Source organism: Janthinobacterium sp. BJB304, assembly GCF_002735765.1.
In the GTDB taxonomy this organism is placed as follows: domain Bacteria; phylum Pseudomonadota; class Gammaproteobacteria; order Burkholderiales; family Burkholderiaceae_D; genus Janthinobacterium.
This window is the reverse complement of the sequence record NZ_PDZN01000002.1, coordinates 342,877-398,852: the sequence shown is the minus strand read 5'-3', so window position 1 is coordinate 398,852 and position 55,976 is coordinate 342,877. Positions and strand designations below refer to the sequence as shown.

Genomic DNA, 55,976 nt, shown 5'->3' with positions numbered 1-55,976 from the left:
GCTGGCCCGTCTTGGCCGGCGGCACGCTATCGCGGTCATCCTGGAAGGTGGGCAGCGGCACGGGCTTGGCGGCAGGCGCCGCCTTCGGCGCGGCGGCCGCGGTTTTTGCGGGCGCTTGCGGCGCGGCGTGGGGCGCTGCCGCCGCCTCGACCGCCCGTTCCGGCATGACGGCCGGCAGCATCAGGGTAAACGTGCTGCCCTGGCCCGGCGTGCTGGCCAGTTCGATGCTGCCGCCCAGCAAGGCGGCCAGGTCGCGCGAGATCGACAGGCCCAGGCCCGTGCCGCCATAGCGGCGGCTGGTGGTGCCGTCGGCCTGGTGGAAGGCGTCGAAAATCTTGTGCTGCTGATCGTCGGCGATGCCGATGCCCGAATCCTGCACCTGGAAGCGCACCTGGCCGGCCGCATCGGCGCTCACGTGCAGGGACACCGCGCCCGCATCGGTAAACTTGATGGCGTTCGACAGCAGGTTTTTCAGGATCTGCTCCAGGCGCTGGCGGTCGCTGACGAACGATGGCGGCGTGTCCGGCGCCACCTTGACGTCAAACACCAGTTTCTTTTGCTGCGCCTGGGCGCCGAACAGCATCTTCATGCTGCTGAGCAGCTCGTCGAAAGGCACGGCGTCCGGCGTCAATTCCAGCTTGCCCGCCTCGACCTTGGAAATGTCGAGGATGTCGTTGATGAGGGTCAGCAGGTCGTTGCCGGCCGAATAAATGGTTTGCGCAAACGTCACTTGTTCCGGCGTCAGGTTGCCGCTGCTGTTGTCGGACAACAGCTTCGACAGGATGAGCGAGCTGTTCAGCGGCGTGCGCAGCTCATGCGACATGTTCGCCAGGAACTCGGATTTGTAGCGGCTGGCCCGCTGCAGCTCTTCGGCGCGCGCTTCCAGCTGGGCGTGCGCCTGGACGATGGCCATGTTTTTCTGGTCCAGCGACAGCGCCTGCACGGCCAGCTGCTCGTTCGACTGCTCCAGCGCCGCTTTTTGCTCTTCCAGGTGGGCTTGCGACTGTTCCAGCACGCGCGATTGCTCGCCCAGCTCTTCATTGGCCGTGCGCAGTTCTTCCTGCTGCACTTCCAGTTCTTCATTCAATTGCTGCGTTTCTTCCAGTACATTTTGCAGGCGCTGACGGTACAGGGCCGCTTCCAGCGACGTGCCGATATTGGCGCCAATCAGGTTCAGCCACTCCTTGGCGCGGGCGCTGACGGGATGCGTAAAGCCCAGTTCGATGACGCCGTTGACGAGGCCTTCATTGTTGACGGGCACCAAAACCAGTTCCAGCGGCGCGCCGCTGCCCAGGCTCGACGTCACGGTCAGATAATTCTCGGGCACTTGCTGCACATGCTTGAGGCGTTTTTCGCGCGCCGTCTCGCCCACCAGGCCTTCGCCCAGCTTGAACACCTGTTTTTCCTTCACGCCCTGTTCGTTGAAGCCGTACACGGCAGTACGGCGCAGGCTGCCATCCTCGTCGACGACGTACAGGGTGGCCACGGCCACTTCCAGCCGGTGGGCCAGGAAATCGAGCACGTGCCGTCCCAGCTGCGGCAAGCCCAGCTGGCCGCTTGTGTGGGCCGCCAGCTCTGTCTGTCCCGTGCGCAGCCATGCTTGCTCCTGCAGCACGTCGTTGTCCTTGCCGCGCTGCTCCAGCGCATCGTTATAGATATCGGACAGGCGCAGCAGTTCGCGACGTCCCAGGTAGGCGAGCAAGCCGGACAATCCCAGGCTGAGGATCAGGAACACCACCACGGCCAGCATGGTGCGGCCCTCGGCCGAGTCGGCCCGCTCCTGGCGCAAGCGCTGCTCCATGGACAGGAAGGTGAGAAATTCGCGGCGGATTTCGTCGAACTCCAGCTTGCCTTCGCCCTGGCGCACGCGCGCGAGGAATTCCTGATTGTTGCGGCGCTGGGCGATCACGGCTTCCGCGTACTCCATCCACTGGCCTTGCAGCGCGCGGATGCGGCGCAAGCGGTCCACCTGGATGGGGCTGTCGGAAACGAGGTCGAGCAGCGTGTTCATTTCCACGGCGATCTTTGCCTTGCCCGATTTATACGGCGCCAAAAACGTTTCATCGCCCGTCAGCAGGTAGCCGCGCATGCCTGTTTCCAGGTCGACGGACAGCTTCATGACCTCGTTGGCGTTGCCGATCACCCGTTCGGAATGCTCGACCGAGCGCAGGGCCGACAGCAGGTAGGCGATCAGGCCGACAAACACGAGGGCCGTGACGACCCCGATAACCAGCGGCAAGGTGACGTTGCGGGCGAGGATGCGGCGAAAGCTGAAGGAGTCGATCGGGGTCTTGGTATTCATCATGTCCGTGTAAGGCTGTCGCGAAAAAGTCAATTTTAATTGAAATGCAAGGTTTCTGGTGGTCAAGCATAGCGTGCGCTAGCATAACAGTCTTGCGGTCAATTGCCGACTCGCAAGCCCGTGCAAAGCGCGCCAGCGCACAGATGAAAGTAGAAGAAAAATCAAGCTGGCCGCGATTGAGGCAGATCAAAGAGACAAGCGGTTCGCATCCTAAGATGCAGGAGGTGGCGGCGTCCCTGCGACGACTGCCGTGTGCAAACCATCCCATGCAGGAGGACATCATGGCTAATCAATTGATGCGTCGCGATCCGCAAAACCCGCTGGCACGTTTTGACCCGTTCAGCGACATGGAAGATTTCATGCATGACTTTTTCGCGCCCGCCTTGCGCTTGCGCGATGCGGGTTCGTCACGCATGCGCGTCGATATTTCCGAAACTGAGCAAGCCTATCAGGTGCAGGCAGACATTCCAGGCGTCAACAAGGACGATATCAAGGTCTCCATCGACGGGAGCCGCGTCTCCATCAGTGCCGAACTCAAGGATGAAAGAGTGACGCGCGACGGCGGCGGCAAGACCGTGCGCAGCGAACGCGAGTATGGCCAGCAATACCGCAGCTTCGTGCTGCCGCACGAGGTGGACGAGGCCGGCGCGCAGGCGCGCTATGAAAATGGCGTGCTGCTGCTGGACTTGCCGAAGAAAGAGGGGACGGGCGGGCGGCAGCTGGCGATACAGTAAGCCTGGCCAAGGAGCGGGCATGAAAAAACGCCGGACGGTGCCGGCGTTTCTTGGGTATTGTCGGGTGGCAGCGCGCTGCCGCCCGATTTGCCTCTATATATATGTCAGTCGCGGATTTCCAGTGCCCGGTTCAGGCTCAGCGCGGCCAGCGAGGCGACGGCGCCCGACAGCAGGTAGAAGCTGACATAGGCGAGGCCGAAGTTGGCCGACAGGCCCAGCGCCACCAGCGGGGCGAAGCCGGCACCGACCAGCCAGGCCAGGTCGGATGTCAGGGCCGCGCCCGTATAGCGGAAGCGGGCAGGGAAGTTGGCCGTCACGGCGCCGGCAGCCTGGCCGTAGGACAGACCCAGCAGGCTGAAGCCCACGAGGATGAACACGTCCTGGCCCGTATTGCCGCCGCCCATCAGGGTCGGCACGAAGGCGCTGAAGATGGCGATCAGCACGGCCAGCACGCCCAGGGTGGTGCGGCGGCCTACTTTATCGGCCAGCAAGCCGGAAATCACTACGCCGATGGCGGCCAGCACGGCGCCGACCATCTGGATTTGCAGGAAGTCCGGGGCCGAACGCGTCTGGTAGACGGAAATCCACGACAGCGGGAACACGGTGACCAGGTGGAACAGGGCGTAGCTGGCCAGCGCGGCGAGGGCGCCGATCAGCACGTTGCGGCCTTGGCCGCGACTCATTTCAAACACGCTCACGGGCTGCAGTTCGCGTTCGTCGAGCAGGCGCGCATATTCATTCGTCGACACCAGGCGCAAACGGGCAAACAGGGCCACGACGTTGATGGCGAAGGCCACATAGAACGGATAGCGCCAGCCCCAGTCGAGGAAGTCTTCATCCGTCAGGCTGGTCAGCATGAACCAGAACAGGCCGGCGGCGATCAGGAAGCCGGCGGGCGCGCCCAGCTGGCCCAGCATGGCGTACCAGCCGCGCTTGTTTTCCGGCGCGTTCAGGGCCAGCAGCGATGGCAAGCCATCCCAGGAACCGCCCAGGGCGACGCCCTGGCCGATGCGCAGCACGGACAGCCAGATGATGGCGGCAAAGCCCAGGTGGGAATAGGTCGGCAGGAAGGCGATGCCGGCTGTTGACACGCCCAGGAGGAAGAGGGCGAACGTCAGCTTGGCGCTGCGTCCCATGCGGCGCTGGATTTCCATGAAGATCACGGTGCCGAACGGACGGGCGATGAAGGCGAACGAGAAAATCAGGAACGCATATAAAGTCCCTTCCAGGCGTTCTTCGAACGGGAAGAAGACGCGCGGAAACACCAGCACCGAGGCGATGGCGTAAACAAAGAAGTCAAAGTATTCGGAAGCGCGGCCGATGATCACGCCGACGGCGATCTCACCGGGGTCGATATGCGATTCGACCGTGCCGGCCCCGCGTGCGTCGCGCAGGGAGTGGGGGGAAAAGTCGGCGGGTACATCGCCGCTGTGTGTGCGCGTGCTGGACATGATGATCGTCTCCAATATCGTTTCGAGTTCGGCCAACGCGTAACTTACCCCGGGTGTCTCACGCCCGGAGCAGGACTATTCATTGGATAGTTGTAGGAGAAGTCCTCGTCTACCAAGTGAAAGTCCGAGCAAGGGGTAGGACAAAACGTCCAATTGCCAGTGCGCTCCAGTGAGAATACAGTACCATATCTTCATCCCCTGTACTGGACTTTCCTGTATGTTTTCATTAAAAGTTCGTCGCGGACTGCTTCTTTTACCTCTCGCATTGTTGGCTGGTTGCAATACGGTGGTACTGAATCCGTCTGGCGACATCGCAGTTCAGCAAGGCAATCTGATTGTCATCTCGACATTGCTGATGCTGTTGATTATCGTTCCGGTAATCGCCCTGACCCTGCTGTTCGCATGGCGCTATAGAAAAAACAACACCGCGGCCAAATACGAGCCGGACTGGGACCACTCGACTCGCCTCGAGCTGATTATCTGGGGCGCGCCCCTGTTGATCATCATCGTGCTGGGCCTGCTGACCTGGATCAGCACCCACACCCTCGATCCATACCGCCCATTGAGCCGTATCGACGCCAACCGTCCCATTCCCGCCAGCCACAAGCCGATGATCGTCGAAGTCGTGGCCATGGACTGGAAATGGCTGTTCATCTACCCGGAGCAAGGCATCGCTTCCGTGAATGAACTGTACGCGCCCGTCGATCGTCCGATCCGCTTCAAGATCACCGCGTCGTCCGTCATGAACTCGTTCTTCATCCCCGCGCTGGCAGGTCAGATCTACGCCATGCCGGGCATGGAAACGCAGTTGAATGCCGTCATCAACAAGCCGGGTGTCTATAAAGGCTTCTCCGCGAACTACAGCGGTGCCGGTTTCTCGGGCATGCGCTTCAAGTTCCACGGTGTCAATGATGCGGACTTCGACAAATGGGTGGAATCGGCACGTGCCGGTGGCGGCGCGCTGAACCGCGACGACTACCTGTCGCTGGCCCAACCTAGCGAACGCGACCCGGTACGCCGCTACAGCGCCGTGCCTAACGATCTGTACAAGGCAATTCTGAACCGCACCATCGTTTCCGACGCCCTGTGCGTGACGCCGGTCGAGCCATACAAATTGACGATGGCAAAAAGCCCGGTAGCGGCCGTAACGGCAGTAGTCGCTAGCGATGCAGTCGTGGAAAAGGGCGTTCAAGCCAAGTAACCACTGCATGAATCCCGCAGCGCATCGTAGTGGCGCTGCAGATACTGGCGCCGCTTGCCTGGCGCCTCCCTTTTTTCTCTGAGAGTAACAATGCTAGACCATATTGATCTGACGAAGCTTATATTCGGCCGTCTGACTTGGGATGCAATTCCATTTCACGAACCTATCCTGCTGGCGACCTTTGCAATGGTCGCCCTGGGCGGTATCGCACTCGTTGCGGCACTGACGTATTTCCGCGTCTGGGGTACCCTGTGGCGCGACTGGATCACCAGTATCGACCATAAAAAAATCGGTATCATGTACATGATCCTGGGCTTGGTCATGCTGCTGCGCGGCTTTGCCGACGCGCTGATGATGCGTACCCAGCAGGCGATCGCCTTTGGCGACAATGCCGGCTTCCTGCCACCGCATCACTACGACCAGATCTTCACCGCCCACGGCGTGATCATGATCTTCTTCGTCGCGATGCCTTTCGTGACGGGTCTGATGAACTACGTGGTGCCGCTGCAGATCGGCGCGCGCGACGTGGCTTTCCCTTTCCTCAACAACTTCAGCTTCTGGATGACCACCATGGGCGCCGCCCTGGTCATGGCTTCGCTGTTCGTCGGCGAATTCGCCCGCACGGGCTGGCTGGCGTATCCGCCGCTGTCGGGCATCGTCGGCAGTCCGGACGTGGGGGTAGACTATTACATCTGGTCCTTGCAGATTGCCGGGGTCGGGACGCTATTGTCCGGTGTCAACCTGATCGCCACCATCGTCAAGATGCGCGCGCCTGGCATGACCTGGATGAAAATGCCCGTCTTTACCTGGACCGCACTGTGCACCAACATCCTGATCGTCGCCGCTTTCCCGGTACTGACGGCCGTATTGGCCATGCTGTCGCTGGACCGCGTTGCCGGCTTTAACTTCTTCACGACGGAACTGGGCGGCAACGCCATGATGTACGTCAACCTGATCTGGATCTGGGGTCACCCGGAAGTCTACATCCTGATCCTGCCGCTGTTCGGCGTGTTCTCGGAAGTGGTCGCCACGTTCAGCAGCAAGCGCCTGTTCGGCTACGCCTCGATGGTGTACGCCACCTGCGTCATCATGATCCTGTCGTACCTGGTATGGCTGCATCACTTCTTCACCATGGGTTCGGGCGCCAGCGTCAACTCCTTCTTCGGCATCACGACGATGATCATCTCGATCCCGACGGGCGCGAAGATCTTCAACTGGCTGTTTACCATGTACCGCGGCCGTATCCGCTTTGAACTGCCGATGCTGTGGACGATCGGCTTCATGGTCACCTTCACCATCGGCGGCATGACCGGCGTGCTGCTGGCCGTACCACCGGCGGACTTCGTCCTGCATAACAGCTTGTTCCTGATCGCCCACTTCCATAACGTGATTATCGGCGGCGTGGTGTTTGGTGTATTTGCTGCAATTAACTACTGGTACCCGAAAGCCTTCGGCTACAAGCTCGACGCGTTCTGGGGCAAGTGCTCGTTCTGGTTCTGGTTCGTCGGCTTCTACCTGGCCTTCATGCCGCTGTACGTGCTGGGCCTGATGGGCGTGACCCGTCGTGTCAACCACTTTGAAGATCCATCCTTGCAAATCTGGACCATCATCGCCTGGTTTGGCGCCGTCTCGATCGCGCTGGGCATCGGTTCCCTGCTGATGCAGTTCTATGTGAGTTTCCGCAACCGTCACGCCCTGCGCGACGTTACCGGCGACCCATGGGGCGGCCGTACGCTGGAATGGTCGACGTCGTCGCCACCGCCAGACTATAATTTCGCCTTCACGCCACAAGTGCACGAACTCGATGCATGGACTGACATGAAGAAACACGGTTACCAGCGTCCGACGTCCGGTTTCACGAAGATCCACATGCCGAAGAACACCTGGGCTGGTTTCGTGATCGCCGCACTGTCCGCACTGGTCGGTTTTGGCCTGATCTGGCAAATGTGGCTCGTCGCCAGCGTTGGCTTCGTGGTCATGATGATTACGATCATCGTCCATACCTTTAACTACAAGCGCGATTACTACATTCCTGCGGAAGAAGTGGTCCGTACCGAAGACGCTTATACTAAATTGCTGAGCAGCCATGTCTGATACCATCGCCCATAACACCGGCGCCGCTGGCGCCGCACCAAGCACGCGCAGCTACTTTGTGCGCGAGCACCACCCGGAAAACGGCAGCTTGCTCGGTTTCTGGCTCTACCTGATGAGCGATTGCCTGATCTTCGCCTGTCTGTTCGCCACGTACGCCGTGGTCGGCCGCAGCTACGCGGACGGCCCGACGGGCGCCGCGCTGTTCGACCTGCCGCTGGTGGCCGTCAACACGGCCATGCTGCTGCTGTCGTCGATCACCTACGGCTTCGCCATGCTGGCCATGCAGCGCAAGCAATTGCGCAGCACCCTGGTCTGGCTGGGCATCACGGGCCTGTTCGGCCTGGCCTTCCTGTCGCTGGAAATGTATGAATTCATTCATCTGATCCACGAAGGCGCCGGTCCGCAGCGCAGCGCGTTCCTGTCGTCGTTCTTTGCCCTGGTCGGTACCCACGGCTTGCACGTGACGTTCGGCGTGATCTGGCTCGTGACCTTGATGTTCCAGTTGAACAAGCATGGCCTGACCCCGGAAAACGGCCGCCGCATGATGTGCCTGTCGCTGTTCTGGCACTTCCTGGACGTCATCTGGATCGGCGTCTTCACCTTTGTCTACCTGATGGGAGTGCTGCCATGAGCGACCACCACACACACGGCGATAGCCACCACCATGACAACCACGATCATGGCAGCCTGAAAAGCTACGCCATCGGTTTCATCCTGTCGGTGATCCTGACGGCCATTCCGTTCTGGCTGGTGATGACGAAAGCCATCACCAACTCGGGCACCATGGGCCTGGTCCTGCTGGCATTCGCGGCCGTTCAAGTGGTGGTACACATGGTGTACTTCCTGCACATGAACACCAAGTCCGAAGGCGGCTGGAACATGATGGCGCTGATCTTCACGATCATGATCGTGGGCATTGCCATGGCCGGTTCCCTGTGGGTCATGTACCACATGAACCACAACATGATGCCGGATCTGATGCCTGAGTACATGCATACGAAAACGGCTCCATGATGAGTCAACCGCGCCCAAGCAACACCGGGCGCGCCCCTGGCGCCGCATCGCAAGATGCCGCGCCAGGCCCACGCGGCATGGCTGTGCGGTATGCACTGGCCTTGCTGGCGGGGATCTTGTTTGCCGGTTTCTGCGTCCTGGGAACCTGGCAAGTCAAGCGCCTGTTCTGGAAGCTTGACCTGATCGAGCGCGTCGAACAACGCGTACATGCGCCCGCAACGGACGCGCCTGGACCCGCAGCCTGGGCCAGCATCACGCAGCAAACGGATGAATACCGCCATGTGCGACTCTCCGGTACTTATCTCCCCATTTTCAATACCCTGGTGCAGGCAACGACGGCACTGGGCAGCGGTTACTGGCTGGTGACGCCCTTGCGCCTGGCCGACGGCAGCACCGTGCTCATCAACCGCGGCTTTGTGCCGAAACGCGCCAGCATCGCCGCCAGCACGCCGGCCGGCATCGTCGAGGTCGACGGCTTGCTGCGCATCAGCGAGACGGGCGGCGGTTTCCTGCGTGAAAACAGTCCTGCCACGCAGCACTGGTATTCGCGCGACGTGGCCGCCATCGCCGGCTCGCACATGCTGAGCAACGTGGCGCCATATTTCGTCGATGCGAAAGAGAAATCGGAAACGGCCAGTGACGCCCCCGTCGGTGGCCTGACCGTGATCTCGTTCCACAACAACCACCTCGTGTACGCGTTGACGTGGTTTGCGCTGGCCCTGATGGTGGCCGGCATCACGTGGTGGATCGTGCGCGAGGACAAGCGCCGCCGCGCGCGCAAGGCGGGCAATGCCCATCGCCAGGAAAGCGACCATGCCGGGCAGGATTGAAATCCTGCCCAACCGCGAGGTACTAGAACGCGGCGCCGTGGCGGCCGAGATGGAACACCCGGCCGGCCACCAGAACATGAAGCTGCTGATCCAGCTGCGCTGGCTGGCCGTGATCGGCCAGATCAGCACGATCTTCGGCGTGGGCGTGGGATTGGGCATCGCCTTGCCCGTGCCCTACATGCTGGAAGTGCTGTCCTGCCTCATCGCCTTCAACCTGGCCAGCCTGCTGCGCTGGCACGAGCGCCAGCCCGTTTCCAACACGGCCCTGTTTCTGGCGCTGCTGGTCGACGTCACCGTGCTGACGGCCCAGCTCTACCTGAGCGGCGGCATCAGCAACCCGTTTGCCTTCCTGTATTTATTGCAAGTCATCCTCAGCGCCGTGCTGCTGGAAGTGTGGTCGACCTGGATCATGGTGGCCATTACCAGCCTGTGCCTGGCGGGCCTGGCCTTGCTGCCCGGCCCCTTGATCCTGCCGATCGACCCCGAGCGCGGCTTTTCCAGCCTGTACGTGCAGGGCTTGCTGATCTGTTTTATTTTGAACGCCGCCTTGCTGGTGGTGTTCATCACGCGCATCAACCGCAACCAGCGGGCCGGCGACGCCAAGGTGGCCGACTTGCGCCAGCGCGCGGCGGAAGAGGAGCACATCATCCGCATGGGCTTGCTGGCCTCGGGCGCCGCGCACGAGCTGGGCACGCCGCTGGCAACCTTGTCCGTCATCCTCGGCGACTGGCGCCGCATGCCGGAATTGAGCAAGAACAGCGAATTGCTGGAAGAAATCACGGAAATGCAGGCGCAATTGCAGCGCTGCAAGAGCATCGTCAGCGGCATTTTATTGTCGGCGGGCGAGGCGCGCGGGGAATCTTCCGTCAAGACGACGATCAATACCTTCCTCAACGACCTGGTCGACGAGTGGCGCACGAGCCGCCCGATCCAGGATTTCGAGTACGATAACCGCATCGAGCACGACGTGCCCGTCGTCTTCGATTCGACCTTGAAACAAACCATCTGCAATGTGCTCGACAATGCGCTGGAAGCGTCGCCCGAATGGCTGCGTTTTGAAGCGACGCGCGAAGCGGACGCCTTGCACTTGGTCGTTACCGATGCGGGCCCCGGCTTCGAGCCGTCGATGCTGACGCACCTGGGTAAACCATATCAAAGCAGCAAGGGCAAGCCCGGCGGCGGCCTGGGTCTGTTCCTGGTGGTCAATGTCGCGCGTACCTTGGGCGGCACGGTGACGGCGCGCAACCGGGTACAGGGCGGGGCGGTGGTGCACCTGGCCTTGCCGCTGGCGGCCATCAAACTGGAAAGAGAAAGCGACCACCATGCAGGATGACCGTCTGTTACTGATCGTGGAAGACGATGCCGCGTTTGCCCGCACGCTGGGCCGCTCGTTCGAGCGGCGCGGCTATCAGGTCATACTGGCCACCAATTTCGACGAGGCCAGCGCCTTGCTGGAACAGCATTGCCCCGACTACGCCGTCGTCGATTTGAAACTCAATGGCAACACTTCGGGCCTGGCCTGCGTGCAGATGCTGCACCAGCACGACCCGGAAATGCTGATCGTCGTGCTGACGGGCTACGCCAGCATCGGCACGGCCGTCGAAGCGATCAAGCTGGGCGCCTGCCAGTATTTGGCGAAACCGTCGAACACGGACGACATCGAAGCGGCCTTCGGCCACGTGGCCGGCAACGCCGACATCGAACTGACGAATCGCGCCACCAACATCAAGACCCTGGAATGGGAACGCATCCACGAAATGCTGGCCGAAACGGATTTTAATATTTCGGAAACGGCGAGACGGCTGGGCATGCACCGGCGCACGCTGGCGCGCAAGCTGGAAAAGCAGCGGGTGAAGTAGTGTATTGCGCTGGTCACTGCGCAGCCTGATCGTTGTCGAATGCCAGTTCGATCGTACTGTCGTCGCTCCAGTCCTGCTCCCGCAACGGCGGCGTGAACGACGAGCCGCTGAATGGCACGGGCGCGCTTTTCCCATTGAAACTGATCGTCGCGGCCGTGATGCGCCGCGTTTCCGTAAAGCTGTAGGTGCCTTTCTGCGACACGAAATTGCAGGGCCCGCCCATTGCGCTCATCATGGTGCGCATGGCGAAAGGCAAGGTCTCCTTGTCGATGGCCCAGTGGACTTCGCACGCCAGCCGCAGGTCGCCCAAGCGGCGCAGCGTGTCGCTGGTCGCCGCGCTCCTGACGTAGGGTATCCACCGGACCGAACCCGCCTTGCGGTTCACTGTCAGCTCGGCCTTGTCGTACAGCGGACCCTGTCCGACGGGCAAGCTGAAGATATTGCGCTCCTCCAACGGTATCGCCAGGCCCGCCTCGTCGCTTTCCAGCCGCAGCGCGATGCCCTGCATGTCGACGTCGGCGCGGCGCGGTTCCAGGATGAATTTCAACTCCGTGCCGGGAGCCAGCGCATGCTTTTCCTCGAAGCGCTTGACGCCCTTGAGCATGGCACTGTAGGGCTTCCAGTCCGGGTCCCGCATGCCCTTTACGCTGACGGACGCCGCCGCATCCTGCGCGGCCTGTTCCACGGCTGGTTCCGTATCAGCGCAAGCTTGCGCCGCGGCACCGCACAAACACAGCAAAAGCCCCGCTCTTTTAATGGCACGCATACCTGATCTTTCTATTCATGAATGAAAACGCGAGTGTAGAAAAAAACACCGGCATGAGCAGGTTTTTAAGACAGAGCGTCAATTGGGATGAATGAAGTGCTTGAAACCGCTGTTTTCCGGGATTCGATGACAAGATATCTCACAGCAGCCGGACTGGCCGGATACATAACAAAATCCGGCCGAAAATAAGGCCATTATGCCCGCATCCGCCATTCCATCTTCTGCACCTGGATATGCGGATGGCTTTCCAGCGCTTCCCATTCCGGCAAAAAGACAAAACCCTGTTTCTGATAGAAGGCGGCCGCGCGCACATTCTCGGGCGCCACGTCGAGTACCAGCCGGGAATGGCCGTTGTCCACCGCGCATTGTTTCACGGCGTCGACCAGCCCCTGGGCCACGGCCCGGCCGCGGTATTGCTGTTGCACCCACATGGCGATCAGGTGGCACTCGCCATTACCGGCGAGCACCTGCGCGGCGAGGCCGATTGGTTGATCGTCGTCAAAGGCGAGGAAAAACGTGCGCTGCGGCGTGCTGATGGCGCGCTGCTGCCAGTCGGCATCGGAAAAAGCGGCCGCGCTGGCGTGACTGGCGCCAAAGGCAGTGGGGGCGTCGAGCAGGGCGGCCAGGCGCGTGGACTTCAGCGCTGGCCAGTCGCTGGCGGTGGTGGCGCGGATGAGAAGGGGATTCAACGCTGCGGCATTCCTTAACTGGCCGGGGCGGCCGTGGAGGTGAAAAGTATTGAATAATATTAACAGGATCGCAGCCTGGTTTGCTGCCGTTCCCGTACATTTGCTCACGCCAAGTTGTATGCGCGTCCTGACAGTTCCAGCAGTGCCCTGGCCTGGGCTATCACCAGCAAGGCCGCGCGGTAAAAGGCATCGGGCGAAGAGCTGACGTCGTCGACCAGCACTTCCGTGATCCACACGCCGCTGCTTGCCAGATAGTGGGGAAAAGCGTCGTTCATGCCCTCATGCAAGCCTTGCAGGATGGCCGCCTGGTATTCTTCGGGACATGCCACCTGCCAATGGATGCCAGCTTGCTGATTATCATGAAATTGAATGCGCAATCCTGCCGTGCGGAAGCGCCCGCCCAGGTGCTGGCTGAACCAGGCCAAGTGCTCGGTCTGCAGGGGAACCCTGCCATGTTGAGCTGTCATGATTGATCCCATATTTCCACCGTCAGCAGCTGGCCTGGCGAGCACGCGGCGATGCGCTCCGGATACACGGTAATGCAGCCGGGCCAGCCCGTGAGCTTATCTTGCGGAAATTCCCCGTCCTGCGCTTCGGCGATGCCCGCCAGCAGCAGGGGCGCGATGACGTCCGCCGAGGCCGTGTAGCGGTTGGGGAAGCCGTTGAAGGCCAGCTGGGTCGCCTTGCCTTGCTCACACAATTGCGCGATCCAGTCGGCGCCGAGCAGGCCCGCTTCCCACGTGGCGAGAAACGCTTCCTTGTTGACCTTCGTCATATCGGCCATTTGTTCCGGCGTTTCTGTCGAGATAATCGTCCACCAGCCTGACATGGGTATTCCTTGTGAAAAGTGAAAATTAACGGGTCATGGCGCGGCGCAGCAGGTAGCTGAGGCCATCGACGGCGGCCACCATCAGCAGCATGGCGACGATGACGGTAGCGGCGTTCTGCATCTGGAACAGTGACAGATGGTATTTCAGCATCTGCCCCAGGCCGCCCGCACCGACGACGCCGAGGATGGCGGCGGCGCGGATATTGTTTTCCCAGCGGTACAAAGTGTAGGACATCATCTGCGGCCCGCACTGCGGCAAGGTCGCGTACAAAAAGGCCACGGCGGGCCGCGCGCCATTGATGCGCAGGGTGGCTGCCGGCAAGGGCGGGCAATTTTCGAAGGCGTCGGCAAACAAGCGGCCCAGCACGCCTACGGTGTGCAGGGCCAGGGCCAGGGTGCCGGCGAACGGGCCCAGGCCGGCGGCGATCAGCAAAATTGAGGCCCACACCAGTTCCGGGATCGAGCGCAGCACATTCAAGACACCACGCGTCGCGTTGCGCGCCAGGCTGCCGAAACGGCCGCTGGCGGGCAGGGCCAGCAGCGCACCCAGGAAAGCGGCAATCACCGTGCCGATGGCCGACATGGCCAGTGTCTCGAACGTGGCCATGCCGACTTTCATCAGGAAGGGGGCGGCCAGCTCGGGCGGGGCGAAGCCGTGCAGGAAATCGGCGCTCGTGCGCACGGCGTCGGCACTGAAGAACTCTCCCCATTTCAGGGGCAGGGTGGCGAAGCTGGTGATGACCAGCATCAATAAACCGGCGAGCAAGGCCCAGGTCGACCAGCGCACGGGAGCAGGGGCGGGCAACATCGGTCCAGTCTTCATGCCAGCCTCCGGCGCAGCATGGCGGACACGGCGTCGGCGCCCGCCACCAGCAGCACGAACACCATCAGCATGGTGGCCAGTTCATTGCCTGCCATCATCTTCATCGATTCATCCATGCGCTGGCCCAGGCCACCCGCGCCGACAAATCCCATGACGACGGAGCCGCGGATCGCGCATTCCCAGCGGTAAATCGTGTACGACACCAGTTCAGCGGCCGATTCGGGCAGGGCGCCGTACAGCAAGGCTTTTAATCTGCCGCTGCCGTTGTTCAATAAGGCGTTGCAAGCGGCGGCATCCGACGATTCGAGGATTTCCGCATACACCTTGCCCAGCATGCCGCAATAGGTGAGCGCGATGGCGATCACTCCCGCCGTCGGCCCCAGGCCGACGATGCGTACTAATAGTAAGGCCCAGACCAGTTCCGGCACGCTGCGCAGCAACACCAGCAGCGCACGGACCGCGTGGCGCAGCGCGGCGGCCAGGGGCGCCACCCGGCCGGAACCGATGCGGGAAATCGACAGGCGCTCCGTCACCAGCAAGGTCAAGGGAATGGCGCCCAGCATGGCCAAGGCCATGCCGGCCGTGGCCATGGCGATGGTTTCCCAGCTGGAAATGGCCACCAGCTGCAAAAATTCCAGCGAGTGGGCGGGCGGCACGAAACTGGCGATGAATTGCCAGGTGGCTGCCAGGCTTTGCGCATCCCAGAGTATCCACGGCTTGAATTCGGCCTGCACCAGCATCGGCCACAGCACGAGCAGCACGACGGCAGCCGTCGTCAGGCGGCCGCGCCAGGCGGGGTCGCGCGGCATGGCGGCGTCAGCGCTCTTCAGCAAAGGGGCCTCGCGGCGTCCAGGTTCGCCTCCACCGATTCGAACTGGGGCGCCGGATCGGCCTTGTTGCGGTACAGCTCGGCGATCATGGCGTCGCTGACCTCGCTGGCAGGCAAGTCGAAGACGATCTTGCCGTCGCGCAAGGCGATGATGCGCGTAAAACAGGCGCGCGCGATCTCCACCTGGTGCAGGCTGCAGATCAGGGTGGCGTTGCGCGCCGTCGCTTCCGCCTGCAGCACATGGATCGTCTGCAAGGCCAAGGTGGGGTCGAGCGCGGACAGCGGTTCGTCGACGAGGAACACTTGTGCATCCGACACGAGCGCGCGCGCCATGCCGCAGCGCTGGCGTTCGCCGCCGGACAGGCGGTCGACCCTGGCGTACAGTTTATCCTGCAGATTGAATTTGCCCAGAGCTTCCCACGCGGCGCGCGGGTCGACGGGCGCAAGCAGCGAACGGATGGCCGTCCACACGCTCCATTGCGGCAGGCGGCCCGCCAGCACGGCGTTGACGACGCGCTGGCGCGGCGGCAGGGGCGGCGTCTGCGGCGCCAGGAACAGGCGCGCGCGCAAGGAGTGGCGCGCGGCGCTGCCGATCTGCCAGGGAGAGCTGCCAAGGATGCGCAAGCTGCCGGCCTCGGGGCGCAGCGCGCAGGCCAAGGTGTGCAGCAAGCTGGTCTTGCCGGCGCCGGACGGGCCGATCAGGGCGATCTGTTCACCCTGGGCCACGTCCAGGTCCACGTCGCGCAGGGCCAGCGCATTGCCGGCGGCGCCCGCGTGGTGGACGCTGACCTTGTGAAGTTGGAATGTCATGCGATGTTCGGTATGGGGGCGTTGGTGTGTCGGATTACGCCATGCGACGGCAGCGTAGGTCGGATTAGGCCGGAGGCCGTAATCCGACAACATTGTTGGCATTATTGCTTGTGTCGGATTACGCGGCTTTGCCGCTAATCCGACCTACGATAAAACGCGTCGACGTAGTTTACTTCAACAGCTTCGCATCGCGCGCGGCCGCTTCGATATCCTTGTAGTTCTCGGCCTTGGTCGGGATGAATTTGGTCGCGCGCTGCAGCTCGAGGATTTCCTTGCCCTCAGCCGTCGATGGGTCCAGCGCCAGGAAGGCGTCCGTCAGCTTCTTGCGCACGACGGGGTTCATGTCGGCGCGCACGCTCCAGTTGTAATCGTAGTAGCCTGGCGTCGTGTAGAACACGCGCACCTTGGCTGGATCGACCTTTTTCGCTTCCACCAGCTTTTCCCACACGGAAATGTTCAAGGTGCCCGCATCGACCTTGCCGCCGGCGACAGCGGCCACGGTGGCGTCATGCGCGCCGGAGAACGCGATGCGCTTCATGTCCGTGTCCGGATTGATCTTGGCGGCCAGCAAGTAGTAACGCGGCATCAGGTGGCCCGAGGTCGACGATTCCGAGCCGAACGTGAAGTTCTTGCCTTTCAGGTCAGACAATTGGTTGATGTCCTTGCTGGTGGTCACGAACACGGAGCGGAATTTCGTGTCTTCCTCGCGTTGCACCAGTGGCACGATCTTGCCGCCGCTGCGCACGTTGGCTTGCACGAAGGTAAAACCGCCAAACCAGACCATGTCGAGCTTGTGATTGATCAAGCCTTCCACGGACGCCGCGTAATCGGTGACGGGCGTAAATTCCACCTTCATGCCCAGCTTTTTCTCCAGGTAGCTGCCCAGCGGCTTGAACTTGCGCTGCAATTCCGTCGGCGCTTCGTCGGGGATGGCGGACACGCGCAGCACTTGCTGCGCCTGTGCCAGGCCGCTGTGGATGGCCAGGGTGGCGGCGACGGTGGCCAGGATGGCGGGGAACTTGTTGGAGAACGTGGTCATGGGGCTGCCTTTGAAAGATTGTTCATTAATATACGGAAACACCGGTCGTGCCATCCTGCATCTCGCCGATGACGACGGCGTCGCCAAAGCCTTCGGCGCGGAAAATCGCCAGCACGTGCTCGACGGCTTCCGGCGCGCAGGCCACCAGCAGGGGGCCGGCCGTCTGCGGGTCCGTCAGGATCGCCTTGTCGATGGCGCTGAGGCTGTCATCCAGCGCCACTTGCGCGCCGTAGCCCTGCCAGTTGCGGCCCGAGGCGCCCGTGATGTTGCCATTCTGCGCCAGTTGCTGCACTTGCGGCAGCAGCGGCACGTCAGCCATGGCGATGCGCGCCTGCAACTTGGCGCCGCGTGCCAGCTCCAGGGTGTGGCCCAGCAAGCCGAAGCCCGTCACGTCCGTCAGCGCATGCACGCCATCGAGCAGGGCCAGTTTCTTGCCCGGGGTATTCAATTTGGTGGTGTTGTTGATCAAGGACGCGTAGCCGTCCGCGTCCAGCGCATTCTTCTTCAGGGCGGCCGACAGGATGCCCACGCCGATGGGCTTGCCCAACACCAGTTTATCGCCGGCGCGCGCGCCCGCATTGCGCTTCACCTGCGACGGGTGCACGAGGCCCAGCACGACGAGGCCATAGATCGGTTCGACGGAATCGATGGTGTGGCCGCCCGCGATGGGGATGCCGGCCTGGGCGCAGATGGTTTCGCCGCCTTTCAAGATGAGGCCGATGGTTTCCACGGGCAGCTTGTTGATCGGCATGCCGACCAGGGCCAGCGCCATGATGGGCGTGCCGCCCATGGCGTACACGTCGGAAATGGCGTTGGTGGCGGCGATGCGGCCGAAGTCGAACGGGTCGTCGACGATGGGCATGAAGAAATCCGTCGTGGCGATCAGCGCCTGCTCGTCGTTGAGCTGGTAGACGGCCGCGTCATCGGAGGTTTCTATGCCGACCAGCAATTCCTTCGGCAGCGGAAAGCCGCCGCTGCCTTTCAGGATGTCGGCCAGTACGCCGGGCGCAATCTTGCAGCCGCAGCCGCCGCCATGGGCAAATTCGGTCAATCGGATGGGGGTATTGGATGTTGCTGCGCTATCTGACATGGCAATTCCTGCTGATGTTGTGTACAACGATGATCATTTTTACCCCAAACGCAAGGTCTGGGGTCGGACTCTCAGGGTCCGACCCCGGCACTGCGTCTTTAGGGGGAATTAGTGCCGACAATACCACACAACGCGCGCGCGGCTTGCTCAAAGGCATGTTCTGAAATATCGGGCAAGACCAGCGGCGTCGCCTGGGCGTAGCGGCTGAAGTTGCGGGCGATCGATTGCCGGTAGACGGGGTCGTAATGCTGGACCAGCAGTTCCTCCACCAGCTCGGCCATCTGGCCCGCCGTGGCCAGCTGCTGCCAGTGTGCAATTTTCTCCTTGCCATGCAGTTGCGTCAACAGGGCCAGCTGCACGTTCAGGCGGGCCGGGTCGCCGACGAAATGTTCATAGTCCTGCATCAGCAATTGCACGCGCTGCTCCGTGGCCAGCCGCACGTCCGTGCAGGCGGCCGCGCGCATCTTGTCCATCAGCGCGTCGGGCACGCGCACGCGGCCCACTTTCTTGCTTTCCGATTCGATGAAGACGGGCAATGCCGGGTCGAACTGGCGCAACTGCTGCCACAGCGTGCTTTCGAATGCCTTTTGCGAGGGCTGCTCTTCCTCGGGCAAGCCGCCCAGCACGGAACCGCGGTGCGCTGCCAATTGTTCCAGGTCGATCACTTGCGCGCCTTGCTTGTCCAGCACCTGCAACAGGCGGCTCTTGCCGCTGCCCGTGGGGCCGCACAGCACATTGATGAAATCGAAGCGCTCGGGCAGGATGGCCAGTTCGGCGTTCACGTGGCGCCGGTAATCCTTGTAGCCGCCATCGAGTTGCGTGACGGGCCAGCCGATGCGCGCCAGGATGTGCGCCATGGCGCCGCTGCGGTTGCCGCCGCGCCAGCAGTAGACGAGCGGCTTCCATTCGTGCGGATGGCCAAGCAAACCGTCTTCGATATGCCGCGCGATATTCTTCGCCACCAGCGCCGCGCCCAGCTTTTTCGCCTCGAAGGCGCTCGTCTGTTTATATAAAGTACCGACGCGCACGCGCTGCTCGTCGTCGAGCACGGGCAGGTTGATGGCGCCCGGCAAGTGGTCTTCCGCGAACTCGGACGGGCTGCGCACGTCGATGATGGCGTCGAATTCATGCAGGCGTGGCAGGATGTCGCTGAAGGGAAGGACTGCGGGGTATTTCATCGTGGCGCGGCTGCTTGGAATGGGGAAAGACGTATTATCCCCGATAAAGGCCGCTGGCGTGGGGCTTTGGCGCCGCCGTTCACACTGCGCGCGCCGGGCCGCCATCCCGCATGCCCGTGAAGAACCGCACCAGGCTGTGCGGCGCGTCGTCGTCAAAGCACAGGCGCAGGATGCGTTCGGACTCGGCCGCAGCCGCGCTGCTGCGCGCAAACAGCGCCGTTTCATACGCCAGCAAGGCCGCTTCCACGTCGCTTGGGTGCGCGGCGAGCGCCTGCGCCAGCTCGGCGCCGTCCAGCATGGCCAGGTTGGCGCCTTCGCCGGCCGGCGCCATCAGATGGGCCGCGTCGCCCAGCAAGGTCACGCCCGCCACGCGCTGCCAGCGGTGGCCGGCGGGCAGCAGATGCACGGGACGGGGCACGGGCGGCGTGTCCGCCTCCGTGATCAGGGCCGTGAGCGCCGGCGCCCAGCCGGCAAACTGGGCGGCGATGGCTGCCCGGGCGGCGGCCGGGTCGGCAAAATCGATGCCAGCCAGCCACTCCTCAGGTTTACTCAGGGCCACATAAACATGCAGCACGCCACCGGCTTCGCGATGGGCCTGGATGCCCTTGCCCGGCGCCAGCGCGAACAGGGCGCCGGCGCCCACGGCTTGCGCAGTGGCCCCGTGGCGGCGGTCGCTGTCGAACAGATACGTTTCAATGAAGGCAATGCCGCTGTAGGCGGGCTGCGCGCCGGAGAGCAGCGGCCGCACCCGGGACCAGGCGCCATCCGCGCCCACCAGCAGGTCGCTGGCCGCCGAGGCGCCATGCGCAAAGTTCAGCATGTGCCTGCCGCCGTCCAGCGTCGCGACGCTTGTCAGCTTGTGGCCCCAGCGCACGCAGCCGTCAGGCAAGGCATCGAGCAAGATGCGGCGCAGCTCGCCGCGCGGCACTTCGGGACGCCCGCCCGTGCCGTCGTCCCCCTCGTCGTGCAGGACCGTGCCGTGCCGGTCGAGCACGCGGCTCGCTTCGGCGCCCGCATGGATGAGGGCGCGGAAGACATCGTGCAGGCCGGCGGCCCGCAGCGCTTGCTGGCCCGTTTCTTCGTGGATATCGAGCATGCCGCCCTGGCGGCGCGCCTGCGGCGACGCATCCGCTTCATACACGGTGGCGGCGATGCCGTGGACGTGCAGCACGCGGGCGAGCATCAGCCCGCCCAGGCCCGCGCCGATGATGGCGATATGCATGGTGATCCTTCAAGTGGTGTTCAAAATAGTAGTGGAACGGAGTTCCAGAAGAATTTTGCGGCAAGCCACCATCTGTGTCAAGATAAGCGATGCCCCATACCGTAGCGACCCCATCACGACGCGCCGACTCGCTGACGCGCGACACCATCATCGACGCCGCCATTGCCCTGCTCGACACGGCGGGCGAGGGCGGCCTGACCTTCCGCGCCCTGGCCGCACGCCTGGCGACGGGAGCGGGCGCCATCTACTGGCACGTGGCCGACAAGGACGACCTGTTCACGGCCGCCAGCGACGCCATCGTCGCCCGCGCCATGCAGGCCGCCCCGCCTGGCGATACGCCGCAGGCGGGCATCCGCGCCGTGGCGCTGGCCATGTTCGAGGCGATGGATGCGCATCCGTGGCTGGGCTCGGCCCTGTCGCGCGCGCCGGGCCAGCTGCCCACCGTGCGCATCCTGGAACGCCTGGGCCGGCAGGTCGATGCGCTGGGCGTGCCGCAGGACCGGCAGTGGATGGCGGCTTGCGCCTTGCTCAATTATCTGTTGGGCGTGAGCGGGCAGAATGCGGCCAATGCCGTCATCGCCCGGGAACAGGGCCTGGAACGCGCGCATTTCCTCGACACCCTGGCGGGCGCCTGGTCACGCCTCGACGCGCAGGCGTTCCCGTTTGCCCGCAAGGTGGCGGGCCAGCTGCGCGCGCACGACGACCGCGCGGATTTTTTGGCGGGCATCGACCTGATCGTGCATGGCATGCAGGCGCTGCAAGCGGGCCGCTAGCCCAGCATATGCCCCAGCAGCGGCGCCAGCAGCACCGTCACGACGCCGGAAAAGATCATCGTCAGGCTGGCCACGGCGCCTTCTTCCGTGCCCACGCGGCGCGCCACGGACAAGCCAAAGCCGTGCGCGGCCGCGCCGTAGGGGGCGCCACGGGCGATGCGCATGCGCAAGGGCAGCAGTTTTAATAACGGTTTGCCCAGCATCAAGCCGAACAAACCCGTCATCACCACGAAGATGCCCGTCAGCTGGGCCGAGCCGCCCATGTGGCGCGACGCTTCCAGCGCGAACGGCGTGGACACGGAACGCGCCAGCAGACTGCGCGCCATGTCGCCGTGCACGCCAAATACCCGGTCCAGCAGCAGGGTGGCGGCCACGGACGCGACGATGCCGGCGCAGCTGCCCAGCGACAGGGCCAGCCAGTGCTTGCGGATCAGCTTGCGCTCCTGGAAGATGGGTAGCGCAAACGCGATGGTGGCCGGGCCCAGCAGCCACGGCAGCCAGCGCGTCTCGCCGAAGTACGTGGCGAACGGCGTCGACGTGGCCTGCACGATGACGATCAATATCGCCGAAGTGCAGATGGCGGGCGTCAGCAAGAAGTGCGGGTGGCGGCGGTGCACGGCCTGGTTGGCGTAGAACAGCACCAGGGTCAGCAGCAGGAACAGCAGCGACAGCAGCAGGGTACTCATGCTGGCGCCCTCGCGGCGCGCTGGCGCAGCAGCTTATTCAGACGCAACTTGCGTTCATGGCGGCACACCCATTCCACCGTCAGCGCCGTCGCCAGCATCACGCAGGCAAAGCCCAGGCCAATATTTACGAACAGCATCAGACCTTGCGACTTCAACAGTTGCGTAAATTGCACCACTGACACCACCAGCGGTATGAAGAACAGCAGCATATTGGCCAGCAGCCAGTTCGCGCCCAGTTCGATGGCGGCGGGGCGCACCCAGCCCGCCAGCAGCAGGGCCACCAGCACGAACAGGCCCACGACGCCGCCGGAAAACGGCAAGTGCAGGGCGGCCGCGGCTGCGTCGGCCAGCCACCAGGCGGCAATCAGGATGCCCACTTGCCACACGGTCTGCGCGGGCTGGCGCCAGGCAGGGATGGAGAGTGGGGCGGTGGTGGAACAAGGGACGGCTTTCACGGTGGGCTTTCAAACGGCAGGAGGAAGGTTTCATTGTAGTGAGCCCACATCAAAAGATAAAATGACTTAAACTCATGATTATCATTCGATATTGGAATGCATCATGGATATCCGCTCCCTGCGCTACTTCGTCGAAGTGGTCGAGCAAGCCAGTTTTACGCGCGCGGCCGCCAGGCTGCATGTGACGCAGCCCACCGTCAGCAAGATGGTCCAGCAATTGGAACAGTCGCTGGACCTGGCCTTGCTGGACCGGGCCGGCAAGCGTTTTACCCTGACGGACGCGGGCAAGGTGGTGCTGTCGCGCGCGCATGAGCTGCTGGCCCTGCACGCGGAACTGAAGGTGGAATTGCGTGACCTGCAACACCTTGAGCGGGGAGAACTGCGGGTCGGCGTGTCGCCGCAGACGCACTCCACCCTGGCGCCATGGCTGGCCGAATACCACCAGCGCTATCCTGGCATCGAACTGAAGATGTACGAAAGCGGCACGCAGGCGATCGAGCGCGACTTGCGCACCGGCACGGTGGAACTGGGCACCATGCTCGACTATCCGGGCAACGCGGCCACCTGGCAGGATTTCGAAGCCTTGCCCCTCGTGCGCTCGCCGCTGTGCCTGCTGGCCGCGCCCGGCTCGCCGTGGCAGGGCCGCGCCTCGGTCGCGCTGGCCGAGCTGGCCGACAGCCCCTTCATCTTCTATGGCGCCGCGTTTGCCCTGAACGACATCGTGCAGGATGCCTGCCAGCGGGCCGGTTTCGCGCCGCGCATCACGGGCCGCAGCGGCCAGTGGGATTTCATTGCCTCGCTGGTGCGGCTGGGCGTGGGCATCTGCCTGCTGCCGAAGATGTATTGCGACACGCTTGATGCCGCGCAATTTGACGTCATCCCCCTGGCCGGCCCGCCCGTGGAGTGGAATTTGATGCTGGCCTGGCGCCGGGGCGGGCGGCTGTCGTTCGCGGCGCGCGCCTGGCTGGAGCTCGTCAGGGCGCGCATGGCGGACGCGGCACGTTTACAATAGGCGCTCGCCAACTTCCGCCCGACCCGATGAACATCAACGTCAATACCAGACTTAAACGCACGGCCGGCTCATTGCTGCTGGGATTGTTATGCACCGTGGGCCTGATGAGTGAAATGGGCTACGCCCAGGCCGCCTTGCCCGTGTATGGTTATTTCGTCAAGAACACCTATCCGCACGACCCCCAGGCGTTCACGCAAGGCTTGCTGTTCAAGGATGGCCATTTGTATGAAAGCACGGGCCAGAACGGCCAGTCCTCCTTGCGCAAGGTGGAATTGACGACGGGCAAGGTGCTGCAAAAAAGCATGCTCGACAAGAATGTGTTTGGCGAAGGCATCACGGACGTGGGCGATGAGCTCCTGGGCCTGACCTGGATTTCGCAGACCGGCTATGTCTTCGACTTGAAAACCTTCAAATTGAAACGCAAATTCAGCTATCAAGGCGAAGGCTGGGGGCTGGCCAGCGACAACCAGTTCGTCTACATGAGCGACGGCACGGCCGCCATCCGCGTGCTCAATCCGAAAACCCTGAAGGAAGTGCGCCGCTTCGAAGTGAAAGCCGAAGGGCGGCCCATCGACCGGCTGAACGAGCTGGAAATGGTCGACGGGCAATTGTTCGCCAATGTGTGGGGCGCGGACGTGATCGCCCGCATCGACCCGGCCAGCGGTAAAGTTATGGGCTGGATCGACCTGACGGGCTTGCTGCCGCCCGAGCAGCGGGGCACGGCCAATCCCGATGCCGTGCTCAACGGCATCGCCTGGGATGGGCGCGGCAAGCGCCTGTTTGTCACGGGCAAACTGTGGCCCAAGCTGTTCGAAATCGAGCTGATCGAAATCCGGCGCCGTTGATGTTGGCTATTGGACAGTATTGCTGGCGATGAATCGTTTATGATGGCGTTCCTTCGCCCAGTGCGACCTTTACAGGATGCCATGCTGTTCTTTTCTTTACACCGCCTGGCGGCCGCCGCCGCGTTGGCCGCCGCCATCGTGCCCGCCGCGCAGGCGCAAACATCATACGTGCCGGTGATGCAGCAATACGGCGACTTTGTCGTCACGCGTGACCGCCACGCCCCGCTCGTTACCTTGACTTTCCGCAAGCACGGCTACTGGCCCGGCGGCGCGCGCGAAGTGGTGGAGGTGCGTCCGATAAAAGCGACGCGCGAGGGCCAGCCCATGCTGCTGGCCTTTACCAAGGGCTACACGGGCCAGGGCACCATCCTCATCGGCGTGCAGAATGGTGAACCGCTGATGCGCCCCATCAGTCCCCTGCAGCGCGACAGCATGGTGCGCACGGAGCGCGACCCCGAATGGGGCGTGCCGCAGCCGGGCCGTCCCGAAGTGCTGCTGTTTGCCCGCGACGGCCGCGCGCTCGATACGGGCTCGGGCGAGCTGCTGTGGTTTGACGTGGCTGGCGGCGTCACCGGCGATTACGCGTCCGCCATGCTGGTCTCCGTCTCGCCCGACGGGCGGCGCGGCGCGTATCTGACGAATGCGCTGACGAAGGTGGGAATCATCGTCGCCACGCGCGACGACGGCGTGGCCGGCGTGCTGGCCTTGCCGCCGGACACGTATCAACGGTGGCTGAAACCCTTGTCGGAGGCCGCCTCCGCGCAGGCGGGCGTCGCCATCAAGGCGCGCCAGGGCCGCACGGATTCAAACCGCATCCGGCGCGAGCTGGAACTGGCCTGGTTCGGCCAGCAATTTCAATGGAAACAAGGCAAGGGCGGCTGGCAAGTGACGGGCTTGGGCCTCAGTTCCGCGCCGCCGGAAGGAAAACAGCCATGAGCTACCCTCAATTCATCGCCGGCTGCCTCGCCGCAGCCCTGCTGGCCGGCTGCGTGCACAGCGAGATCGCCCCCAGGGATTATCTGGCGCAAGACATCGACAAGAGCCAGGCCCTGGTGGAAGTGGACGTCGTCTTCGGGCAAGCGCCCGACGACAAGCTGACGTCGCGCATGACAGCGCGCAACAGCGTGGAATACGCGGGTGCGCCGCATATTGTCGTGCCGTTCTACCAGAAGGGCCTGGGCTTCGACCAGGGTTTCGCGGGCACGTACATGTTTGCCGTGCCTTATCCGATCGCCAAGGTGGAAACGGCCACGGCCAGCAGCCGCGTGTTCGGCCAAAAACTCGGGGGCCAGCAGCCGGGCAGTCCGCGCTATCGTTTCCGCGTGCCGGGCAAGGCGCAGTGGAACAGCAATGAAACCTTCATGCTGAGCTTTGCGCGCAAGGGCCGCCGCGAAGAAATCACTTTCCGCTTCAGCAATGAGCAAAGCTGCCCGTCCGCCTTCCTGGCCACCACGCCACTGTATGGCTTTCCCATCAAGGTCGTCGCCACGTTCAAGGGCAATCAAGGCTGCCTGAAAGTGTGCGACAGCCGCGACCAGTGGCCCGGCTTTTGCGCCTTCCAGCCGCCGCCAAGTGCCTGACTATCATCATGCAAGCGACGCGTCGGCCTTGGACGGTGCGGCGCTTATACACGCGCGCGTTTCGCCGATTCTATTCAATTGTCATCGAATGGCGGCGTAAAACGCTTATTTATGCGCTGAAAACCCGGCTGAATTGACGCAGATCAATACCGCGGCCAGCACATAAATCTTGCCGCAAAAATATCTTTCTCAGGCGTATGATTTCCGTGCCGTGAGCAGCGCACGCAGATGGTGCGGCCCGGCCCGATATCCGAAACGCATCGTTCCTGTGGAGAGACAGAATGAAAATGCCCGTTTTAGGAAGCACCCAGGCCGCCATCAGCAACCGTCCGCTCGACATGCTGGCCACCGATACGGCGGCAGTGCGCGCCATCGCCCAGGCAGCCGTCAGCGTGGAACTGTTCACCATTCCCCTGTACATGGCCACCATGTATTCGATCCAGGGCACGCACCAGATCAACTCGAAAGGCATCACCTACTACGAAGGCCGCCAGTGGCCGGGCATGGGCACCACGGCGCGGCCCGAACTGAAGGAGCAGAAGGCTTTCAATATCATTTTCAGCGTCTTCATCCAGGAAATGCTGCACCTGCAGATGGCGGCCAACCTGGCCACGGCCATCGGCACGGCGCCATGCTTCACGGGCTCGGAGCTGCAGTCGCAGGACCACGGCTGGACCTGCTACGGCAAGGATTGCACGGTGATCCCGCACATCGTCGACTTGCAGGACACGGCCGGCTACCGCCACGTGCGCGTCAACCTGGAAGAGCTGAACGATAACCAGTGTGACCTGTTCCTCGCCATCGAGCAGCCGGAACAGCAGGCGCGCGCCCAGCTGGCGAAGTTTGACGAGCACAACCACACCAAATATTTCCCCGAGGTACCGTTCGTGGGCTGGACGCCGGGCAAGCACGTGCATGATCTGCCCCTGTTCGGTACCATCGGCTACATGTATGAGTGCTACGCGCGCTATATCAGCATCGAATACACGGATGGCCAGACCTTGTGGCACAAGCTGTTCGTCAACGGCTCGGTGCAGCAGGACATGTTCAACAGCCAGGTGCAGGGCCATGCGCGGGCCGAGTTTCCCAAGTTCGACACCTGCTTCGGCCCGCAGGACCAGGATGGCGGCCAGAGGGGCTCGTTCAACAAGGCCATCGACATGATGGCGGCCATCACGGACCAGGGCGAGGGCAGTGCCACGGCCATCCAGCGCTACCGCCGTGACGCAGGGCAGCGCCTGATGGCCGTGCAGCCCGACTACCGCGAAGACCTGGCCGCCTTGAAGTGCGATTACCCGTCGTACGCGAACAATGGCAAGGACGCCGAATCGCGCGATGCGGCCGCGCGCCACGACAGCGCCCCGTTCGATCACTATGAGCGTTTCGGTCAGGTCAAGGCCATGCTGCCCGTCAAGACCTGGGCCGGCTGGCACAAGGAAGGCGGGCGCTGGAGCGAAGCCATGCTGACGAACGAGCGCTACAACCCGGCCACCGCGCCGAAGAACATCCCCGCGCCGGCTGCCGTGGCGGGCGCGCTGAACCGCTTGAAGGACGCCGGCGGCACCCTGCAAATGCTGAGCACGGTGGCCACGGGCGCCATCTATGGCATCACTTCCGTGCTGGACAAGTACTGGCTGAACCAGAAACTCGAATTCCCGTATCCGTCGATGGTGGGCGCGGGCGACCGCATGGCCATCTGCTGGGCCGTGCTGGGCCAGGCGCCGAACCTGGCGACGGGCGTGCCGCTGGCCGAGAAAGGCGTGCTGTACCACGCCTGCCAGGGCATGCATCTGGAGGGCGAAGCGTCGTCCACCTGCGCCGCGCTGGCCGTCTACCATACGTGCCGCGGCTCCAACGGCTGCCATGCCCAGGGCGGCTGCGGCTTTGCCCAGGCCGACACGGGCGGCTCGTCCTGCGGCCATTCGGTCAAGGCTGCCGCGGCGCCTGGCAGCGAGTGCTACGTGCCGCCACCGCCGCCGCAGGACGATAAAGTCTACAGCGCGCCCAGCGACAACAAATGCGGCGGCTTCGGCGGCTGCGCCGTGCCGATTTCGGCCTCGCAGCTGTATCCGAACACCACGAAGAAGGACCCGCCCGAACCCGCCACCATGACCTTGTACGATTTCGGTCCCGCGCCCGAGCACCGCAGCATTCCGCTGGGCCAGAGCATGAGTTTTGCGCTCGGCGACAATGTCTACGACAAGGCATGGGAAGCCTACGGCAAGGTGATGGCCGCGCGCGGCACGCCGGTGGGCGCGCCGCCGGCGCCCACCGACCTGCGCCTGGCCTTGCCGCCGTCGACCTGATGCGGGGCATCCTGCACGAGGCGGGGCCGCGCCTGGGCCTGCCGAACCTGGGCCTGGGCGTGGGGCTGCGCCCGCCCCATTACGCGCACATTCTGGAACACGGGCCGCAGGTGGACTGGTTCGAGATCATCAGCGAGAATTTCATCGACAACCACGGCTATGCGCGCCACGTGCTGGAGCAGGTGGCGGCGCAGGTGCCCATCGTCATGCATGGCGTGTCGCTGTCAATCGGCAGCAGCGACCCCCTGAGCCTGGCTTACCTGCGCAAGCTGCGCCAGCTGGCCGCCGAGATCCGCCCCGCGTGGATTTCCGACCACCTGTGCTGGACGGGCGCCGCCTCGCTCAACAGCCACGACTTGCTGCCCTTGCCGCTGGACGAGGCCAGCCTGCGCCACGTGGGCGCGCGCGTGCGCCAGGTGCAGGAATTCCTGGGCCGGCCCCTGATCCTGGAAAACCCCAGCACCTACGTGGAGTTTGCCCATTCCAGCATGCCGGAATGGGAATTCCTGGGCCGCCTGGCGGAGGACACGGGCTGCGGACTCTTGCTCGACGTTAATAATGTCCACGTCAGCGCGCATAACCACGGCTATGACGCGGCTGCCTACATCCGCCAGTTGCCGCATGAGCACATCGTGCAAATCCACCTGGCCGGGCCCACCGTCTGCGGCGCCATGCTGATCGACACGCACGACGCACCCGTGCCGGCCGCCGTCTGGCGCCTGTACGCGCTGGCGCAGCAGTTGACGGGGGGCGTGTCGGCCCTGCTGGAATGGGATGCGGACATTCCGGCTTACCCGCAGCTGCTGGCCGAACTCGACAAGGCGCGCGCGGCCGGGCGGGGAGAGTTTTCCGATGCCGTACCAGCCACGGCCACGGCCACGGCGAGCCTGGCCGCCGTCTCGGCGCCGCTGGGCTTTCACCTGGAGGCCGCCCATGCCCCGTAGCGCCGACGGCGACGCGCGCGCGGACGCACCGCTGGCGCAATTGCAGGCGTGGTTCCTGACGGCCATGACGGCGCCGGGCGGTGCGGTGCGCGGCGCGCAGTTGGCCAGCGAGCGCCACGGTTTGACGCAGGAGCAAGTGTTGAAGCGGGCGCGGGGCGGGCCGGCGCCGCTGCACATCCATGCGGACGGCTACGTGCAGCGTCTGCTCGAATGCCTGCAGGCCGACTATCCTGTCTTGCGCAAGGTCATGGGCGACGAGCTGTTCGCCTTCTTTGCCCGCGCCTATGTCTGGCGCCACCCGTCCGCTTCCCCGACCTTGTACGACCTGGGCGGCGGCTTTGCCGATTTTCTCGCCGCCAGCCAGGGTGCCGCCGGCGCGCACGGGGACGTCTTGCGCTTTCCCGTCGAACTGGCGCGGCTGGAGCGGGCGCGCAGCGAGGCGGGCAGGGCGCCGGGGCTGGAAAAACTGGCGCAGCCCGTCCTGCCTTCCGGTCTGGACTTGCTTTTGGGAAATGCGCCGGCCTGGCGCCTGACGCCGTGCACGCGGCTGCTGGCCCTGTCATTTCCCTTGTGTGCATTCTGGCAACAGGCACAGGCCGCGCCGGACGACGCCATTCCGGCCCAACCGCAGGCCAGTCCCGCCTTTGTGGCCATTTCGCGCATGCATTACCGGATCGTTATGCAGGAGCTGCAGCCGTGGCAATTTGACTGCCTGCAGGCGCTGGCCGGGGGCGCGCCGCTGGCGCAGTGCGCGCAGCAGGCGGCACGGTCCAGCGGCAGGGCGCCGGACGAGGTGCTGGCCGACGCCATGCTGTGGCTGCCCATGGCGGCCGCGGCCGGGCTGGTCACCAGCGCTGCCTGAGCGGAAAGCGGCGGACGCAAAAAAGGCCGATGAAAATCGGCCTCGATGACAACTGCAGGTGTTGCTTAGCGGTAAAAAGCTTCGACTTTGCCCTTCAGCTTGATCTGCAGCGGACGGCCGCGGCGGTCGAGGGACTTGGTGGAAGCGACCTTGATCCAGCGTTCGCTGATGCAATATTCTTCCACGTCAAGACGTTCCTTGTCGTTGAAGCGGATGCCGACGTCGTTCTCGAACACGGCTGCAACGTGGTAAGGGCTGCTCGGGTCGATCGACAGGCGATCGGGCAATGGGGGTAAGGTAGTGGTATCGTTCATGGGCGTAATTATCGCCCAGAATGCCGATCCAGACAACGGCCTTTCGCACGCCGTCTGTGTGGCGGGGGGCAAAATCGCGGGGCGGCCGTAGCACACCCATGGAGCGGCACGGCCATGCCGCACCGGTCCATGCTGCTACGGATGACCGGCTGACTTGCCGGCAATCACACTGCCCGGGAATCAGGATTTGTCGTCATTCTTGTGGCTTTGACGTCCCGCTTCCACGTGCTGCTCATGCGTGCCGCCGCGCATGCCGGAGCCGGAACCCGATTGCTGGCTGCCGCTGCCACTCTTGCCCTGGCCCGATTGCTGGCCCGACTGCTGCGAACCTTGCGAGCCCGATTGCTTGTCGGCGTCATTCTTGTGGCTTTGGCGGCCCGCTTCCACATGCTGCTCGTGCGTCCCGCCCTGGGTACCGCCGGACGACTGGCGGCTGCCCGATTGCTTGTCCGACTGCTGGCTGCCCGATTGCTGCTTGTTCGATTGGCTACCGGTTTTGTCGTTGCTGTTCGAAGTCATGGTCGTTTCCTCTATGGTTGATACGCTATGGGTGGTCATCCCGTCACGGATGTTCCTGCCTGACATCCGGTGCTGCCTTGCACCGTTGAGGCCATTCTCCCGGCCTGTCGCTGGCTTCACCATAGGGACACTTCCTGTCGCCACGTAGGAAAACTCTGTGGTCGCAGACAACCATTTCTACATTTGCATTGTTTACAAGTGCCGCGTTTCCTGCGGCGGCCTGTCCCAGTCGTAATGCCAGCCATCGACAAAGGTGACGGGCACCCGGGCCAGCTCGGCCGCCGCCGCATCGTCGAGGCAGTTCACGCCGATGCCGACAAACGGGCCGCTGCGGGGCGAATCGCCGTAGCCAAACGGCCGTACGCCGCAGTGGCGGCAAAAATAGTGGCGTTCGCGGCCGGCGCCGAAGCGGTATACGCTCAAGTCGCCTTCCCCGGCCAGCAACTGGAAGTCGGCGGGCGGCACCTGGCTGGCCCAGCAGCGGATCTTCAGGCAATAGGAACAGTTGCAGCGCAGGCTGGGGGCCGCCAGGTCGATCTCGGCCGCGAAGCGCACGGCGCCGCAGTGGCAGCTGCCATGGTAGGTTTTTTTCATCTGGCCCACTCTACAGGGTGGCCGTACTGTCATGCAACTGCTGGAATTGCGACAGCTGCTGCTGCATCAGCCGCGCATACTGGCCGCCCGCGCGCAGCAGCTCGGCGTGCGTGCCTTGCTGGCAAATCCGGCCCTTGTCCATGACGATGATGCGATCGGCCTTGACGATGGTGGAAAAGCGGTGGGCGATGATGATGGTGGTGCGTCCTTGCATCAGCGCATCGAGGGCGCGCTGCACCAGCTGTTCGCTGGCCGCGTCGAGCGCGCTGGTGGCTTCGTCCAGAATCAGGATTTTCGGCGCGCGCAGGATGGCGCGGGCAATCGCGATGCGCTGCTTCTGTCCGCCCGATAATTGCACGCCCCGTTCGCCCACCACGGTGTCGTAGCCGTCCGGAAAGGCCGCGATAAAATCGTGGGCATGGGCCAGGCGCGCCGCCGCCACCATCGCTTCGCGCGCCACGACCCGGTCCGGCACGGCAAAGGCGATATTGTCCGCGATGCTGCCGGAAAACAGGGCCGGCTCCTGCTCCACCACGGCCATCTGGCGCCGCAACTGCGTCACGCCCAGCACCTGCGCGTCGATGCCGTCGAATTGCAGGCTGCCCGCATCAATCTTGTAGTGGCCCAGCACCAGGCTGGCGATGGTGGACTTGCCCGCGCCCGAGGCGCCGACGAGGGCGATCTTTTCGCCCGCGCGGATGGACAGGCTGACGCCATCGAGCGCCGAGACCTGTACGCGTTCGGGATACGCAAAACGCACATCGCGCAGCGCGATGTGGCCCGCCAGCGGCGGCTGCGGCGGCGCCTCGGTCACGGGACGGTGGCTGCGCAGGATCTCGAAGATGCGGTCGGTCGAGCCCATGGTGCGCATCCAGGTGTTCCAGAATTCGCTGATGGAGCCGGCCGTGTCCGTCACCATGCTGGCATAGATGACAAAGGCCGTCAGCTCGCCCACGCTCAAGCGGCCCTGGCCGATCAGGTGGGCGCCGAAGCACAGCGTGGTCAGCAGGGCAACAAAAGCGAGCAGCCCCTGCGCGCCCTGGAACACGGCCAGCAGCCGCGTGCCGGCCAGCGACACCTCCAGCAGCTCCCGCATGGCTTGCGCGTAACGGGCCATGGCGCCGCCTTGCTGGTTGAACGCCTGCACCAGGCGCGCATGGGCAAAATATTCCTGCGCCACCTTGCCGCTGGCGGCCAGGGTGGCCGAAATGGCTCGCGCGCGCTGCCGGTAATTACTGCCGGATAACTTGCCGAGATACAGGCTGATGGGAATGAACAAGGCCAGCGGCAGGCTCAGCATGGGCGACAGCTGCAGCAGCATGGCGATGCCGCCCAAAAACACGCACAGCGAACGCAGGGCGTTGGCCGCGCCGATGGTCAGGCTTTCATGCAGGGCCGACACGTCGGACGTGAGCCGGCTGTTCAGCTCGCCACCATGGTGCTTGTCGAAGAAGGCGATGGGCTGGTTGATCACCACGTCGAACAGGCGCCGGCGCACGCCCATGACAACCATGTGGCCGCTCGATTGCAGCAGGTAGAAGCGCGCGGCCGAGGCCAGCGCATACAGCACGCTGAAGGCCAGCATGGCGGCGACCATGCCCGGCGTGACGCCGTGCCGGGTGAGGGCGGTCACGTTGTCGATGAAATAGGCGATGGCTTGCGGAAAGGCCAGCTGGGCGCCCACGGTAAGGGCCATGCACAGCAGGCCTGCGGCGATGCGCCAGCGCACGGGGTACAGCAGGCGCAGGCGTTCAAAATGCGGGCCGAAGTTGATATTGCTCATGCGGCGCGCTCCTGTGACGGTTCGGCGTTCAATTGTCCGACGAGGGCCAGCCAGTCTGCGTCGCCGATCAGGCCGGCCGCTTCCACGCGTCCCTGGTGATTGACAAAGACATAGGACGGCGAGCTCATTTGGGGATTGACGCGCCGGTAGTCGCGCAAACTGACGCGCGCCGCCGCCGCACGCAAGGCGTCGCCGGGCAGGAAGGCGCGCAGCCGGCGGGCCGGTTCTTCGCTGACCAGCCACACGGCCAGGCCCGCATTGCGCGCCAACGGCAGCAGCCGTTCGATGCCGGCCAGCTTATCCGCACATTTCGGACAGCGGCTGGCGAGGAACAGCAGCACGGCCGCCTGGCCGGGGGTGCCCGGCTGGAAACGCGCGCCGCCAGCCAGCGGGCGGGCTGGCACGGCAGGCAGGGGCTCGCCCGGCTCCAGCGCCGTGGGCGCCAGCCTTTCGCGGCGGCTGGCGCGCAGCACGGCCAGGGTCAGCCAGAGATTGCCGGCGATGGCAAACGCCAGTGCCGCCAGCACCAGTTGCAAGGTCGCGGCATCCATCAGCCGGCCTTTGCCAGGGTGGCGATGTCGTGCAGGGAAATGATGGCCACGCAGGCGATGGCCGCCAAGCCGGCCGCCAATACAGTGGTGGCGACGGGCAAGGCCGCATCTTGCGCCAGCGCAAAGTAGCTGCCGTTGATGCCCACCGCCAGCGCGTTGCGCAGCAAGTCGTACTGCGAGACGGGCCGCGCCGCTTCGCCGAAGCAACTGCAGCGCACCACGCTGTGCGTGAAGTAGCGGTAAACCAGCACGCCGGTGAGGGTGCTCAATAGCAATAACGACAGCAGCATCGGCAGCCGGGCGCCGCCGGCCAGCAGCCAGCCGGCCAGCAGCAGTTCCGCCGCCACCAGGGCTGGCGCGGCCCAGGCAGCGGCGGCGGACGGCAGGCCGAACGAGTCGGTCAGGTTACCGCGAAATTCCCCGTAGCTGCGCAGCTTGCCCACGCTGGCCGCCAGCAGCAGCAAGGCGATGCAGCAGCGCGCAATATCAGACAGTAATGCCGTCAGCATGCTGCCCCCGTTTGCGTGGTCCACAGCGGTGCGAAGCCGCCCGGACGCTGGCGCCGCAGCTGCACGCCGTCGCGCGAGGCCAGCAGCGCATCGTTCCACGGTTCGTCGGGGGCGCTGCGCAGGGCGCCGCCTATGTGCGCCTGCAACTGGGTCGAGATGGCCCAGCCCAGCCGTTCAGCCTGGGCATCGCGCGCCATGTTCAAGCCCAGCTGGGCCAGCTCTTCGCGCGTCAAGGCATAGTTATGCGAGTGGTATCCGGTCACCAATTGCGCGACGATGGCACGCCGCGCCTCTTGCGTGGCATCGGGCAATTGCCAGGCCAGCAATTCCTCGCCGATTTGCGCCAGTTCCAGCGTGGTGCGGTAAAAGGCCGTCAGGGACGGGGGAAAGATGCTGCCGCACAGCAGGGACAAGGATTGCTGGCGCGCTTCGCCGGCATCGACGCCGAACCACTGCTGCGCCATGTCGCCGAAGACCTTGATGTCGAGGCTGGAAATGGCGCCGCCGTCGACGCCGTCGAGCTGCGGGTCGATGGGCGAGAACAGGGCCAGGTCGCCGGCGATGATTTCATCGGCGCCCAGGGCCAGCAGGGTGGCGGCCGACTGGCAGTGGAAGGGCACGATAAAACTCAGGTGGCGCGCATGCTGGCGCAGCAGCAGGGCAATGCGGCGCGCCGCGTTGACGATGCCGCCCCGTCCGTGCAGCACCACGTCGAGGCGCGCCACAGGGCCGATGCCCTGGCACAGTTCGTAGAGGGCGGGCAGCAGTTCCATGTCCAGGTGTGAGGCGGCCAGGACGATGGCGCGGCTGTCGCGCGCCTGCTCCAGTGCGCGCAGCTGCGAAGGCAGCAGGGTCAGGTCTGGCTGTGGCATAGCGCTCCTTCGATCAGGATATCGGCGACGCTTTCCAGCAGGGGCAAGGCGGGCACCAGTTGTTGCACATATAAAAATTGACCAACAGGATTGTTTTCCAGGAAAACATACTCACCCTCGGGCGTGACGATCAGGTCCAGCGCGCCGTACTCGAGGCCATAGCTGTGCACGAAAGCGAGGCAGCGCTCGTGTATGTCGTCCGGCAAGGTCGCCGCTTCGTAGCGGATGGGGGCCGACATGTCGCGCGAATCGATGGCCGTGCGCGCATCGTCCTGCGAATACAGGCGGGCGGCAAACAGCTGCTTGCCGATCACGGTGATCCGTAGTTCATATTGCTTGGCGATATATTCCTGGAACTGGCAGCTCAGTTCGCTGACGGCGTCCAGGCTGTCGAGCATGGCATCGGCGACGACGGTGGTGCCTATGCCGCCGCTGACCCTGTCTGCATCCTCGACCGTTTCGGCCGCCAGGGTGGGCGTGGACATGCTCTTGAAAATGATGGGTCCGCCGACGGCGGCGCGGAAAGCGCGCACGTCGTCGGGCACGTTGCTGATCACGGTGGCGGGCACGCGAAAGCCCATGCGCGCGGCCCGTGCCAGCTGCTCGCCTTTCCATTGGGCGCCGCGCAGGGCCAGCGGATGGCTGAGCCAGTAGCAATCGAGCGTGTACAGCACGCTGAAGATGGCTTGTTCCGTTTCCAGCCGGGCATAGGCGCGTTCCTGCGGCGTCAGGTCGGCGCTGGCATAGGCGTAGTCGGCCGCCTTGCGCAGCCAGACGGCGCCCACCTGGCGCAGGTCCAGCCAGTCGCCGTCGGGCAGGCGGCGCATCCGCGCACTGGCCTGGCCGCCCAGCATGCGCTGGCACAGCTGGTAATCGCGGGGAAAGGCGTCGAGATCGATACGGAAGGGGGCATGGCCGCGGTCGGCGAGGATCGATGCCACCAGGTCGGCGTGCAGGTCGCCGCTATGGCTGATAATCAAAACCTTTTTATGCATGTCGGGGAGCCTGCAGTAGCGGAAAATCGGGAAGATGAAAAAGCCTTGCCGCGGCAAGGCTTTCAGTTGGCGCAACGATCAGCAGAATTCTCCGCCGTCACTCGAGCCGACGCGCGAATAGCGGTATTGTTCCTCGCTGTCGACCGCCGTGCAGCCGGCCACGGCGACACCGTCGCGTACTTTCCAGGGCGCAGGACGCGCCGGTTTTTCCTCTTCCTTTTTTTCCGCAAGTTTGAATGCGAACAGCTTGGTTTTATCGTGCATGAGATCCTCTGTTAATGGTTATGTTTCGATTTTTACCGATAACTGCTTTAAAGAATGGAATCTCCAATTGAGAGGGGTTCATATATTCATTGCGCGCGGAAAATCCGCGCCGCACGGCGCCGGTTTGAATATGGGGAATATATGCAACCCCGCGCCGGGCGGGGTTATGGCGTGCCGGAAATCAGCAATACTGGCCGCTGTCGTTCGGCTTGAGACGCGAAGAGTCGCGATATTGATCATTGGTGCCGACGGCGGTGCAGCCGGCCACGGCGACGCCGTCGCGCACTTTCCAGGCGGTGGCGGGCGCCGCCTGTTTTTGTACCTGTTTTTCAGCCAGTTTGAATGCGAACAATTTGGATTGGTTTTGCATTGTACTATCCTCTTGTGATGGTTAAGTACTGCTTGCGCTGTATGCCATGGTATATGGCCATTCGATATTAGCGCCGGAATAAATAAGCGTCAATTGAAAATAAATCGTATTCGCGATTCTATGTCCGAGATACTCACCAAATATCACGCCGGCCATTTATGTTATTGCAGTGCGATAAATAATAAGGGCGGTGTTTTAAATGAGCGGCAAGCCGTTTGATTATGGATGGCAAACGGATCGTCTATGCGCCCGGCCACGCACTATAATGGCGCCTGTTGAATGGAGAAGGCAGGAGTCGCTATATGGAAATGACAGTTACTGACAGCCTGCGAGAGCTGGCGTACGCGCAGGCCGCAGCGTTCGTGCAGACGCTGAACGGGCGCGATCCTGTTGCGCTGCAACGCGACTGGGGTCTGTCGCCGGCCGTGGCCACGGAGATCGTCGACATGCTCGACAGCTACTTTGCGGCCAACGAGGCGCTGTCCCTGACGCCGCTGGCGCACGCCTTTGTGCCGGGCAAGGGCGGCCGGCCCGGCGTCGATGTGTACGCCAACGGCGACGGCCCGTTGGGCCTGGAATGCCTGTTGCTGGCCGACGGCAAGCCCGGTGAAGCGATCTTGCACCTGGAAATGTCCGGCCACGATGGCGCGCTGCGCCTCCACTACCGCTACATCGGATCCTGAGAGCACCATGACTGAACTGATCAGCGAAACACAGCAACGCATCTGCGACAAATTCGGCTTGCCGGCGCAGGCGCCCGAACCCATGGTGGCCCTGGCCATCGGCAGCCTGGCGCAGTCGCCCATCTATGGCACGCGCATCGCGCTGCCGGAAAACGGCACCATCAGCTGGTTCATCCACTGCGGCGAACACGACGACGCCAGCGGCTTTTACCAGGCCCTGCATGCGGAGCACCTGCACGAGATGCTGCCGCAAGTGGTCGATTACCTGGCATTGCCCAGCGGCGCCAAGTTCATTCTCGACCGGCAAGGGTATGAAGATGTGTGGCTGGAAGAGTAACTTTCTAGTCGGCAAGATTGTCGTTGACGTTGACAAATAGGTATGGGATGCTGCGGTTCCGTTTTCAACTGTCGAAAGCCGCATCTTGAAGCCACGCCTCCCGTCCGTCCTGCTCGTCATGGCGCTTGCCGCCGTGGCAGCTCCCGTCACCTCGCTCGCCATCGCCGCCCCCGCCAGCCCATCGCAGGCATCGCGCGCGGAACAGGAGATTGCCGCCTTTGTGCGCAGCGAAATGCGGGAGCGCCAGATTCCCGGGCTGCAGCTGGCCGTGATCCAGCGCGGCAAGGTCGTGCTGAAGCGCAATTTCGGCCTGGCCAGCCTGCAATATCAGGTGCCCGTGACGGACGCCAGCCTGTTTTCCATCAACTCGGCCACCAAGGCGTTTGCGGGCGTGGCCGTGATGCAGCTGGTGCAGGAGGGCAAGATCGATCTGGCCGCGCCCATCGGCCAATACCTGACGGGGCTGCCTGCAGCCTGGCAAGCCGTGACGGTGACGCAATTGCTCAACCATACGTCGGGCTTGCCCGACGTGCTCGACCAGCGCAGCGGCAAGCTGGTGGGGCCGCAACCGGACGACGCCGCTGCGGCGTGGAGCGCCGTGCAGGCGCTGCCCGTGGAAGCCCCGCCAGGCCAGCGCTACCGCTACAACCAGACCAATTACGTGTTGCTGGCGCAATTGATCGAACGCCAGAGCGGCCAGCCCTTTACCGACTTCATCCGGCACCGGCAGTTCGACGTGGCGGGCATGCGGCACAGCGGCTTTGGCGATGCGAAGGACGTGGTCGTGGGCAAGGCCAGTTCCTACGTGCTGGACCGGGGAGGCAACGGCTACCGCAACGTGATCGAGGACTTTCCCGTCTTCATGCGCGCCGGGGCCGGCATCAACAGCAATGCGGGCGAACTGGTCAACTGGCTCATCGCCCTGCAGTCGGGGCGCTTGCTGGCGCCCGCCAGTGTGGAACGGCTGTGGCAGCCGACCAGTTTGAACGACGGCAAGCCGGCACCGTGGGCGCTGGGCTGGCCCACCATCGGCCGTGATGGCCACCGCGCCGTGGCCGGCATCGGCGGCGGCCGCTCGGCCTTCTATGTGTATCCCGACGATGGCCTGGCCGTCATTATCCTGAGCAACCTGGCGGGCGGCCAGCCGGAACAGCTGATCGATACCGTCGCCGGCTTTTATGTTCCCGGCCTGCGCCAGCAGCGGGGCGGCGCGTATGCCGCGCATCTATTGCGCAACAAGGCGGCCAGCACGGGCTTTGAAGGGCTGGAGCAGAAACTGGCGGCCATCCGGCGCCAGCATGGGCTGCCTGCACCCGCCGACGACGACCTGAATGCCTGGGGCTACCGCCTGCTGGGCCGGCAGCAGCCGAAACAGGCGGTCGCCGTCTTCGAGCTGGGTGTGCAGCTGTATCCGCAAGGGGCGAATGGCCACGACAGCCTGGCCGAAGCGTACGAGGCCGATGGCGCCACGGCGCTGGCCGTCACGCATTACCGCCGTTCGCTGGAGCTGGACCCGGGCAACACGCACGCCGTGGCGCGTTTGCGCGTGCTTTCCCCGGATTAGCGCGCCGCCGCGGCCTGGCCGTGCTCGGCGCCATGCATGGCCAGGTAGGCCGTCAGGTTGTCGTCGGCGATGCCCAGGGCGCGCAAGACTTCCTTGGTGAAGGTGACGGGCGCCGTGCCGGGCGCCGTGATGATGCGCTCGTCGGCGACGGCCCACGGCACATCCTGGTACAGGGCGGCGCCCGCATAGCCCGTTTCCAGCAAGTTGCCCGCGCTGTTGGAGGTATGGCGCACGGAGTCGAGCACGCCCGCCTGCGCCAGCACGCGCGTGCCGTCGCAAATGCCGGCCAGCACGACGCCCTTGTCGCGCGCCGCGCGCAGCAGGGGGCCCAGGTCGGGCGCCTTGCCGCTTTGCCAATGGCTGCCGCCGCACACCATCAGCAAATCGAGTTCATCGAGCACGATATCTTCCAGCGCCAGTTGCGGCGTAACCAGCATGCCGCCGGACGAGGTGACGGGCAAGCCGCCCGGCGTGGCGAACTGCGTGTAAAAGCCGTAGTAAAGGCGCGCCGTGGAGTTGAGCAGGGCGGTTTCCCAATCGGCAAAGTTCTCGGTCAGAATGGTGATGGCACGTGTCATGAAAAGTCCTGTCGCAGGTGGAGATATCAATAGTACTGGCTAGCTGGCCAGCTGGTGCCGAAAGCATAACGAAAAGCACTGACAATTTCTGTCAGGAGTCCACAGGAAACGATGGTACAAGTTGCAACAGACTGCGCTACAATCGCTGGCCCGTCCGCGCGGGCTTGTCCTTGTTCAATGCTTACTCTCCATCGCCTCCATGCTGATTCTGTTTTGCCGTGTCCTGTTCAGCATTGCTGGCCTGTTGCTGTTCTTCCTCTTCGATCAGTTAAGCGCGAATGAATGCCTGAAATTGAGCGTCTTGCTGGCGGCCTTCCTGCTGGGCGTGGGTGGCGTGCTGCACGCATGGCGTGGCAGTTGCGGCGCGATCACCGTGCTGGTGCGCGTCGTCGTGCCCGTGTTTTACCTGGACGCCGCCGTAAAAGGCTTCTTGCGTGGCTATTTTGGCATGCGCCCGAACCCGAATGCGGTTTTGCAGGCCATGTTTGCGACAGATCAAGCGGAAACGGGAGAATTTTTCCTGCACAACAGCGTCGCCCTGGCGCAAGCGGCTGGCTGGTTTGTGCTCGTGACGGCGGCCGTGCTGCTGGCCGACCACCAGCTGCAGCGCTGGCAGGCGTCGCGCGCCGGTACCGCGCCGGGCTGGCCGCACAAAGCCTTTGCCGCCGGTATGGCCGTGTTTCTCGTGCTGCTGCACGTCAATACCACCATGCGGCGCGAAAATCCGGCATTGTTCTGGCCGCTGCGCTACCAGCAGTACAGCGCGCAGCTGGACGCGATGAAATCGATGCAGCATGCGCTGACGGCGGCCATGGCCGCGCCGCGCGACTGGAATGTGCGCTATGCGGGCGAGGAGGCGCGCACCGTCATCCTGGTGATCGGCGAGAGCACCAACCGCGCCTCGATGTCGCTGTACGGCTATCCGCGCGCGACCACGCCCCAGCTCGACGCCATGCGTGCGAAGCTGCTGGTTTTTAACGATGTGATTTCGCCCGCGTCCAGCACGGTGGAATCGATGATGACCATGCTCACGCCGGCCGATATCGGCAACCCCGATGCGTGGATGGCCAAGCCGAATCTGCTGATGCTGGCCGAGGCGGCCGGCTACAAGACGTTCTGGGTCTCGAACCAGACGCGCAACGATGGCTGGATCGGGCTGCTGGCGGGAGAGGCCGATGAAAGCGACTTCATCAACTACGGCACGGGCCGTGGCGAAAACAATTTTGACGGCAACCTGTTCCAGCCATTCGCCCACGCGCTGCGCGACGCTGCGCCGAAAAAGCTCATCGTCGTGCACTTGCTGGGCGCGCATCCCAGCTATGACATGCGCTATCCCAGCCGCTTCGCCCATTTCGACCGGGCGCAGGACGCCGTCAGCGCGCAGATGGCCAGCGAGGGCAGGTCCAGCTGGATACGCAACCAGCGCGACGAATACGATAACGCGATCCGCTATGGCGATTACGTGCTGGGCACCCTGATCGGCATGGCGGAAACGGCCAAGACCGGCCGGGCCGCCTCCTTGCTGTTCGTCTCCGACCATGGGCAGGAAGTGGGCTACAGCCGCAATCACGCGGGCCATTCCGCGTCGGACAAGAGCGGCTATGAAATTCCCATGTTGATCTGGGATAACCAGCAAGCGCCGCAGTCGACGGCCGCGCGCGCCGCGCTGGAAAACCGGCCGTACCAGACGGACAAGCTTGATGCAACCGTGCTGGGCTTGCTGAAGATCGAGACGCGCTATTACGCGGCGCATGACGATATCCTCAGCAGTGCCTTTACGCCCGTGCAGCGCTTCATGAATGGTTTGCAATACCAGCGCGGTCCAGTGCTGGTCCGTTGAGCCGGCAATGAAAAGGCCCGGCGCCGCCGCGGGAAGCGGCGGGGCCGGGCCCCTGAATTTGCTGCGGATTTGCCCTCGATTACTTTTCGGCGAACGCGCGCTCGACAACGAAGTCGCCAGGCGTCGAGGTATTGCCTTCCTTGAAGCCACGCGCTTCCAGCATGTCTTTCAGGTCGCGCAGCATCTCGGAGCTGCCGCAAATCATCACGCGGTCTTCGGCAGGATTGAGTTCCGGCACGCCCAGGTCTTTGGCCAGCTTGCCGTTCTCGATCAGTTCCGTGATGCGGCCCATGTTGCGGAAGTCTTCGCGCGTCACGGTCGGGTAGTAGCGCAGCTTGTCGCTGACCATTTCGCCCAGGAACTCATGCTTCGGCAGATGTTCTTCCAGCAAGTCGTGGTAAGCCAGTTCGTCGACCTGGCGCACGCCGTGCACGAGGATCAATTCGTCGAAGCGTTCGTAGATGTCCGGATCGCGCACGATGCTGAGGAAAGGCGCCAGGCCCGTGCCCGTCGACAGCATGTACAGGCGCTTGCCCGGCAGCAGGTAGTCGGACACCAGGGTGCCGGTCGGCTTGCGGCCGACGATGACGGTGTCGCCCACTTGCAAGTGTTGCAGACGCGACGTCAGGGGGCCGCCCGGCACCTTGATGCTGAAAAATTCCAGGTGGTCTTCGTAATTGGCGCTGGCGATACTGTAGGCGCGCAGCAATGGCTTGCCGTCGACGCGCAGGCCGATCATGGTGAAGTGGCCATTCGAGAAACGCAGCGACGGGTCGCGCGTGGTGGTAAAGGAGAACAGGGTATCCGTCCAGTGGTGCACGCTTAAAACGCGCTCTTCATTCATCGAACTCATAGTATTTGTTGGCTGGTCAAAAAAATGGTTAGTTGCTGGCAACTGCTGGCAAAAGTGAAACCCTGTGTAGGCCCAGACGCTATTGTACTGGCCTCTACACGAAATTGTTACCGTCTATCGCCGCCAATGCTGCCGCACGCGGTGCCGACATTATAGTGCGAACGGCTAGACGGGGCTGAAATTCGCCCGGAAACGGGCGGTGGGCATGCGGTCTCTTGACCTGGCTCAGTTTTTTCGGGGCGCCGCGCCAGGGCTGCCGCCAGCGCGTGCCGGCGTGGCCGTGGCGCTGCTCCCGAAGCGCCGGCGCAGGGCGGCATTCGACGGATCGGACACGTAGCGGGCTACGACGGCGGCCGCCAGCGCCGTCGCTGCCAGGAACAGCGCCAGCCACGGCAGCCGTTCCGCGTAGCCGAGGCCCGCCTTGTCGACCACGTTGCGCATGCCGGCCAGCACGATGATATGGAACAAGTACAGCTCATAGCTGTGGCGGCCCATCCATTGCAGCGGGCCTTGGCGGCCCTGTCCGGCCGCCGGGACCGCCGTGGCGCCCGCGATGAAGGCGGCGCTGGCCAGCGCGATCAGGGTAAAACCGAAGACTTCGTGGCCGCCGATGCCGCGCACGTACAGGGCCGCCAAGGCCAGGCCCGCCGTCCAGCGCAAGCATCGCCCGGCACGCGCGCCCGGCTGCCAGTGTTGTGTCAGCAGGGCCGTCAGGCAGCCGATGGCGATGGCGTCGAAACAGGCAAGGTAGCCGTACATGAAGTAAATCTCGTTATCCGCGTGCAGGCTGCGGTACACGGGGCCGGCGGCGATGGCGGTGCCGCACAGCAGCATGATCGCCAGGCGCCGGCGCAGGAAGCGGCACGACAGCGGCAGCAGCAGATAAAACATTTCCTCGACGGATAGCGACCAGTACACGTTCAGGCAGTAATTGAAGTACCCGGCGCTTTGCATCAGCACGTTGTGCCAGAAGGTCAGCACGGAAGCGATGGCGATGACGAAATAGCTGGCTGGCAAGTCCTTGCCGCCGTCCGAGTTGGCAAAGAAGGGCACGTCCAGTACACCGAGCAGCACGATCAGGGACAGGGCCAGCAACAGCGCCGGCAGCAGGCGGGCGACGCGATAGAGATAGAACGCCGCCAGGTCGATGCGCGCCAGGTCGCCCCAGCGGTGCAGCGAGGTGGAGGTGATCAGGTAGCCGGAAATGACGAAAAACATGGTCACGCCGTAATTGCCCTGGTAGGCGGCGCGCAGCAGCCAGGAGGGCAGGATTTCAAGCGGGCTGTTCTTCAGACCGTAGGCGAGGGCGAAGTGCAGCAGCAGTACGCACAGGATGGCGGCGCCGCGCAAGGTGTCGATATGGTGGTTGCGGGTGATCAATGGGTTCCTTGTCAGCCTGTCTGGCGACCAATGGGGCAATTATGTGACATATGTCGCTTGCCGGTCAACGATTTTACAGATAGTCGGTAGCGAACGCGGCAATGGGGCAGGGACAGCGTAGCCTTGCGTGTATGATATTGCCGAACAGAATTGTTGGGTATCTATCATCTTGCGGGCGCGGTTTTTCGTGCCTGCCAGCCGATGAATCTGCGTGCACGATTCCTGGCGCCACGATGCCCGACCCACAGCGAAAGGTAATAAAGATGTATAAAACAGTGCGCGACCTGTTCCTGCATTTCAAGGAAGCCGTCCCATTCCGCCTCGTCCCCGCCCTGATCTGCACCGCCTTGCTTGTCGGCATGCTATTGCTGCCGGCGCCCGAAGGCTTGACGCCGAAGGCCTGGGGCCTGGTGGCGATCTTCCTCACCACGATTCTGGCGATCATATTAAAAGTCATGCCGATCGGCGTGATGGCGATGATGGCCATCGTCATCGTATCCTTGTCGCAGGTGACGTCGACCTCGTCCAAGGGCGCCATCACGGATGCGCTCAGCAGTTTCTCGAATCCATTGATCTGGCTGATCGTCGTGGCGATTCTGATATCGCGCGGCCTGAAAAAGACGGGGCTGGGCAGCCGCATCGGCCTGCTGTTCATCTCGCTGCTGGGCAAACGCACCATGGGCATCGGTTATGGCCTGGCGATTTGCGAACTGGTGCTGGCGCCATTTACGCCCAGTAACACGGCACGCGGCGGCGGCATCGTCCACCCCGTCATGAAATCGATCGCCAACGCCTTCGATTCGGACCCGGCCAAGGGTACGGAAAAGAAGGTGGGCACGTATCTGGCCCTCGTCAACTACCATGCCAACCCGATCACCTCGGCCATGTTCCTGACGGCCACGGCGCCGAACCCGCTGGTGGTCGATTTCGTGGCCAAGGCCAGCGGCCAGAGTTTCCACCTGACGTGGACCACCTGGGCCCTGTGCATGCTGCTGCCGGGCCTGGTCTGCCTGCTGGTGATGCCGTTGATCATCTATTGGTTGTCGCCGCCGGAACTGAAAGCCACGCCCGATGCCGTCACCTACGCCAAGGCGGAATTGAAAGGCATGGGCCCGCTGTCGCCACCGGAAAAAGTCATGCTGGGCACCTTCGCCCTGTTGCTGCTGCTGTGGGCCAACGTGCCCGCCATGCTGTTCGGCCCCGCATTTTCGCTCGATGCGACGGTGGTTGCCTTTGTCGGCTTGTTCGTGCTGATCATTACCGGCACCATCGACTGGGACGACGTACTGTCGGAAAAGAGCGCCTGGGACACTCTGGTGTGGTTTGGCGCCCTGGTCATGATGGCCGAGCAGCTGAACAAGACGGGCGTGATCGCCTGGTTCTCGGCCGGCATGAAGGCGGCCATCGTCGCCAGCGGCATGGACTGGCTGCCGATCGCCGGCGTCCTGGTGCTGGTGTTCGTCTTCTCGCATTATTTCTTTGCCAGCACGACGGCCCACATCAGCGCCATGCTGCTGGCCTTTCTGACGGTGGGCCTGCACCTGATTCCCGCCGAATACCACGTGCCGTTCATGCTGATGATGACGGCCGGCTCGGCCATCATGATGACCCTGACCCACTACGCGACGGGTACCTCGCCCATCATCTTCGGCAGCGGCTTCGTGACGATGGGCAACTGGTGGCGGGTCGGCTTTATCATGTGCGTGGTGGAACTGCTGATCTTTGCCGTCGTCGGCACGACGTGGTGGAAGGTGCTCGGCTACTGGTAATACCAGTTGCTACAGCTGGCGCGCCAGCCGCCGCATGGCCGCCAGGCAGTGCGCCAGCTCGCCGCCCACGGCGCGCTTCCACAGGACGGCCGCCTGCGACCAGGCTTTTTTCGCCAGCAAGTCCCGGAGTTCTTCCTGCTGCGCTGCCGGCAAGCCGCCGAACTGGCGCAGTTCCAGCGTGCGGGGCTGGCCGTGGCGGCCCGCCGGGTCGAGTTCTTCCAGCGCGTCGTGCAGGCTGCCGTAACGGTGCAGGGCGCCGCCGTCATCGACGGCCGCCAGCGCCAGGTCCGGCGTTTCTTCCAGGTCGTAGCCCAGGTCGCGGCAGGGTTCGTCGATCAGCTGGGCAATATTGTAGATCGTCAACACCTGCGCGGATCGCACGACGTCCGTCAGGTCGTGCACGTCGATACCCGCGTCCAGCAGCCGCTGTAGGGCAGGGGTGTTGATGAAGGGAAAGCCCGACTCGCCCAACGCGCGCCAGCGTTCCAGCCACTGGGGCCGCGGCAAGCTGTCATCGACGACCTCGGCCCACAGGCCCCGCAGCAGCAACTGCTGCAGCAAGGGACCATATTTCTTCTGTTCAATATCCTGCGCCAGGGCATCGGCCTGTGCCGCATCGAAGCCCGCTTCCTGCAATCGCCCAGTGATCGTTGTCATTCTCCGCCGCCTGCCTTTCCCTGTTTGTGTGTGCAGGCGGCATCATATATGCAAGCACCGCCGTCACGGCAACTGGCCGCGCACGACTTGCAGCAGATAGTCGCGCGCCGCGGCCTGTTCCATGCCTTTTTCCTGCAGCAGCGGTAGCAGGCGCTCAAACAGCTGGCGCCGCCGCAGCGATGGTTCGGACCTGTCGCGCCGGTCCGAAAAGAAATCCATCAGGGTCGAGCCGCACAGGCAATTGCGGTAGACCTCGACGATGGCCACGTTGTTGTCATCGAAACTTTGCTTGAGCCCCGAGACATCCTGTCGCATCGCCCGTGTCTGCCCGATGAACTCGTGCGCCGTGGCGAAGACGCGCCCGCAGCAGGCGCAATGCTTGGGAAAGGCCGCTTCGGCCAGGGCGCGCAAGCCTTCGAAGAACAACTGCTCCTGCATGATGGCTCCTGGCGGCGCGCTAGGCGGCGCGGTTGCTGATCTCGATGCCATGGGGCCCCCGCGGCGGCCGCTGCACGCCCGATTCGAAACGCTGGAAGGCTTCCAGCAAGTGGTCTTTCAGCAGGGTTTCGTCCCACGGCTTGGTGATGAATTTGTACACCGAGCCTTCGTTGATGGCCGCCGTGACCGAATGCAGCTCAGGGTAGCCGGACAGCATCACGCGCACGATCTCGGGATAGACGCCCTTGATGCGGCGCAATAGTTCGTTGCCCGACATGCCCGGCATGCGCGCATCCGTGAGGATCACGCCCACCGCGTGCGAGGCGACCAGTTCCAGCGCTTCCTGCGGATTGGTGGTGCTGAGTATCTGGTAGCCTTCCTTGCGCAGCGAGCGGCGCAGGGCGGACAGGATATGCTCCTCATCATCGACCAGCAGCAGCACGCGCTGGGGCGCCACGGCATGGCAGCTCTCGGGCGGCAAATGGGTGCCTGCATGCAGCATCAGATCCATCTCGGCGCCGGGCAGGGGGCGGCTGAAGTAATAGCCTTGCATGGCGTCGCAGCGGTTGGTATTGAGAAAACCCAATTGACCCTCCGTTTCCACGCCTTCGGCCACCGTGGTCAGGTGCAGGGACTTGGCCATGGCGATGATGGAGCGGGTCAGCGAAGCGCCATCCACGCTGTCGGTCACGTCGCGGATGAACGATTGGTCGATCTTGACCACGTCGATGGGGAATTGCTTCAGATAGGACAGGCTGGAATAGCCGGTGCCGAAGTCGTCCAGCGACAGGGTGACGCCGATCTCCTTCAGCTGCTCCAGCGCCCGCACCACCAGGTCGCGGTTCTGCATCAGCACGCTCTCCGTCAGCTCCAGCTCCAGGCAGTGCGCCGGCAGGCCGCTGTCGTCCAGCACTGCGCGCACCAGTTCCGGCATGTCGACCTGGCGGAACTGGCGTGCCGACACGTTGACGGCCATCGTCAGGTGCGTAAAGCCGTAGGCATGCCAGACGCCCAGCTGCGCGCAGGCCGTGCGCAGCACCCATTCGCCGATGGGCACGATCATGCCCGTTTCCTCGGCGAGGGGAATGAAGCGGTCCGGCGGCACCAGCCCGATGCCGTCGCGGCGCCAGCGCAGCAGGGCTTCCATGCCATAAATCTTGCCGCTGGTGAGGTCGACCTTGGGCTGGTAATGCAATTCCAGTTCGCCCAGCGCCAGCGCCTGGTGCAGCGCGTGTTCGATTTCGGCCCGCTCTTCCACCAGCACGCCCATCTTGTGGTTGTAGAACTGGCAGCCATTGCGGCCCTTGTCCTTGGCGCTGTACAGGGCCGCGTCGGCCGTCTTGAGCAGCATGTCGGCGCTGTCGCCGTCGGAGGGAAAGACGCTGGCGCCGATACTGGTGCTGACGTGCAAGGTATGTTCGCCCAGCACGACAGGATCGGCGAATAGTTCGAGTACTTTTTTCACGATCTCTTCGGCCGTCCCGATGTCGGGCAGGTCCGTCAGCAGGACGACGAATTCGTCGCCGCCCTGGCGGGCCACGGTGTCGCCTTCGCGCACGGCCAGCTTGAGCCGGCGGGCCACTTCCTGCAGCAGCGCATCGCCCACGGGGTGGCCATAGCTGTCGTTGACGAACTTGAAACGGTCGAGGTCCAGCATCAGGGTCGCCAGGTGCAAACGGGTGCGGCGCGCATGGGCGATGGCCTGGCCGATGCGGTCGTTCAGCAACTGGCGGTTGGGCAAGTCCGTCAGCGCATCGTGGTTGGCCAGGTATTCAATGCGCCTTTGCTGCAGCTTGCGTTCCGTGATGTCCTGCACGGTACCGCGCATCAGCAGCACCTGATGGCCTTCGCGCACGGCTTCGGCCTGGTGAAAGACGATGCACTCGCCGCCATCGGGCTGCCGTACCTTGTGCTCCAGGCTGTAGCTGGTGCCGTTGGCATGCAGTTCCATGAAGGCATCGAGCAGCAGGGGCCGCTGGTCTTCGGGCAGGCATTGCAGCAAACGGTCGAAGCTGGTGGGGCCGGAATCGGCCTCCAGGCCCAGGATGCGCAGCAGTTCCGGCGACCAGTAGCCGTCGCCGCCGGTGCCCCGGTATTCCCAGTTGCCGAGGCGGGCCAGCGCCTGCGCGTGGCTGAGGCTTTCCTGGATTCGGCTCAGCTCGGTTAATGCGCTGCTGGCCCGCAGCAGGTAGCGCAGGCGGTGCGCCAGCAGCCGCCATTGCATCGGCTTGGAAATGAAATCGCTGGCGCCCGCTTCCAGCGCCTGCTTGATGGAGTCATCGTCGTCATTGCCTGTCAGCACGACGATGGGCACATGCGCGCCGCCGGGCAGCCGGCGCAGCTGGGCGCAGCATTCGAAGCCGCTCATGCCGGGCATGGCGACGTCGAGCAGGATCAGGTCGGGCACGCCGCGCTGGAAGGCGGCCAGCGCTTCCAGGCCGCTGGCCGCTTCCTCGATGCGGAAGCCTTCCGGCTCCAGCGCTTCCGTCACGAGGATGCGCGTCATGGTGTCGTCATCGACCACCAGGACCAGTGCTTGCGGGGGCTGTGCTGTATTCATGGGGTTTCCTTCTCAATGGCCAGGGCGGCGAGGACACGGTCGAGTTCTTGCTGGATGCCGCGGATATGCTGCAGCGCGCTGCCGACGTCATTGCCGCGCGCATATTGTTCGATTTCACGGCAGGTGGCCGACAAGCCCAGCGCGCCCACGTTGGCGCAGCTCGACTTGAGCGTGTGCGCCGCCAGCTGCAGCGCCGCGGCGTCGCTGGCCCCGGCCGCCACTTCCAGCTGGCCCAGCAGACGCGGGGCATCGCTGTAAAACAAATCGATGATGCGGCCGAGCACGTCGGGACGGCCGGGACGCCGCATGGCGCGCAGGTTTTGCAGGGCGGCCGCGTCGAGGATGGAGCTTGTTTCAGCCGGCGCCGCCGGGGCAGCCTGCGCCGGGGCGGCTTCCGCCGCCGTCTCCACCGTCTCCGCTGCCGCCGACGGGCGCCAGCGGGCCAGCATGGCCAGCAGGGCGGCGCGCGTGTACGGCTTTGCGAGGTAGTCGTCCATGCCCGCCTCCAGGCACAGTTCGCGGTCGCCCAGAATGGCGTTGGCCGTCAGGGCAATGATGGGCGTGCGGCTGCGGCCTTGCTGGGCTTCCATGCGGCGCAGGCGCCGGGTCGCTTCGAAGCCGTCCATTTCCGGCATCTGGCAATCCATCAGGATCACATCGAACGGGTAGCGCTCCCACAGGGCCAGCGCGCGCCGCCCGTTGTCGGCCGGCGTGGCCTCGTAGCCCGTGTCTTCCAGCATGGCCAGGGCGATTTCCTGGTTGATCGCGTTGTCTTCCACCAGCAGCATGCGCAGCGGCGCCTGGCCCGGGGCTGCGCCAGCCGTGTCCGGCACGGCGGGCGGGGCCGACGTGGCAGGTATCGCAGCCGTCGCTGGCGCCAGGGTGCCGAAGCCGCCGACGGCCTCGATGCAGTGGCGCAATTCCAGCGCCCGCACGGGCTTGGTCAGGCAGTATTCCACGCCCAGCGCCGTCACCTGGCGCAGATCGGCCGAGGCGTCGAGCGAACTGAGCATGATGATTTTCAGCGCCGCCATGCGCGCGTCGCCTTTGATTGCCCGCACCAGCTCGGCGCCATCCATGACTGGCATGCGCATGTCGATGATCGCCAGGTCGAACGGGCGCCCGCTACGCAGCGCCCCTTGCAGCAGGTCCAGCGCTTCGGCGCCGTCGGCGGCGCTGGCGGCGGCCATCTGCCACTCGATCGCGTGCTGCAGCAGGATACTGCGGTTGGTGGCGTTGTCGTCCACGATCAGCACGTTCAAGGCATTGAGCGACACGCGCGGCGGCGGTGCCGCCGGCGCATCCTCGGGCGCCACCTCGCCCACGACGACGGTGACGGCAAAGCTGGAACCCTGTCCCGCCACGGACTGGAGCACAATGTTGCCGCCCATCATTTCCGCTAACTGCTTGATGATGGCCAGGCCCAGGCCCGTGCCGCCGTATTTGCGCGAGGTGGTGCTGTCGGCCTGGCGGAACGGCTGGAAGACGGCCGCCGCCGCTTCCGGCGCCATGCCGATGCCCGTGTCGCGCACTTCCAGGCGGATCTGGCCGGCAGCGGGACAGCTGACATCGACGGAAATTTCGCCCCGTTCCGTGAACTTGGTGGCGTTATTGAGCAGGTTGGTGAGGATCTGGCGCAGGCGCACGGGGTCGCCGCGCACGTGCTGCGGCACGTCGGAGGCGACGCGGCAGGTAAATTCGATGGCCTTGCGCTGGATGCCGTTGGCAAACAGCGCCACCACATCGTCGATCACCTGGCGCAGGTCGAAGGGGATGTGTTCGAGCACCAGCTTGCCCGCCTCGATCTTGGAAAAGTCGAGGATGTCGTCGATGATGCTGAGCAGGCTTTCGCCCGAACGGTGCACCGTGTGCACGAAACGCTGCTGCTTGGGACTCAGTTCCGTGCGTTGCAGCAATTCCGTCATGCCCAGCACGCCATTCATCGGCGTGCGGATCTCGTGGCTCATCTTGGCGAGGAATTCGGATTTGGCGCGGTTGGCCGCGTCGGCCTCGGCCTTGGCCTGCGTCAGCGCCAGGTCGCGCTGTTCGACGTGCTCGAGCATGCCGTTGAAGCCCGTGATCAGCTGCCCCAGCTCATCGCTACCGTGCTGCGCCACGCGCACCGACAGCGCCTTGCCGTCGCGGATATGCGCAATCGCGTAGGACAAACGCGCCAGCGGCCTGGCGATCGATGCGCTGATCAGGCCCGTGATGATCACGCAGGCCAGCAGCAGCACCAGCGCGATGCCGAGGATCAGCACGAAGGCATGGCGCACGCCGTCGCGCACCTTGGCCACCGCATCCTGCTGCTGCCCCGTGATGCGCGCCACTTGCTGCGCGGAATAGGCGGCCTGTTCGCGCTCGAAGGCGCGCACATGGTCGATGACCTCGCCCAGCGCCGTCTGGCTGTCCAGCACGCTGCCCTTGGCCTGCACCAGCCGCCGTCCCGAGCGCTCCACCGCGTCCAGGTAAGTGTTGACGACCCTCGTTTCGGCCAGCAAGCCCAGCTGGCCTATGCTTTGCTGTAAGGCCTGCATGGTGGCCATGTCGCGGTGCAGGGCGCTGATGCGCCGGGCGATATCCTGGCCCAGGCGCGTGACGTCGGCGGCGGCCGTGGCCAGCATGACTTCGCCCACGTCGATGCTGATGGCGTCGACGGCCAGGTTGATTTCGCCGCTGGCATCCTCGATGCGGGCCGAGGTGCGCATGTAGCGGCCGGCCTCGGCCAGCCGGTCGCGTCCGATGGCCAGCTGCAGTTCGATGGGATCGAGCTCCTCGGCCAGGCGCAGGTGGGCAGTGGCCAGGGCCATGCTGGTTTGCTCCTTGAGAGCAAGATAGGCAGCCTGCCGCGCCCCGCTGGCGCCGCCCTCGGCCAGCAGGCCGGCGCGCAGGGCCAGCAAGCCCGCGACGGGATCGAGCATCTGCTGCGCCGTGGCCAGCAGTGTCGCCCGTAGCGTCTGCTGGGCCGGGCTGATGTCGCGCTCGCTGGTTCCCGCCAGATGGGCGACGGCCGCCGTCAGCCGCTCGCGCAGGGGGGCGATGCGGAAACGGTTCTTCACGGCTTCCGTTTCGGCCAGCGCGATCTGCATGTCGTGGATGCTCTTGCGCAGGTCGGTCAGGTAGCGGGCATTCTGGTTCAGGCGCTGGCTTTGCTGCTGCACTTCGGCGGCCGTGGCCTGGGCCTGGCTGTCGACCACGCGGATCTTGCTGCGCGCGCCCTTGGCGGCGGCCTTGATCTGCGCCAGCACTTGCCGCATCTCCGTCGCCTGCGCCTTGTAATAGGCCTCGTTTTCCAGGCGCTTGCGCACGGCGACGCGCATGCGCTGGAATTCCCGTTCGAAGGCCGCGTGGTAGCGGGGCGCCTGCGATTCGCCATGGCGCCGCAAATCGTCGCTGATGCTCTCGGCGGCCTCGATATTGGCGCCGATCTTGTTCGATACCTGCTCCAGCTGCGCCAGGTCTTCCGCCTTGCCCAGCTCGAAAAAGTCCGACGCCATATCCTGCACGGTATAGCGCAGGCGCAACACGTCCGTGTACAGCGGCACCGTTTCGTCGGTCAAGCCATGGACATGGGTTTCGATGCCTTTCACCAGCAGCAGGCCGGCCGCCGCCATGGCCGCCACGCCGGCCAGCAGGACGGTGGTACTGATGATCAGCTTGGTCCTGATTTTCATGCCAGGCTCCAGGGCGGGCCGCAAAAATGGGCGCGCATCACTTCGCGCCAGGCGCCAGGTCCGCCGGAACGATTTTGCCGTCGGCGATACGGGTCAGGAAAACGGCCGTCGACGCCTGGTGATTGTCCGGCCGCAGCGTTACCCGCAAGCCGCCCAGATCGAGCCGGTCGAACGTCTCGAAACTCCGGATCAGGCGCTCGCGCGTGAGGTCGGCGCCCGTGCGGCGTAGCGCCGCCACCATCAGGGTGGCCGAGATGCAGCCTTCGAAACTGACGAAAGACAGCCTGGCCGCCGGCACGTGCCGGGCCAGCAGGGCGGCGCAGTCGGCGGCGATCGGCAACTGGCGGTCTTCCGGCAGGGGCACCACTTGCGAAATCACAATGTTGTTGCCTTCCGTGCCCAGCAGCTGGAGCAGGCTGTCGGTACCGACAAACGATACCGTGGCCAAGTCCGCCTTCAGCCCGGCCTGGCCCGCCTCGCGCACGAATGCGGCCACGGGCGTGTAGGGGCCGGCCATGATCACCGCTTGCAGGTCGTGGCCGATCAGGGCCGCCAGGCCCGCCTTGACGGCCGTCGTGCCGCGCTGGAACGATCCCTTGGCAACGAGTTCCATGCCGCGCCGCTGCAGGGCGCGCACGGTGCCGTCGAGCACGGCATTGCCGAAACCGTCGTCCTGGTACAGCACGCCAAAGCGCTGGATGCCGCGGCTGGCGAAGTACTGCACCAGGGCATCGGACTCATCGTCGTAACTGGCGCGGAAGTTGATGATTTCATGCACCACGGGACGGCGCAAGGTCATCGCGCCCGTAAACGCGCCCACCAGCGGCACCTTCATTTCCTGCACAATCGGGATGACGGCGTTGGTGGTGGGCGTGCCCACGTTGCCGAACAGGGCGAATACCTGTTTTTCCTCGACCAGACTGAGCGTTTCGCTGATGGCACGGTCCGGATCGTAGCCATCGTCGGCCACCACCAGCTCGATGCTGCGGCCGTGGATGCCGCCGCTCCGGTTCGCTTCCTGGAACACGGCCGTCGCGCCGTCGAGCATGGCCCGGCCCAGCCCCGAGGCCGCGCCCGTCTGGGCATTGACCATGCCCAGCCGGATGTGCGTATCGGTGACGCCCGGTTCGGCGGCATGGACTATGCCCGCCGCGAGGGTGAGAGCGAGCCAGCAGCATTCCGGGGAAAAGCGCATGAGCTACCTTTATTGAGGTTGACCGGTATCAATAGGCATGGGGTTGACAACGAGTATGGAGGAAATTGCCAACAAAAAACTCACACATAGTCACGGCGCCCGAAGCCGTTGCGGCGCAGCTCGTTTAAGGCACGGTCAGCTGTACTACCACCTTGCCGCGCGCGCGTCCCTGCGCCAGGTAGGCCAGCGCCTGTTTCGCCTCCAGAAAAGGAAACACCCGGTCGATGACGGGGCGGATGGTGCCCGCTTCGAGCAGGGCGGCGATCTGCGCCAGCTGGCCGCCGTCGGGACGCACGAAGTGGAAGGCGTAGCTGGCGCCGCGCCGCCGCGCCTGGCCGATGATCTTGCGGCTGAGTAAGCCGAACACCAGTTTCAGCACCACGTGCATGCCGCGCGCGCGGGCAAAGGCCGCATCCGGCGGGCCGACCAGCGAGACGACGCGGCTGCCTGGCTTGACGATGCGCAAGGCTTTTTCCAGCCCGTCGCCGCGCACCGTGCCCAGCACGGCGTCGTAATCGCGCAGCACGTCCTCGAACGGCTGTTTCTTGTAATCGACCACCTCATCGGCGCCCAGGCCGCGCACCAGTTCCACGTTGGCCGTGCTGGTGGTGGTGCCCACGCGGGCGCCCAGGTGCCTGGCCAGCTGGATGGCGAACGTGCCGATGCCGCCGGAACCGGCCGGGATGAACACTTTCTGGCCAGGCCGCAGCTGCATGCGCTCGTGCATCGCTTGCCACGCCGTCAAGCCCACCATGGGGATCGACGCCGCCTGCACGAAATCGAGGCTGGCCGGTTTCAGGGCGGCCGCCTGTTCCGGCACGACGGCAAATTCGGCCAGGCTGCCGTGCGGCGTGTCGAAAATGCTCGCATACACGGCGTCGCCGACCTTGAAGCGCGTGACGCCGCTGCCGACTTCCATCACCACGCCGGCCAGGTCGCTGCCCAGGGTGGCCGGCAAGCGCAGTTTTAATATGGGCTTGAAGTCGCCCCTGGGAATCAGGTTATCGATGGGGTTCAGGCCGACGGCGTGCACCCGCACCAGCAGTTCGCCGGGGCCGGGCGTGGGGCGGGGCAGGTCGGCAAACGCCACGTGATCGAGGCCGCCGTATTTTTTAAGTTGCAATGCTTGCATGATGTTCTCTCTGAATGCGGGAAAAAATGCTGGCGTTCAGGCCAGGCGCAGGTCCTTGCGCAAGCCCGCGTCCATCAGCGCGGCGGGCAGGAAACGGCGCATCAGGCGCAAGCGCGCCGCCAGCGGCCCGGCCGTGTAGCGCAATGTCGGCTCGCTTGCCTGGGCCGCCGCCAGGACGGTATCGGCCACGACGCCAGGGTCATCGGCGCCGGCCATCAGCGCTTGCAGCCGGCTTGTGACGGCCGCGCTCACTTGCCGGTAGGCGGACAGCGGCGTATCGGGCGCCAGCAGATTGGCTTCGAACGTGGTTTTCGTATAGGCC

Annotated in this window: 56 protein-coding genes (2 of these 56 only partly in view); 21 read left to right on the top strand and 35 right to left on the bottom strand. The window is 64.1% G+C overall.

Features of this window, described 5'->3' with window-relative positions:
- Positions 1-2,302 carry the 5' portion of a response regulator gene (locus CSQ95_RS03810; RefSeq protein ID WP_099408591.1) on the bottom strand. It extends 1,181 nt beyond the left edge of the window, so the window shows 2,302 of its 3,483 coding nt (coding positions 1-2,302); the start codon lies at positions 2,300-2,302; the stop codon falls past the left edge of the window.
- A gap of 281 nt (positions 2,303-2,583) precedes the next feature.
- Here CSQ95_RS03810 and CSQ95_RS03805 point away from each other — a divergent pair, with 281 nt between their 5' ends.
- Positions 2,584-3,036: an Hsp20/alpha crystallin family protein gene (locus tag CSQ95_RS03805; RefSeq protein WP_070218889.1), complete on the top strand. Its 453-nt coding sequence runs from the start codon at positions 2,584-2,586 to the stop codon at positions 3,034-3,036.
- A 104-nt stretch (positions 3,037-3,140) separates the two neighbouring features.
- Here CSQ95_RS03805 and CSQ95_RS03800 read toward each other — a convergent pair whose 3' ends face one another.
- Positions 3,141-4,487, bottom strand: a complete 1,347-nt coding sequence (locus tag CSQ95_RS03800) for an MFS transporter (RefSeq protein ID WP_070218888.1) — start codon at positions 4,485-4,487, stop codon at positions 3,141-3,143.
- A 217-nt stretch (positions 4,488-4,704) separates the two neighbouring features.
- Between CSQ95_RS03800 and cyoA the strand changes: the two genes are divergently transcribed.
- The 7 genes from cyoA to CSQ95_RS03765 all read left to right on the top strand — a co-directional run bounded on the left by cyoA (position 4,705) and on the right by CSQ95_RS03765 (position 11,485).
- Complete coding sequence (cyoA, locus tag CSQ95_RS03795; RefSeq protein ID WP_175444764.1) at positions 4,705-5,688, top strand: ubiquinol oxidase subunit II; 984 nt, start codon at positions 4,705-4,707, stop codon at positions 5,686-5,688.
- A 90-nt stretch (positions 5,689-5,778) separates the two neighbouring features.
- Positions 5,779-7,782: a cytochrome o ubiquinol oxidase subunit I gene (gene cyoB / locus CSQ95_RS03790; protein WP_070288466.1), complete on the top strand. Its 2,004-nt coding sequence runs from the start codon at positions 5,779-5,781 to the stop codon at positions 7,780-7,782.
- Positions 7,775-8,413 (top strand): cytochrome o ubiquinol oxidase subunit III, encoded by a 639-nt coding sequence (cyoC, locus tag CSQ95_RS03785; RefSeq protein WP_034788486.1) that lies wholly within the window; start codon positions 7,775-7,777, stop codon positions 8,411-8,413. Before cyoB ends, cyoC begins: the two co-directional genes overlap by 8 nt.
- The gene (gene cyoD / locus CSQ95_RS03780; RefSeq protein ID WP_034788483.1) at positions 8,410-8,796 is read left to right on the top strand and encodes a cytochrome o ubiquinol oxidase subunit IV; all 387 of its coding nucleotides are present in this window, start codon (positions 8,410-8,412) and stop codon (positions 8,794-8,796) included. The genes cyoC and cyoD overlap by 4 nt, the downstream gene beginning before the upstream one ends.
- Complete coding sequence (locus CSQ95_RS03775; protein ID WP_099408536.1) at positions 8,793-9,626, top strand: SURF1 family protein; 834 nt, start codon at positions 8,793-8,795, stop codon at positions 9,624-9,626. Before cyoD ends, CSQ95_RS03775 begins: the two co-directional genes overlap by 4 nt.
- A complete protein-coding gene (locus CSQ95_RS03770) occupies positions 9,610-10,959 on the top strand; it encodes an ATP-binding protein (RefSeq protein ID WP_099408535.1) in 1,350 nt (449 codons plus the stop codon). The genes CSQ95_RS03775 and CSQ95_RS03770 overlap by 17 nt, the downstream gene beginning before the upstream one ends.
- Entirely contained in the window at positions 10,949-11,485 is a 537-nt protein-coding gene (locus CSQ95_RS03765) for a response regulator transcription factor (RefSeq protein WP_034788474.1), read from the top strand. Before CSQ95_RS03770 ends, CSQ95_RS03765 begins: the two co-directional genes overlap by 11 nt.
- Positions 11,486-11,498: 13 nt before the next feature.
- Here CSQ95_RS03765 and CSQ95_RS03760 read toward each other — a convergent pair whose 3' ends face one another.
- From CSQ95_RS03760 to CSQ95_RS03710, 11 genes are all read right to left on the bottom strand, one after another.
- A complete protein-coding gene (locus CSQ95_RS03760; protein WP_099408534.1) occupies positions 11,499-12,170 on the bottom strand; it encodes a hypothetical protein in 672 nt (223 codons plus the stop codon).
- 275 nt (positions 12,171-12,445) lie between these two features.
- Complete coding sequence (locus tag CSQ95_RS03755; protein WP_099408533.1) at positions 12,446-12,940, bottom strand: GNAT family N-acetyltransferase; 495 nt, start codon at positions 12,938-12,940, stop codon at positions 12,446-12,448.
- A gap of 104 nt (positions 12,941-13,044) precedes the next feature.
- Entirely contained in the window at positions 13,045-13,407 is a 363-nt protein-coding gene (locus CSQ95_RS03750; protein WP_143449896.1) for a hypothetical protein, read from the bottom strand.
- Positions 13,404-13,769, bottom strand: coding sequence for a hypothetical protein (locus CSQ95_RS03745; protein WP_099408531.1), 366 nt, complete (start codon positions 13,767-13,769; stop codon positions 13,404-13,406). The genes CSQ95_RS03750 and CSQ95_RS03745 overlap by 4 nt, the downstream gene beginning before the upstream one ends.
- A 25-nt stretch (positions 13,770-13,794) precedes the next feature.
- Positions 13,795-14,592, bottom strand: a complete 798-nt coding sequence (phnE, locus tag CSQ95_RS03740) for a phosphonate ABC transporter, permease protein PhnE (RefSeq protein WP_099408530.1) — start codon at positions 14,590-14,592, stop codon at positions 13,795-13,797.
- Positions 14,589-15,401 carry an ABC transporter permease gene (locus CSQ95_RS03735; protein WP_099408590.1) on the bottom strand — a complete coding sequence of 271 codons (813 nt, stop codon included), beginning with the start codon at positions 15,399-15,401 and terminating at the stop codon, positions 14,589-14,591. The genes phnE and CSQ95_RS03735 overlap by 4 nt, the downstream gene beginning before the upstream one ends.
- A 17-nt stretch (positions 15,402-15,418) precedes the next feature.
- Positions 15,419-16,231, bottom strand: coding sequence for a phosphonate ABC transporter ATP-binding protein (locus CSQ95_RS03730; protein ID WP_099408529.1), 813 nt, complete (start codon positions 16,229-16,231; stop codon positions 15,419-15,421).
- Positions 16,232-16,400: 169 nt separating this feature from the next.
- The gene (locus CSQ95_RS03725) at positions 16,401-17,270 is read right to left on the bottom strand and encodes a putative selenate ABC transporter substrate-binding protein (protein WP_076568598.1); all 870 of its coding nucleotides are present in this window, start codon (positions 17,268-17,270) and stop codon (positions 16,401-16,403) included.
- Positions 17,271-17,295: 25 nt separating this feature from the next.
- Positions 17,296-18,360, bottom strand: coding sequence for a selenide, water dikinase SelD (gene selD, locus CSQ95_RS03720; RefSeq protein WP_099408528.1), 1,065 nt, complete (start codon positions 18,358-18,360; stop codon positions 17,296-17,298).
- A 98-nt stretch (positions 18,361-18,458) separates the two neighbouring features.
- Positions 18,459-19,538 carry a tRNA 2-selenouridine(34) synthase MnmH gene (gene mnmH, locus CSQ95_RS03715; protein WP_099408527.1) on the bottom strand — a complete coding sequence of 360 codons (1,080 nt, stop codon included), beginning with the start codon at positions 19,536-19,538 and terminating at the stop codon, positions 18,459-18,461.
- Positions 19,539-19,617: 79 nt separating this feature from the next.
- Positions 19,618-20,760: an NAD(P)/FAD-dependent oxidoreductase gene (locus CSQ95_RS03710; RefSeq protein WP_257217935.1), complete on the bottom strand. Its 1,143-nt coding sequence runs from the start codon at positions 20,758-20,760 to the stop codon at positions 19,618-19,620.
- A gap of 89 nt (positions 20,761-20,849) precedes the next feature.
- Between CSQ95_RS03710 and CSQ95_RS03705 the strand changes: the two genes are divergently transcribed.
- Positions 20,850-21,533: a TetR/AcrR family transcriptional regulator gene (locus tag CSQ95_RS03705; protein WP_099408525.1), complete on the top strand. Its 684-nt coding sequence runs from the start codon at positions 20,850-20,852 to the stop codon at positions 21,531-21,533.
- Here CSQ95_RS03705 and CSQ95_RS03700 read toward each other — a convergent pair.
- Positions 21,530-22,219 carry an LrgB family protein gene (locus CSQ95_RS03700; RefSeq protein ID WP_099408524.1) on the bottom strand — a complete coding sequence of 230 codons (690 nt, stop codon included), beginning with the start codon at positions 22,217-22,219 and terminating at the stop codon, positions 21,530-21,532. The two genes, CSQ95_RS03705 and CSQ95_RS03700, sit on opposite strands and share 4 nt — an antisense overlap.
- Positions 22,216-22,674, bottom strand: coding sequence for a CidA/LrgA family protein (locus CSQ95_RS03695; protein ID WP_099408523.1), 459 nt, complete (start codon positions 22,672-22,674; stop codon positions 22,216-22,218). Before CSQ95_RS03695 ends, CSQ95_RS03700 begins: the two co-directional genes overlap by 4 nt.
- Positions 22,675-22,777: 103 nt before the next feature.
- Between CSQ95_RS03695 and CSQ95_RS03690 the strand changes: the two genes are divergently transcribed.
- From CSQ95_RS03690 to CSQ95_RS03660, 7 genes are all read left to right on the top strand, one after another.
- On the top strand, positions 22,778-23,686 hold the full coding sequence (locus tag CSQ95_RS03690; protein ID WP_099408522.1) for a LysR family transcriptional regulator: 909 nt from the start codon (positions 22,778-22,780) through the stop codon (positions 23,684-23,686).
- 26 nt (positions 23,687-23,712) lie between these two features.
- Positions 23,713-24,531 (top strand): glutaminyl-peptide cyclotransferase, encoded by an 819-nt coding sequence (locus CSQ95_RS03685; protein ID WP_099408521.1) that lies wholly within the window; start codon positions 23,713-23,715, stop codon positions 24,529-24,531.
- Between the two features lie 81 nt (positions 24,532-24,612).
- The gene (locus tag CSQ95_RS03680; RefSeq protein WP_218963568.1) at positions 24,613-25,467 is read left to right on the top strand and encodes a hypothetical protein; all 855 of its coding nucleotides are present in this window, start codon (positions 24,613-24,615) and stop codon (positions 25,465-25,467) included.
- The gene (locus tag CSQ95_RS03675) at positions 25,464-26,111 is read left to right on the top strand and encodes a hypothetical protein (RefSeq protein WP_099408520.1); all 648 of its coding nucleotides are present in this window, start codon (positions 25,464-25,466) and stop codon (positions 26,109-26,111) included. Before CSQ95_RS03680 ends, CSQ95_RS03675 begins: the two co-directional genes overlap by 4 nt.
- A 281-nt stretch (positions 26,112-26,392) precedes the next feature.
- Positions 26,393-28,417, top strand: a complete 2,025-nt coding sequence (locus CSQ95_RS03670; protein WP_099408519.1) for a ferritin-like domain-containing protein — start codon at positions 26,393-26,395, stop codon at positions 28,415-28,417.
- Entirely contained in the window at positions 28,417-29,361 is a 945-nt protein-coding gene (locus CSQ95_RS03665) for a DUF692 domain-containing protein (RefSeq protein WP_099408518.1), read from the top strand. The genes CSQ95_RS03670 and CSQ95_RS03665 overlap by 1 nt, the downstream gene beginning before the upstream one ends.
- On the top strand, positions 29,351-30,223 hold the full coding sequence (locus tag CSQ95_RS03660; RefSeq protein WP_099408517.1) for a DNA-binding domain-containing protein: 873 nt from the start codon (positions 29,351-29,353) through the stop codon (positions 30,221-30,223). Before CSQ95_RS03665 ends, CSQ95_RS03660 begins: the two co-directional genes overlap by 11 nt.
- A gap of 65 nt (positions 30,224-30,288) precedes the next feature.
- Here CSQ95_RS03660 and CSQ95_RS03655 read toward each other — a convergent pair whose 3' ends face one another.
- The 10 genes from CSQ95_RS03655 to CSQ95_RS03610 form a co-directional block, all read right to left on the bottom strand.
- On the bottom strand, positions 30,289-30,537 hold the full coding sequence (locus CSQ95_RS03655; RefSeq protein ID WP_010398340.1) for a DUF3297 family protein: 249 nt from the start codon (positions 30,535-30,537) through the stop codon (positions 30,289-30,291).
- Positions 30,538-30,717: 180 nt separating this feature from the next.
- Positions 30,718-31,056, bottom strand: coding sequence for a hypothetical protein (locus CSQ95_RS03650; RefSeq protein ID WP_099408516.1), 339 nt, complete (start codon positions 31,054-31,056; stop codon positions 30,718-30,720).
- A 192-nt stretch (positions 31,057-31,248) separates the two neighbouring features.
- On the bottom strand, positions 31,249-31,650 hold the full coding sequence (locus CSQ95_RS03645) for a GFA family protein (protein ID WP_099408588.1): 402 nt from the start codon (positions 31,648-31,650) through the stop codon (positions 31,249-31,251).
- A 10-nt stretch (positions 31,651-31,660) separates the two neighbouring features.
- The gene (locus tag CSQ95_RS03640) at positions 31,661-33,433 is read right to left on the bottom strand and encodes an ABC transporter ATP-binding protein (RefSeq protein WP_099408515.1); all 1,773 of its coding nucleotides are present in this window, start codon (positions 33,431-33,433) and stop codon (positions 31,661-31,663) included.
- Positions 33,430-33,984, bottom strand: coding sequence for a hypothetical protein (locus CSQ95_RS03635; RefSeq protein ID WP_099408514.1), 555 nt, complete (start codon positions 33,982-33,984; stop codon positions 33,430-33,432). Before CSQ95_RS03635 ends, CSQ95_RS03640 begins: the two co-directional genes overlap by 4 nt.
- Positions 33,984-34,493 (bottom strand): MauE/DoxX family redox-associated membrane protein, encoded by a 510-nt coding sequence (locus CSQ95_RS03630; protein WP_099408513.1) that lies wholly within the window; start codon positions 34,491-34,493, stop codon positions 33,984-33,986. Before CSQ95_RS03630 ends, CSQ95_RS03635 begins: the two co-directional genes overlap by 1 nt.
- Positions 34,487-35,365, bottom strand: a complete 879-nt coding sequence (locus CSQ95_RS03625; RefSeq protein ID WP_099408512.1) for a hypothetical protein — start codon at positions 35,363-35,365, stop codon at positions 34,487-34,489. Before CSQ95_RS03625 ends, CSQ95_RS03630 begins: the two co-directional genes overlap by 7 nt.
- Entirely contained in the window at positions 35,347-36,360 is a 1,014-nt protein-coding gene (locus tag CSQ95_RS03620; protein WP_099408587.1) for a RimK family alpha-L-glutamate ligase, read from the bottom strand. The genes CSQ95_RS03625 and CSQ95_RS03620 overlap by 19 nt, the downstream gene beginning before the upstream one ends.
- Before the next feature lie 78 nt (positions 36,361-36,438).
- Complete coding sequence (locus CSQ95_RS03615; protein ID WP_070288440.1) at positions 36,439-36,624, bottom strand: hypothetical protein; 186 nt, start codon at positions 36,622-36,624, stop codon at positions 36,439-36,441.
- 181 nt (positions 36,625-36,805) lie between these two features.
- Complete coding sequence (locus tag CSQ95_RS03610; RefSeq protein ID WP_070218819.1) at positions 36,806-36,994, bottom strand: hypothetical protein; 189 nt, start codon at positions 36,992-36,994, stop codon at positions 36,806-36,808.
- 302 nt (positions 36,995-37,296) lie between these two features.
- Between CSQ95_RS03610 and CSQ95_RS03605 the strand changes: the two genes are divergently transcribed.
- The 3 genes from CSQ95_RS03605 (at position 37,297) to CSQ95_RS03595 (ending at position 39,578) form a co-directional block, all read left to right on the top strand.
- Positions 37,297-37,677 carry a hypothetical protein gene (locus tag CSQ95_RS03605; protein ID WP_099408511.1) on the top strand — a complete coding sequence of 127 codons (381 nt, stop codon included), beginning with the start codon at positions 37,297-37,299 and terminating at the stop codon, positions 37,675-37,677.
- A 7-nt stretch (positions 37,678-37,684) separates the two neighbouring features.
- On the top strand, positions 37,685-38,014 hold the full coding sequence (locus CSQ95_RS03600; RefSeq protein WP_099408510.1) for a hypothetical protein: 330 nt from the start codon (positions 37,685-37,687) through the stop codon (positions 38,012-38,014).
- 85 nt (positions 38,015-38,099) lie between these two features.
- Entirely contained in the window at positions 38,100-39,578 is a 1,479-nt protein-coding gene (locus CSQ95_RS03595) for a serine hydrolase domain-containing protein (protein ID WP_218963567.1), read from the top strand.
- Here CSQ95_RS03595 and CSQ95_RS03590 read toward each other — a convergent pair.
- Positions 39,575-40,156 carry a type 1 glutamine amidotransferase family protein gene (locus CSQ95_RS03590; RefSeq protein WP_099408508.1) on the bottom strand — a complete coding sequence of 194 codons (582 nt, stop codon included), beginning with the start codon at positions 40,154-40,156 and terminating at the stop codon, positions 39,575-39,577. The two genes, CSQ95_RS03595 and CSQ95_RS03590, sit on opposite strands and share 4 nt — an antisense overlap.
- Positions 40,157-40,355: 199 nt before the next feature.
- On the opposite strand from CSQ95_RS03590, the gene CSQ95_RS03585 reads away from it, so the two are divergent.
- A complete protein-coding gene (locus CSQ95_RS03585; protein WP_099408507.1) occupies positions 40,356-41,996 on the top strand; it encodes a phosphoethanolamine transferase in 1,641 nt (546 codons plus the stop codon).
- A gap of 79 nt (positions 41,997-42,075) precedes the next feature.
- On the opposite strand, the gene CSQ95_RS03580 is transcribed toward CSQ95_RS03585, so the two are convergent.
- Positions 42,076-42,849, bottom strand: coding sequence for a ferredoxin--NADP reductase (locus CSQ95_RS03580; RefSeq protein WP_070218815.1), 774 nt, complete (start codon positions 42,847-42,849; stop codon positions 42,076-42,078).
- 225 nt (positions 42,850-43,074) lie between these two features.
- Positions 43,075-44,229, bottom strand: coding sequence for an acyltransferase (locus tag CSQ95_RS03575; protein WP_180278943.1), 1,155 nt, complete (start codon positions 44,227-44,229; stop codon positions 43,075-43,077).
- 263 nt (positions 44,230-44,492) lie between these two features.
- On the opposite strand from CSQ95_RS03575, the gene CSQ95_RS03570 reads away from it, so the two are divergent.
- Positions 44,493-45,998, top strand: coding sequence for an anion permease (locus CSQ95_RS03570; protein ID WP_099408506.1), 1,506 nt, complete (start codon positions 44,493-44,495; stop codon positions 45,996-45,998).
- A gap of 9 nt (positions 45,999-46,007) precedes the next feature.
- Here CSQ95_RS03570 and CSQ95_RS03565 read toward each other — a convergent pair whose 3' ends face one another.
- From CSQ95_RS03565 to CSQ95_RS03535, 7 genes are all read right to left on the bottom strand, one after another.
- Entirely contained in the window at positions 46,008-46,655 is a 648-nt protein-coding gene (locus CSQ95_RS03565) for a hypothetical protein (protein ID WP_143449895.1), read from the bottom strand.
- A 63-nt stretch (positions 46,656-46,718) separates the two neighbouring features.
- A complete protein-coding gene (locus CSQ95_RS03560) occupies positions 46,719-47,093 on the bottom strand; it encodes an oxidoreductase (RefSeq protein ID WP_099408504.1) in 375 nt (124 codons plus the stop codon).
- 19 nt (positions 47,094-47,112) lie between these two features.
- On the bottom strand, positions 47,113-49,653 hold the full coding sequence (locus CSQ95_RS03555; protein WP_070288429.1) for an EAL domain-containing protein: 2,541 nt from the start codon (positions 49,651-49,653) through the stop codon (positions 47,113-47,115).
- Complete coding sequence (locus tag CSQ95_RS03550) at positions 49,650-53,327, bottom strand: response regulator (protein ID WP_099408503.1); 3,678 nt, start codon at positions 53,325-53,327, stop codon at positions 49,650-49,652. Before CSQ95_RS03550 ends, CSQ95_RS03555 begins: the two co-directional genes overlap by 4 nt.
- A 37-nt stretch (positions 53,328-53,364) precedes the next feature.
- Positions 53,365-54,522, bottom strand: coding sequence for an ABC transporter substrate-binding protein (locus CSQ95_RS03545; protein ID WP_070218808.1), 1,158 nt, complete (start codon positions 54,520-54,522; stop codon positions 53,365-53,367).
- Between the two features lie 124 nt (positions 54,523-54,646).
- Positions 54,647-55,654 carry an NADP-dependent oxidoreductase gene (locus CSQ95_RS03540; RefSeq protein ID WP_070218807.1) on the bottom strand — a complete coding sequence of 336 codons (1,008 nt, stop codon included), beginning with the start codon at positions 55,652-55,654 and terminating at the stop codon, positions 54,647-54,649.
- Positions 55,655-55,690: 36 nt separating this feature from the next.
- Positions 55,691-55,976, bottom strand: partial view of an oxidoreductase gene (locus tag CSQ95_RS03535; RefSeq protein WP_070218806.1) — the 3' end only. 524 nt of this gene lie beyond the right edge of the window; only the last 286 of its 810 coding nucleotides appear in the window; the start codon falls outside the window, past its right edge — the gene reads right to left on this strand; its stop codon occupies positions 55,691-55,693.

Bases quoted from the DNA above. Each gene is read 5' to 3' on its own strand.
- CSQ95_RS03805 (WP_070218889.1), top strand. From the start codon at position 2,584: ATGGCTAATCAATTGATGCGTCGCGATCCGCAAAACCCGCTGGCACGT.
- CSQ95_RS03800 (WP_070218888.1), bottom strand. From the start codon at position 4,487: ATGTCCAGCACGCGCACACACAGCGGCGATGTACCCGCCGACTTTTCC.
- cyoA (WP_175444764.1), top strand. From the start codon at position 4,705: ATGTTTTCATTAAAAGTTCGTCGCGGACTGCTTCTTTTACCTCTCGCA.
- cyoB (WP_070288466.1), top strand. From the start codon at position 5,779: ATGCTAGACCATATTGATCTGACGAAGCTTATATTCGGCCGTCTGACT.
- cyoC (WP_034788486.1), top strand. From the start codon at position 7,775: ATGTCTGATACCATCGCCCATAACACCGGCGCCGCTGGCGCCGCACCA.
- cyoD (WP_034788483.1), top strand. From the start codon at position 8,410: ATGAGCGACCACCACACACACGGCGATAGCCACCACCATGACAACCAC.
- CSQ95_RS03775 (WP_099408536.1), top strand. From the start codon at position 8,793: ATGATGAGTCAACCGCGCCCAAGCAACACCGGGCGCGCCCCTGGCGCC.
- CSQ95_RS03770 (WP_099408535.1), top strand. From the start codon at position 9,610: ATGCCGGGCAGGATTGAAATCCTGCCCAACCGCGAGGTACTAGAACGC.
- CSQ95_RS03765 (WP_034788474.1), top strand. From the start codon at position 10,949: ATGCAGGATGACCGTCTGTTACTGATCGTGGAAGACGATGCCGCGTTT.
- CSQ95_RS03750 (WP_143449896.1), bottom strand. From the start codon at position 13,407: ATGACAGCTCAACATGGCAGGGTTCCCCTGCAGACCGAGCACTTGGCC.
- CSQ95_RS03745 (WP_099408531.1), bottom strand. From the start codon at position 13,769: ATGTCAGGCTGGTGGACGATTATCTCGACAGAAACGCCGGAACAAATG.
- phnE (WP_099408530.1), bottom strand. From the start codon at position 14,592: ATGAAGACTGGACCGATGTTGCCCGCCCCTGCTCCCGTGCGCTGGTCG.
- CSQ95_RS03735 (WP_099408590.1), bottom strand. From the start codon at position 15,401: ATGCCGCGCGACCCCGCCTGGCGCGGCCGCCTGACGACGGCTGCCGTC.
- CSQ95_RS03730 (WP_099408529.1), bottom strand. From the start codon at position 16,231: ATGACATTCCAACTTCACAAGGTCAGCGTCCACCACGCGGGCGCCGCC.
- CSQ95_RS03725 (WP_076568598.1), bottom strand. From the start codon at position 17,270: ATGACCACGTTCTCCAACAAGTTCCCCGCCATCCTGGCCACCGTCGCC.
- selD (WP_099408528.1), bottom strand. From the start codon at position 18,360: ATGTCAGATAGCGCAGCAACATCCAATACCCCCATCCGATTGACCGAA.
- mnmH (WP_099408527.1), bottom strand. From the start codon at position 19,538: ATGAAATACCCCGCAGTCCTTCCCTTCAGCGACATCCTGCCACGCCTG.
- CSQ95_RS03710 (WP_257217935.1), bottom strand. From the start codon at position 20,760: ATGCATATCGCCATCATCGGCGCGGGCCTGGGCGGGCTGATGCTCGCC.
- CSQ95_RS03705 (WP_099408525.1), top strand. From the start codon at position 20,850: ATGCCCCATACCGTAGCGACCCCATCACGACGCGCCGACTCGCTGACG.
- CSQ95_RS03700 (WP_099408524.1), bottom strand. From the start codon at position 22,219: ATGAGTACCCTGCTGCTGTCGCTGCTGTTCCTGCTGCTGACCCTGGTG.
- CSQ95_RS03690 (WP_099408522.1), top strand. From the start codon at position 22,778: ATGGATATCCGCTCCCTGCGCTACTTCGTCGAAGTGGTCGAGCAAGCC.
- CSQ95_RS03685 (WP_099408521.1), top strand. From the start codon at position 23,713: ATGAACATCAACGTCAATACCAGACTTAAACGCACGGCCGGCTCATTG.
- CSQ95_RS03680 (WP_218963568.1), top strand. From the start codon at position 24,613: ATGCTGTTCTTTTCTTTACACCGCCTGGCGGCCGCCGCCGCGTTGGCC.
- CSQ95_RS03675 (WP_099408520.1), top strand. From the start codon at position 25,464: ATGAGCTACCCTCAATTCATCGCCGGCTGCCTCGCCGCAGCCCTGCTG.
- CSQ95_RS03670 (WP_099408519.1), top strand. From the start codon at position 26,393: ATGAAAATGCCCGTTTTAGGAAGCACCCAGGCCGCCATCAGCAACCGT.
- CSQ95_RS03665 (WP_099408518.1), top strand. From the start codon at position 28,417: ATGCGGGGCATCCTGCACGAGGCGGGGCCGCGCCTGGGCCTGCCGAAC.
- CSQ95_RS03660 (WP_099408517.1), top strand. From the start codon at position 29,351: ATGCCCCGTAGCGCCGACGGCGACGCGCGCGCGGACGCACCGCTGGCG.
- CSQ95_RS03655 (WP_010398340.1), bottom strand. From the start codon at position 30,537: ATGAACGATACCACTACCTTACCCCCATTGCCCGATCGCCTGTCGATC.
- CSQ95_RS03650 (WP_099408516.1), bottom strand. From the start codon at position 31,056: ATGACTTCGAACAGCAACGACAAAACCGGTAGCCAATCGAACAAGCAG.
- CSQ95_RS03645 (WP_099408588.1), bottom strand. From the start codon at position 31,650: ATGAAAAAAACCTACCATGGCAGCTGCCACTGCGGCGCCGTGCGCTTC.
- CSQ95_RS03640 (WP_099408515.1), bottom strand. From the start codon at position 33,433: ATGAGCAATATCAACTTCGGCCCGCATTTTGAACGCCTGCGCCTGCTG.
- CSQ95_RS03635 (WP_099408514.1), bottom strand. From the start codon at position 33,984: ATGGATGCCGCGACCTTGCAACTGGTGCTGGCGGCACTGGCGTTTGCC.
- CSQ95_RS03630 (WP_099408513.1), bottom strand. From the start codon at position 34,493: ATGCTGACGGCATTACTGTCTGATATTGCGCGCTGCTGCATCGCCTTG.
- CSQ95_RS03625 (WP_099408512.1), bottom strand. From the start codon at position 35,365: ATGCCACAGCCAGACCTGACCCTGCTGCCTTCGCAGCTGCGCGCACTG.
- CSQ95_RS03620 (WP_099408587.1), bottom strand. From the start codon at position 36,360: ATGCATAAAAAGGTTTTGATTATCAGCCATAGCGGCGACCTGCACGCC.
- CSQ95_RS03615 (WP_070288440.1), bottom strand. From the start codon at position 36,624: ATGCACGATAAAACCAAGCTGTTCGCATTCAAACTTGCGGAAAAAAAG.
- CSQ95_RS03610 (WP_070218819.1), bottom strand. From the start codon at position 36,994: ATGCAAAACCAATCCAAATTGTTCGCATTCAAACTGGCTGAAAAACAG.
- CSQ95_RS03605 (WP_099408511.1), top strand. From the start codon at position 37,297: ATGGAAATGACAGTTACTGACAGCCTGCGAGAGCTGGCGTACGCGCAG.
- CSQ95_RS03600 (WP_099408510.1), top strand. From the start codon at position 37,685: ATGACTGAACTGATCAGCGAAACACAGCAACGCATCTGCGACAAATTC.
- CSQ95_RS03590 (WP_099408508.1), bottom strand. From the start codon at position 40,156: ATGACACGTGCCATCACCATTCTGACCGAGAACTTTGCCGATTGGGAA.
- CSQ95_RS03585 (WP_099408507.1), top strand. From the start codon at position 40,356: ATGCTGATTCTGTTTTGCCGTGTCCTGTTCAGCATTGCTGGCCTGTTG.
- CSQ95_RS03580 (WP_070218815.1), bottom strand. From the start codon at position 42,849: ATGAGTTCGATGAATGAAGAGCGCGTTTTAAGCGTGCACCACTGGACG.
- CSQ95_RS03570 (WP_099408506.1), top strand. From the start codon at position 44,493: ATGTATAAAACAGTGCGCGACCTGTTCCTGCATTTCAAGGAAGCCGTC.
- CSQ95_RS03565 (WP_143449895.1), bottom strand. From the start codon at position 46,655: ATGACAACGATCACTGGGCGATTGCAGGAAGCGGGCTTCGATGCGGCA.
- CSQ95_RS03560 (WP_099408504.1), bottom strand. From the start codon at position 47,093: ATGCAGGAGCAGTTGTTCTTCGAAGGCTTGCGCGCCCTGGCCGAAGCG.
- CSQ95_RS03555 (WP_070288429.1), bottom strand. From the start codon at position 49,653: ATGAATACAGCACAGCCCCCGCAAGCACTGGTCCTGGTGGTCGATGAC.
- CSQ95_RS03550 (WP_099408503.1), bottom strand. From the start codon at position 53,327: ATGAAAATCAGGACCAAGCTGATCATCAGTACCACCGTCCTGCTGGCC.
- CSQ95_RS03545 (WP_070218808.1), bottom strand. From the start codon at position 54,522: ATGCGCTTTTCCCCGGAATGCTGCTGGCTCGCTCTCACCCTCGCGGCG.
- CSQ95_RS03540 (WP_070218807.1), bottom strand. From the start codon at position 55,654: ATGCAAGCATTGCAACTTAAAAAATACGGCGGCCTCGATCACGTGGCG.